This is a genomic window from Rhodococcus sp. As11, assembly GCF_048957735.1.
In the GTDB taxonomy this organism is placed as follows: Bacteria; Actinomycetota; Actinomycetes; order Mycobacteriales; family Mycobacteriaceae; genus Rhodococcus; species Rhodococcus gordoniae.
In genome coordinates this window covers 1-57,671 of record NZ_JARDJE010000018.1, presented here as the reverse complement: position 1 = coordinate 57,671, position 57,671 = coordinate 1, and the positions used below count along the sequence as shown (strand labels likewise).

General features: G+C 68.6%; 46 protein-coding genes. 30 read left to right on the top strand and 16 right to left on the bottom strand.

All coding sequences use genetic code 11. The features are described 5' to 3' along the window. Positions 1 to 47: 47 nt before the first annotated feature. Positions 48 to 815 (bottom strand): DUF2470 domain-containing protein, encoded by a 768-nt coding sequence (locus PV766_RS19580; RefSeq protein ID WP_421097682.1) that lies wholly within the window; start codon positions 813 to 815, stop codon positions 48 to 50. 108 nt (positions 816 to 923) lie between these two features. Here PV766_RS19580 and PV766_RS19575 point away from each other — a divergent pair, with 108 nt between their 5' ends. From PV766_RS19575 to PV766_RS19560, 4 genes are all read left to right on the top strand, one after another. After that, positions 924 to 1,586: a hypothetical protein gene (locus PV766_RS19575; RefSeq protein WP_016932125.1), complete on the top strand. Its 663-nt coding sequence runs from the start codon at positions 924 to 926 to the stop codon at positions 1,584 to 1,586. Between the two features lie 56 nt (positions 1,587 to 1,642). Next, positions 1,643 to 2,569 carry a prephenate dehydratase gene (gene pheA, locus PV766_RS19570; protein WP_016932124.1) on the top strand — a complete coding sequence of 309 codons (927 nt, stop codon included), beginning with the start codon at positions 1,643 to 1,645 and terminating at the stop codon, positions 2,567 to 2,569. A gap of 2 nt (positions 2,570 to 2,571) precedes the next feature. Then, a complete protein-coding gene (locus PV766_RS19565; RefSeq protein WP_172506071.1) occupies positions 2,572 to 3,231 on the top strand; it encodes a histidine phosphatase family protein in 660 nt (219 codons plus the stop codon). 91 nt (positions 3,232 to 3,322) lie between these two features. After that, positions 3,323 to 3,958, top strand: coding sequence for a TetR/AcrR family transcriptional regulator (locus PV766_RS19560; protein ID WP_016932122.1), 636 nt, complete (start codon positions 3,323 to 3,325; stop codon positions 3,956 to 3,958). A gap of 12 nt (positions 3,959 to 3,970) precedes the next feature. On the opposite strand, the gene PV766_RS19555 is transcribed toward PV766_RS19560, so the two are convergent. After that, positions 3,971 to 4,546: a dihydrofolate reductase family protein gene (locus PV766_RS19555; protein ID WP_421097697.1), complete on the bottom strand. Its 576-nt coding sequence runs from the start codon at positions 4,544 to 4,546 to the stop codon at positions 3,971 to 3,973. A gap of 69 nt (positions 4,547 to 4,615) precedes the next feature. Here PV766_RS19555 and PV766_RS19550 point away from each other — a divergent pair, with 69 nt between their 5' ends. Then, entirely contained in the window at positions 4,616 to 5,191 is a 576-nt protein-coding gene (locus PV766_RS19550; protein ID WP_016932120.1) for a TetR/AcrR family transcriptional regulator, read from the top strand. 61 nt (positions 5,192 to 5,252) lie between these two features. Here the strand turns inward: PV766_RS19550 and PV766_RS19545 are convergent, their stop codons facing one another. Next, the gene (locus PV766_RS19545) at positions 5,253 to 6,032 is read right to left on the bottom strand and encodes an enoyl-CoA hydratase (protein WP_421097681.1); all 780 of its coding nucleotides are present in this window, start codon (positions 6,030 to 6,032) and stop codon (positions 5,253 to 5,255) included. Between the two features lie 10 nt (positions 6,033 to 6,042). Then, a complete protein-coding gene (locus tag PV766_RS19540) occupies positions 6,043 to 7,020 on the bottom strand; it encodes an NADPH:quinone oxidoreductase family protein (RefSeq protein ID WP_421097680.1) in 978 nt (325 codons plus the stop codon). A 172-nt stretch (positions 7,021 to 7,192) separates the two neighbouring features. On the opposite strand from PV766_RS19540, the gene PV766_RS19535 reads away from it, so the two are divergent. The 5 genes from PV766_RS19535 (at position 7,193) to PV766_RS19515 (ending at position 10,659) form a co-directional block, all read left to right on the top strand. Then, positions 7,193 to 8,386 (top strand): thiolase family protein, encoded by a 1,194-nt coding sequence (locus PV766_RS19535; RefSeq protein ID WP_421097679.1) that lies wholly within the window; start codon positions 7,193 to 7,195, stop codon positions 8,384 to 8,386. Positions 8,387 to 8,414: 28 nt separating this feature from the next. After that, positions 8,415 to 9,176: a 3-hydroxyacyl-CoA dehydrogenase gene (locus tag PV766_RS19530; protein WP_016932116.1), complete on the top strand. Its 762-nt coding sequence runs from the start codon at positions 8,415 to 8,417 to the stop codon at positions 9,174 to 9,176. Positions 9,177 to 9,206: 30 nt separating this feature from the next. Beyond that, positions 9,207 to 9,860: a TetR/AcrR family transcriptional regulator gene (locus PV766_RS19525; RefSeq protein WP_421097678.1), complete on the top strand. Its 654-nt coding sequence runs from the start codon at positions 9,207 to 9,209 to the stop codon at positions 9,858 to 9,860. Positions 9,861 to 9,929: 69 nt separating this feature from the next. Further along, a complete protein-coding gene (locus PV766_RS19520; RefSeq protein ID WP_037222743.1) occupies positions 9,930 to 10,343 on the top strand; it encodes an NUDIX hydrolase in 414 nt (137 codons plus the stop codon). A gap of 154 nt (positions 10,344 to 10,497) precedes the next feature. Then, positions 10,498 to 10,659 carry a hypothetical protein gene (locus PV766_RS19515; protein ID WP_016933301.1) on the top strand — a complete coding sequence of 54 codons (162 nt, stop codon included), beginning with the start codon at positions 10,498 to 10,500 and terminating at the stop codon, positions 10,657 to 10,659. 27 nt (positions 10,660 to 10,686) lie between these two features. Here the strand turns inward: PV766_RS19515 and PV766_RS19510 are convergent, their stop codons facing one another. Together PV766_RS19510 and PV766_RS19505 are read right to left on the bottom strand one after the other, a co-directional pair. After that, the gene (locus PV766_RS19510; RefSeq protein WP_016933302.1) at positions 10,687 to 11,025 is read right to left on the bottom strand and encodes a metallopeptidase family protein; all 339 of its coding nucleotides are present in this window, start codon (positions 11,023 to 11,025) and stop codon (positions 10,687 to 10,689) included. 13 nt (positions 11,026 to 11,038) lie between these two features. Further along, complete coding sequence (locus tag PV766_RS19505; protein WP_129975888.1) at positions 11,039 to 12,097, bottom strand: septum formation family protein; 1,059 nt, start codon at positions 12,095 to 12,097, stop codon at positions 11,039 to 11,041. A 36-nt stretch (positions 12,098 to 12,133) separates the two neighbouring features. On the opposite strand from PV766_RS19505, the gene PV766_RS19500 reads away from it, so the two are divergent. After that, positions 12,134 to 12,526 (top strand): ankyrin repeat domain-containing protein, encoded by a 393-nt coding sequence (locus tag PV766_RS19500; protein WP_129974892.1) that lies wholly within the window; start codon positions 12,134 to 12,136, stop codon positions 12,524 to 12,526. 11 nt (positions 12,527 to 12,537) lie between these two features. Further along, complete coding sequence (serS, locus tag PV766_RS19495) at positions 12,538 to 13,800, top strand: serine--tRNA ligase (protein WP_016933305.1); 1,263 nt, start codon at positions 12,538 to 12,540, stop codon at positions 13,798 to 13,800. Positions 13,801 to 13,806: 6 nt separating this feature from the next. On the opposite strand, the gene PV766_RS19490 is transcribed toward serS, so the two are convergent. After that, positions 13,807 to 14,307, bottom strand: a complete 501-nt coding sequence (locus tag PV766_RS19490) for a PaaI family thioesterase (protein ID WP_016933306.1) — start codon at positions 14,305 to 14,307, stop codon at positions 13,807 to 13,809. Between the two features lie 92 nt (positions 14,308 to 14,399). Between PV766_RS19490 and PV766_RS19485 the strand changes: the two genes are divergently transcribed. Next, entirely contained in the window at positions 14,400 to 15,596 is a 1,197-nt protein-coding gene (locus tag PV766_RS19485; protein ID WP_421097677.1) for an MFS transporter, read from the top strand. Between the two features lie 21 nt (positions 15,597 to 15,617). On the opposite strand, the gene PV766_RS19480 is transcribed toward PV766_RS19485, so the two are convergent. Beyond that, entirely contained in the window at positions 15,618 to 17,168 is a 1,551-nt protein-coding gene (locus PV766_RS19480; RefSeq protein ID WP_129974888.1) for an MBL fold metallo-hydrolase, read from the bottom strand. Between the two features lie 125 nt (positions 17,169 to 17,293). On the opposite strand from PV766_RS19480, the gene PV766_RS19475 reads away from it, so the two are divergent. Together PV766_RS19475 and PV766_RS19470 are read left to right on the top strand one after the other, a co-directional pair. After that, the gene (locus PV766_RS19475; protein WP_016933309.1) at positions 17,294 to 18,112 is read left to right on the top strand and encodes a lysophospholipid acyltransferase family protein; all 819 of its coding nucleotides are present in this window, start codon (positions 17,294 to 17,296) and stop codon (positions 18,110 to 18,112) included. A gap of 4 nt (positions 18,113 to 18,116) precedes the next feature. Beyond that, positions 18,117 to 19,004, top strand: coding sequence for an HAD family hydrolase (locus PV766_RS19470; RefSeq protein ID WP_242496585.1), 888 nt, complete (start codon positions 18,117 to 18,119; stop codon positions 19,002 to 19,004). A gap of 25 nt (positions 19,005 to 19,029) precedes the next feature. On the opposite strand, the gene PV766_RS19465 is transcribed toward PV766_RS19470, so the two are convergent. Next, positions 19,030 to 21,135, bottom strand: coding sequence for an N-acetylmuramoyl-L-alanine amidase (locus tag PV766_RS19465; protein ID WP_129974886.1), 2,106 nt, complete (start codon positions 21,133 to 21,135; stop codon positions 19,030 to 19,032). Positions 21,136 to 21,409: 274 nt separating this feature from the next. Here PV766_RS19465 and PV766_RS19460 point away from each other — a divergent pair, with 274 nt between their 5' ends. From PV766_RS19460 to PV766_RS19395, 14 genes are all read left to right on the top strand, one after another. Next, positions 21,410 to 22,969, top strand: coding sequence for a SpoIID/LytB domain-containing protein (locus PV766_RS19460; RefSeq protein WP_421097676.1), 1,560 nt, complete (start codon positions 21,410 to 21,412; stop codon positions 22,967 to 22,969). Positions 22,970 to 23,112: 143 nt separating this feature from the next. Then, positions 23,113 to 23,868, top strand: a complete 756-nt coding sequence (locus PV766_RS19455) for a MerR family transcriptional regulator (protein WP_016931437.1) — start codon at positions 23,113 to 23,115, stop codon at positions 23,866 to 23,868. Between the two features lie 72 nt (positions 23,869 to 23,940). Then, positions 23,941 to 25,161 carry a UDP-galactopyranose mutase gene (gene glf, locus PV766_RS19450; protein WP_016931438.1) on the top strand — a complete coding sequence of 407 codons (1,221 nt, stop codon included), beginning with the start codon at positions 23,941 to 23,943 and terminating at the stop codon, positions 25,159 to 25,161. Next, the gene (locus PV766_RS19445; protein WP_421097675.1) at positions 25,158 to 27,095 is read left to right on the top strand and encodes a glycosyltransferase; all 1,938 of its coding nucleotides are present in this window, start codon (positions 25,158 to 25,160) and stop codon (positions 27,093 to 27,095) included. The genes glf and PV766_RS19445 overlap by 4 nt, the downstream gene beginning before the upstream one ends. Positions 27,096 to 27,141: 46 nt before the next feature. Next, complete coding sequence (locus PV766_RS19440; protein WP_016931440.1) at positions 27,142 to 27,639, top strand: phosphatase PAP2 family protein; 498 nt, start codon at positions 27,142 to 27,144, stop codon at positions 27,637 to 27,639. After that, entirely contained in the window at positions 27,636 to 28,541 is a 906-nt protein-coding gene (locus PV766_RS19435; protein ID WP_016931441.1) for a decaprenyl-phosphate phosphoribosyltransferase, read from the top strand. Before PV766_RS19440 ends, PV766_RS19435 begins: the two co-directional genes overlap by 4 nt. Positions 28,542 to 28,545: 4 nt before the next feature. Next, positions 28,546 to 30,507, top strand: coding sequence for a flagellar motor control protein ZomB (gene zomB, locus PV766_RS19430; RefSeq protein ID WP_303660422.1), 1,962 nt, complete (start codon positions 28,546 to 28,548; stop codon positions 30,505 to 30,507). 267 nt (positions 30,508 to 30,774) lie between these two features. Then, positions 30,775 to 31,785, top strand: a complete 1,011-nt coding sequence (locus PV766_RS19425) for an alpha/beta hydrolase (RefSeq protein ID WP_026002714.1) — start codon at positions 30,775 to 30,777, stop codon at positions 31,783 to 31,785. Between the two features lie 258 nt (positions 31,786 to 32,043). Next, complete coding sequence (locus PV766_RS19420; protein ID WP_016931444.1) at positions 32,044 to 33,960, top strand: alpha/beta hydrolase-fold protein; 1,917 nt, start codon at positions 32,044 to 32,046, stop codon at positions 33,958 to 33,960. 195 nt (positions 33,961 to 34,155) lie between these two features. Next, positions 34,156 to 34,713 (top strand): DUF732 domain-containing protein, encoded by a 558-nt coding sequence (locus PV766_RS19415; RefSeq protein WP_421097674.1) that lies wholly within the window; start codon positions 34,156 to 34,158, stop codon positions 34,711 to 34,713. Between the two features lie 27 nt (positions 34,714 to 34,740). Next, positions 34,741 to 35,700 carry a cutinase family protein gene (locus PV766_RS19410; protein WP_064064501.1) on the top strand — a complete coding sequence of 320 codons (960 nt, stop codon included), beginning with the start codon at positions 34,741 to 34,743 and terminating at the stop codon, positions 35,698 to 35,700. Between the two features lie 685 nt (positions 35,701 to 36,385). Then, positions 36,386 to 38,275, top strand: coding sequence for a long-chain-fatty-acid--AMP ligase FadD32 (gene fadD32 / locus PV766_RS19405; RefSeq protein WP_064064502.1), 1,890 nt, complete (start codon positions 36,386 to 36,388; stop codon positions 38,273 to 38,275). 53 nt (positions 38,276 to 38,328) lie between these two features. After that, on the top strand, positions 38,329 to 43,260 hold the full coding sequence (gene pks13 / locus PV766_RS19400) for a polyketide synthase Pks13 (RefSeq protein ID WP_016931448.1): 4,932 nt from the start codon (positions 38,329 to 38,331) through the stop codon (positions 43,258 to 43,260). 8 nt (positions 43,261 to 43,268) lie between these two features. Next, positions 43,269 to 44,810, top strand: a complete 1,542-nt coding sequence (locus PV766_RS19395; RefSeq protein ID WP_016931449.1) for an acyl-CoA carboxylase subunit beta — start codon at positions 43,269 to 43,271, stop codon at positions 44,808 to 44,810. A gap of 81 nt (positions 44,811 to 44,891) precedes the next feature. On the opposite strand, the gene PV766_RS19390 is transcribed toward PV766_RS19395, so the two are convergent. From PV766_RS19390 to PV766_RS19380, 3 genes are read right to left on the bottom strand one after another with little or no spacing between them, the layout of a single operon-like run. Further along, positions 44,892 to 45,326, bottom strand: coding sequence for a hypothetical protein (locus PV766_RS19390; protein ID WP_421097673.1), 435 nt, complete (start codon positions 45,324 to 45,326; stop codon positions 44,892 to 44,894). A gap of 50 nt (positions 45,327 to 45,376) precedes the next feature. Next, positions 45,377 to 48,685 carry an arabinosyltransferase domain-containing protein gene (locus PV766_RS19385; RefSeq protein WP_421097672.1) on the bottom strand — a complete coding sequence of 1,103 codons (3,309 nt, stop codon included), beginning with the start codon at positions 48,683 to 48,685 and terminating at the stop codon, positions 45,377 to 45,379. A 44-nt stretch (positions 48,686 to 48,729) separates the two neighbouring features. Next, positions 48,730 to 52,026: an arabinosyltransferase domain-containing protein gene (locus tag PV766_RS19380; protein ID WP_421097671.1), complete on the bottom strand. Its 3,297-nt coding sequence runs from the start codon at positions 52,024 to 52,026 to the stop codon at positions 48,730 to 48,732. Positions 52,027 to 52,179: 153 nt separating this feature from the next. On the opposite strand from PV766_RS19380, the gene PV766_RS19375 reads away from it, so the two are divergent. Then, positions 52,180 to 54,957 carry an FAD-binding and (Fe-S)-binding domain-containing protein gene (locus PV766_RS19375; protein WP_421097670.1) on the top strand — a complete coding sequence of 926 codons (2,778 nt, stop codon included), beginning with the start codon at positions 52,180 to 52,182 and terminating at the stop codon, positions 54,955 to 54,957. Between the two features lie 14 nt (positions 54,958 to 54,971). On the opposite strand, the gene PV766_RS19370 is transcribed toward PV766_RS19375, so the two are convergent. From PV766_RS19370 to PV766_RS19355, 4 genes are read right to left on the bottom strand one after another with little or no spacing between them, the layout of a single operon-like run. Next, positions 54,972 to 55,604 carry a hypothetical protein gene (locus PV766_RS19370; RefSeq protein WP_421097696.1) on the bottom strand — a complete coding sequence of 211 codons (633 nt, stop codon included), beginning with the start codon at positions 55,602 to 55,604 and terminating at the stop codon, positions 54,972 to 54,974. Positions 55,605 to 55,624: 20 nt separating this feature from the next. Continuing rightward, complete coding sequence (locus PV766_RS19365) at positions 55,625 to 56,287, bottom strand: hypothetical protein (RefSeq protein WP_421097669.1); 663 nt, start codon at positions 56,285 to 56,287, stop codon at positions 55,625 to 55,627. After that, complete coding sequence (locus tag PV766_RS19360) at positions 56,281 to 56,943, bottom strand: hypothetical protein (protein WP_421097668.1); 663 nt, start codon at positions 56,941 to 56,943, stop codon at positions 56,281 to 56,283. The genes PV766_RS19365 and PV766_RS19360 overlap by 7 nt, the downstream gene beginning before the upstream one ends. Then, a complete protein-coding gene (locus tag PV766_RS19355) occupies positions 56,937 to 57,572 on the bottom strand; it encodes a hypothetical protein (RefSeq protein ID WP_421097667.1) in 636 nt (211 codons plus the stop codon). Before PV766_RS19355 ends, PV766_RS19360 begins: the two co-directional genes overlap by 7 nt. Positions 57,573 to 57,671 lie beyond the last annotated feature (99 nt).

Sequence of the window (57,671 nt, the reverse complement as noted above, 5' to 3'; positions counted from 1 at the left end):
CAGCCGCCGACCGGCCGGGTCTTCGGGTCTGCATCGTGGCGGAATACTCAGGCCCGCGGCGGCAGTCCGTTGCGGAAGGGGCAGCCGACCAGCAGGCGCAGTGCGCGGCTCAGGGCCGCGGGGTCGTCGACCGGCTCGTGGAAAGGGATGCGCACGTCGTGGTCGTCGCCTTCGGACTCGACACGCAGGCGCAGGCCGTAACGATCGAGGCCGAGTGGGCGGATCCGTCCGCCGCGATGCGCGGGCGGAATCCGTCGCGCGATCTGCCGCACGATGTCGGCGTGGTCCTGTTCGAGATGTTGGAGCCAGCCGGTCTCGAGCGCTGCGAAGGGGTCGGGAGCAGCGTCGAGGACGTCGGTGACGTCGACGGCTTCGGCGCCGGTGGTGTCGGCGGCGACGATGGAGTCGAGGCGCAGGCACAGCAGTTCGGAGCAGTGTCCGACGTCGAGGAGTTCGGGATGCGGGAGGATCTCGGCGATCTCGGCGGCGAGCCGGCGGGGATGTTCGACCGGACGCAGGGTGCCGCTGAGCCAGATGAGCGACCGCACCGGGTTGCGCAGTGCGATCGGCGAGTGGTCGGTGAGTTCGAGCATCGCGGGGATTCCGGCGTTCCCGGCCTGCCAGGCGAGTGCGACGGGGAGGCTGTCCTCGGCGACGGCGACGGCGACCCGCCCGTCGTCGAGGAGATGGTGGACGAAGGTGGGCAGCGGGTCGCATCCGTCGATCGCGAGCTGGGTCGTGTCGGCCCGGATGAGGGCGGTGCGTACGCGTTCGGCCGTGGTGGGCGCGGGAACGACGGATGTGGTGGTCTGCATGCCGACCCTCCTTCTTCATGTAGGTGAGGCAAACCTAAGTCATTGTGACCGCGGTCGCAAGTGCTCCGTCGGTAGCCTGGACCGGTGCCGATCCCTCTTCCCCTCGGAATGCCGCCGTCCCGCGACGAATCGCGGGGATTGCTCGACGCGTTGCTCACCCGCCGGCACGACACCCTCACCGGCGCTCTCGCCGCGACCGGCCGCATGCTCGCCCCGCCGATCGTCCCGGCCGCCGCCGTCACCGGATCGCCGACCCGCGAGCTCGTCGTCGAACTCGATGCCTCGACCGAACTTCCCTCGCCCGCCGGGTGGCGCCCGATCCGCTATCAGGTCGAGTGTTCGGCCGAGGATCTCGAGGACGTTCTCGCGATCACCGCGCCCGCACCCCTGGTGGTGTACCCGCACGTGTCCGACGCCGCGCTCGCCGACGCTGCCCGCGCGCTCACCGAGGCCGGCCACATCCCGGGCCTGACCGCAGGTCGCGGGGCCGAGGCCGTCGCCGATTTCCTCGCCGTCCTCGCCCACACCGACACGGGCTACGCCGCCCGCGCGACCGGCACCGACGACGTGGTCGCCCTGCTCGCCGCCACCGTCGCGGCGCTGAGCGGTTTCGATGTCCGGGCCGCCCTCGCGACTCCCGACGTGGCCCGGCTCCGGCGGCTTGTCCCCGAGGCGGCCGCCGCGGTGCGGGAGATCCTCCTGGTCGTGGAGGTCGACGAGACCGACGGCGTCGTCCGGGATCTCGAAGCGCTCGATCTCGGCGTGGGCTGATCCGGGTTCACGCGGACTCCACCTCCCGGTCACGGACGGTGCGTAACCTCGTACTCGTGCCACGTATCGCTTATTTCGGACCGTCGGGAACGTTCACCGAGATGGCCCTCGACCGTTTCGAGAGCCTCGGTGCACTCGACGTGCTCGGCGACGAGTCCGCGGACGTCGAACGCGTCGCCGCGGCCAGCCCACCGGCCGCTCTGCAACTCCTGCGCGACCGGCAGGTCGACGGTGCCGTCGTTCCCATCGAGAGCTCGGTGGAGGGCTCGGTGCCGCCCACCATGGACGCCCTGGCGCTCGGGCCGCGCCTGCAGATCGTTGCCGAGGCCGAACTCGACATCGCGTTCACGGTGGTCACCCGCGACGGGATCACGCGCGATCGGGTCCGCACGATCGGCGCCTATCCGGTGGCCGCGGCGCAGGTGCGTCGCTGGATCGAGGACCATCTGCCCGCCGCCGAGGTCGTGACCGCCGCCTCGAATGCGGGAGCGGCCGAGGACGTCGCGTCCGGCAAGGTCGACGCGGCCGTGTCCACCGCACTCGCCGGGCAGCGGCTCGGCCTGTCGGTTCTCGCCGACAAGGTCGCCGACTTCGAGGGCGCCCGCACCCGCTTCGTGCTCGTCACCCGGCCGCGGCCGGTGCCGAAACGCACCGGTGTCGACCGCACCTCGGTCGTGCTGCAGCTGCCCAACGAGCCGGGTTCGCTGGTGCGCGCGATCACCGAGTTCGCCACGCGCGGAATCGATCTGTCCCGTATCGAATCCCGGCCGACCCGCAGGGAATACGGCACCTACTTCTTCCACTTGGACTGTGTGGGCCACATCGACGACGCCCTGGTCGCCGAGGCGTTGCAGGGACTGCACCGCTTCGCGCAGGTGCGGTTCCTCGGATCGTGGCCCGCGGTATCCGAACACGGTGTCCCGCCCGTGTCGGACGACGAGGATGCGCGGTGGCTCGACCGGCTGCGGCGCGGAGAGGACTGACGGTGAGCGGCAGATTGATCCTGGCCCGGCACGGCCAGACGGTGGCGAACGTCGCCCGGAGGCTCGATACCAAGCTTCCCGGAGCGGAGCTCACCGAGCTCGGCGTCGAACAGGCCCGCACGCTCGGGAAGAACCTCGTCGAGCGGACGCCGTCGCTGCTCGTCGCGTCGCAGGCACTGCGGGCCCGGCAGACGGCCGACCACGCGGGAGCGGCGGTGTCGCTGGAGACGAGCGTCCGCGAGGGCGTGCACGAGGTGCAGGTCGGCGAGCTCGAGGACCGCAGCGACGAGGAGTCGCACAAGCTGTTCATGAAGGTCTACGAGGAGTGGCACAACGGCGACCTGCGGGCACGGGTCCCGGGTGGCGAATCGGCGCTCGACGTGCTCGACCGGTATCTGCCCGTCCTCGACTCGCTGCGCAGCGATTATCTCGACGCCGGCTCGGGCGACGTCGTGGTCGTCAGCCACGGTGCCGCCATCCGGCTCGTGGCGGCCTATCTGGGGAAGGTGCCGGCGGGTTTCGCCATCACGAATCACCTGGCCAACACCGAGACGGTCGAGCTGGCGCCTGTGTCCGGCGGGTGGGAATGCGTGCGCTGGGGATCCTTCCTCGCGCCCTTCCACGACACCGCGCGCGGCGGTGTCGACGATCCGATGGGGTGATACCGCCCACTCTCCGATCGTTCGGGCGCAAAACATACGGGTATCCTCGGGGCGTCCGTGTGAAGTAGCGATCGGTAGGTAGGGGCAGTTCATGGGTGCTTCGAGCGACGGGGCCGACACCCTCACCAACGGTGAGGCGATCCCGGACTGGCGCATCCTCGAACCGATGCAGCTCAGCCCCATCCTCACCGCCGCCCTCGACGCGTTCTACGAGACCGGCTTCCACGGCACGTCGGTGCGGGAGATCGCGCGTCGCGTCGGCGTCACCGTTCCGGCTCTCTACTACCATCACGAGAACAAGGAAGGGCTGCTCATCGCCCTTCTGGAGTTGTCCACGAGCGATGTGCTCTCCCGGGCGCACGCCGCGGCCGAGGACGCCGAGGGCGACCCGGTGCGCAGGCTGTCCAACGTCATCGAGGCGATCGTGCTGCGCATGACGATGCGGGCTCGGCTCGCCGCGCTCGAGGGCGAGGCCCGCTATCTGAGTCCCGAGAACCGCCAGCGCTACCGCGCGGTGCGCAAGGGTGTCGAGCAGCTGGTGCGCCAGATCGTCGAGGAGGGCGTCGCCGCGGATGTGTTCGACGTGGACGATCCCGCCGAGACGACGCGCGCCCTGCTCGGCATGTGCCAGTCGATCCCGCGCTGGTACCACGCGGAGGGCACGCTCGGTCCCGAGGCCGTCGCACAGAAGTACGTGGGTATCGCGCTCAAGACCGTCGGCGCCTGAGACGATCGGGATTCAGCGGCGGTCGAACCAGGTGACCTGTGTGCCGTTGGAGAACTCCTCGCGGGCGGTGACGTCGAATCGCGTGGGGACGAAGTTGCCCGACAGCGCCGGGATGCCGTCGCCCGCGATCACCGGATAGCTCTTGAAGATCAGCCGGTCGATCTCGTCGACCAGTTGCCCTGCGATGTTGCCGCCACCGCAGAGCCAGATGTCGAGCCCCTCTTCTGCCTTCAGCTTTCGGACCAGCTCGACCGGGTCGGTGTCGACAATCCGAACCTGCGGATCGTCTACCGGCGCGAGAGTTCGGGACACGACGTACTGCTGCATGTGGCTGTACGGGCTCGTGAGTCCCAGCGAGAGGCCGGGTTCGTAGGCGCCGCGCCCCATGATCACCGTGTCCCATTCATTGTTCGGCGCGTCGACCGGCATGCCGACCTGTTCGCGGAGCGCGGTGGGAACGGCTTCCGGATATCTCACGCTCATCGCCGCCGCCATGTCGTCGCAGATCGGGTAGAAGTCGTACTCCCCGTTCGGGCCTGCGATGTAACCGTCGAGGGTCACTGCCACGTAATAGACGAGCTTTCGCATCTTGACCACCATTCGTAGTACTATGACTGAAGTGGTTCGAAGGTAGTACTACAGATGGAGTGGTGTCAAGTGGTCAGGACGAATCCGGAACGACGAAAGGTCTTGCTGGATGCCTCGATCGAGGTGCTCGCACGCGACGGTGCTCGCGGTCTGACCTTTCGGGCCGTCGACAAGGAGGCGGGGGTACCGGTCGGGACCGCCTCGAACTACTTCGCCAACCGTGACGAGCTGCTCGTCCAGGTGGGGCATCGCTACTACGAGCGGCTCCTGCCCGCCGACGAGGTCATGGCGCAGTCGCAGTCGCCGCAGACCCGCGAATCCATGATCGAGCTGATGACGGAGGTGGTCGACCGGCTCATCCGGTTCCGCGCCGGCTATCTCGCGCTCCTCGAACTACGCCTCGAAGCGACCCGGCGTCCCGAACTGCAGACCCTGCTCACCGAGCGGGTGCGCGCCGACCTGGATTTCAACATCGCCAACTACCGGCACTCCGGCCTGCCCGGCGGTGAGGACGCCGTCGTGCTGCTCTATCTCGCGTTGAACTGGCTCGTGCTCGACCGGCTCACTCTTCCCGGGATCGTCGACGAGGACCGTGTCGCCGAGTTGGTGCGGGCGGCCGTCGAACGCGTGATCCCCGACGCCTGAAACGATTCCGGTGGATCCGGCCCCGCTCGGCGAGGCCGGATCCACCGAAATCGTCGACGGCTCAGCGACGGAAGTTCGCGGTGCGCTTCTCCTGGAAGGCCGTCACACCCTCGGTGAAGTCGGCGCTGCCGAGCAGGACGAGCTGCCCTTCGCGCTCGCGGGCGAAGGCATTGTCGAGTTCGGTGAGCGTCGCGTCGTTGATCGCGTTCTTCGTCGATGCGAAGGCGGCCGACGAACCGTCGGCGAGCCGCTGCACGAGAGCCTCCACGGCACCGTCGAATTCGTCGTCCGCGTAGACGTCCGCGATGAGCCCGGAAGCCAGGGCCTCCCGGGCCGGGAGTCGCTCGGCCAGCAGGGCCATCTTCAGTGCCCGCGCGCGACCGATCGACGCGGCGACGAGCGCGGACGCACCGCCGTCGGGCATCAACCCGATCTTCGTGAACGCGAGCAGGAAGTAGCCCGACTCCTTCGACACGGTGAGATCGCATGCGAGAGCAAGGGATACACCGACGCCGGCTGCTGCCCCGTTGACGGCACCGACGACGGGACGCGGGAACGCGCGGATCGCGGCGGTGACCCGGTTGGCGGCATCGATCGTGTCGGCGGAGGGTGGCGCGCTCAGATCACGACCGGAGAGGTCGGCGCCCGAGCAGAACGCGCGACCGACGCCGGCGAGTACCGCGACTCGGACGGAGGTGTCGTCGGCGTACTTCTCGAAGGCGTCGGCAATCGCGTCGAGCGTCTCGGTCTTCACCGCGTTCATCCGCGAGGGACGGTTGAGGGTGATGCGCAGGACGCTGTCGTCGACGGTGGTGTCGACACCGGGCAGGTCGTCGGTCATGGCTGTGCTCCTAGGGTCGGGACGTCAGGTCGAGCGCGACCTTGCCGGTCGCGGAACGGTTCTCGAGCGAGCGCAGTGCGGCGGGTGCCTCGGCGAGTGGGTGGAGCGTGGGTTCGGGGACGACGAGCGTCCCGTCGCGCAGCAACGGTTCGAGCGCGGCCCACTGCCGCGCCGGATGGTCGGGGACGGTGCGGAGGTACTCACCCCACCCGGCACCGACGACCGAAATATTCGCGAGCAGAAGGCGATTGACCTTCACGGTGGGGATGCTGCCGGCGGTGAAACCGAGAACGACGGCACGCCCACCCGGCGCGAGGCTGCGCAGGCTGTCGGTGAACCGGTCGCCGCCGACGGGATCGAGCACGATGTCCGCTCCGCGCCCACCGGTCAGTTCGAGGACGCGGTCCTTGAAATCCTCGGCGAGGACGGTGTGGGTCGCGCGGTTGGCCTTCGCCACCGCGGCCTTCTCCTCGGTGCTCACCACCGCGATCGTCTCGAGTCCGAGTGCCGCCGCGACCTGCAGCGACGCCACCCCGAGACCACCGGCCGCACCGTGGACGAGGACGGTCTCGCCGGCCCGGTGCCGGGCGCGCTCGTCGAGCGCGAAGTGCGCCGTGAAGTAGTTCATGAGCATCCCGGCAGCGGCGGTGAGCGAGACGCTGTCGGGCAGGGGGAACACCAGTTCGCGCGGCAGTGCGACGGTCTGCTGCCACGATCCGGTGAGGGACAGTACGGCGACGCGCTGCCCGGCGACGAGGCCGCTGCCTTCCGGGGCGCTGCGGACGATGCCCGCAGCTTCGGCACCGAGCACGCACGGCAGCGGCCGGACCATCTGGTAGCTGCCGGCCGTCTGCAGCAGATCGGGGAAGGACACACCGGCGGCGTGCAGGTCGACGAGGACGAGCGAATCGCCCGCCTCGGGTTCGGGGATGTCGGTCACGCGGACGGCGTCGGGGCCGGCGTGTTCGATCAATTGCGCTGCGCGCACGGGCGTCTCCTCGACTCGAGTCGTGATCCATCACTATCAGAAGTGCTTAGCGTGCGCTAGCTCTCAGAGATCATTGACCGAGCGTTAAGTCCGTGGTAGAGCTTTTAGCGATCGATAAGTACGCCGCTGGGAACGTCTCCGGCCCGCACGTTGCACTTTCGAAAGGAGCGTCATGACCACCGCTGTCATCGTCGACGTCGTCCGTACCGCCGTCGGCAAGGGCAAGCCGGGCGGCGCCCTGTCCGGCACCCATCCCGTCGAACTCCTCGCCCACGTCCTGCGTTCGCTCGTCGAACGCAACGGCATCGATCCCGCGCAGGTCGACGACGTGATCGGCGGCTGCGTCGCCCAGGCCGGCGAACAATCCCTCAACATCTCGCGCACCGCGCTCCTCGCCGCCGGCTTCCCCGAGTCGGTGCCCGCGACCACCATCGACCGCCAGTGCGGGTCGAGCCAGCAGGCTGCGCACTTCGCCGCACAGGGCGTCATCGCCGGGGCCTACGACATGGTCATCGCGTGCGGTGTCGAGTCCATGAGCCGCATCCCGATGGGCACTGCCACGCTCGGTCAGGACACCCACGGCCCGAGCGTGCGCGCCCGTTATCCCGAGGGACTGGTCAACCAGGGCATCTCGGCCGAACTCATCGCCGCGAAGTGGAAGTTCGACCGCGACGCCCTCGACGCCTACTCCGCGCAGTCGCACCAGCGTGCCGCCGCGGCCTACGAAGCCGGCCGCTTCGACAAGGAGATCGTCCCGATCACCGTCGAGAACGCCGCGGGCGAGCAGGTGCAGCACACCGTCGACGAGACGCTGCGTGCCTCCACCACCGCCGAGGGCCTCGCCGGCCTCAAGCCCTCCTTCTACACCGAGGAGTACGCCGCCCGGTTCCCCGAGGCGCAGTGGGTCATCACCCCCGGCAACTCGTCGCCGCTCACCGACGGTGCGTCGGCCGCGCTCATCATGAGCGAGGAGATGGCGACCAAGCTGGGCCTGACCCCGCGCGCCCGCTTCCATTCGTTCTCCGTCGCCGGCGACGACCCGGTCTTCATGCTCACCGCGCCGATCCCCGCGACGCAGAAGGTCCTCGCCCGCGCCGGCCTGGGCATCGACGACATCGACGCCTACGAGGTCAACGAGGCCTTCGCGCCCGTGCCGCTCGCCTGGGCACACGAGCTGGGCGCCGACCCGGCCAAGCTCAACCCGTGGGGCGGCGCCATCGCGCTGGGCCACGCGCTCGGCTCGTCGGGCACCCGCCTGCTGTCCACCCTCGTCAACCACCTCGAGGCCACCGGCGGTCGCTACGGCCTGCAGACCATGTGTGAGGGCGCGGGCATGGCCAACGCCACCATCATCGAACGCCTCTGACCCACAACCACTCTCGAAAGGGTAATCAATGATCATCAACGACAGCGTCGCCGTCGTCACCGGCGGTGCCTCCGGCCTCGGTCTCGCCACCGTCAAGGCACTGCTGAACGACGGGGCCCAGGTCGTCATCATCGACCTGCCGTCCTCGAACGGTGAGACCATCGCCAAGGAGCTCGGCGACCGAGTCCGCTTCGTCGCCGCCGACGTCACCGACGAGGCCGCCGTCACCGAGGCACTCGACGTCGCCGAATCGCTCGGCCCGCTGCGGGTCGCGGTGAACTGCGCCGGTATCGGCAACGCCGTCAAGACCGTGAGCAAGAAGGGTGCCTTCCCGCTCGACGCGTTCAAGAAGGTCGTCGACGTCAACCTGTTCGGCACGTTCAACGTCATCCGTCTCGCTGCCGAGCGCATCGCGAAGACCGAGCCGATCGACGGCGAGCGCGGCGTCATCATCAACACCGCTTCCGTCGCGGCCTTCGACGGCCAGATCGGCCAGGCCGCCTACTCGGCGTCCAAGGGTGGCGTCGTCGGCATGACCCTGCCGATCGCCCGCGACCTCGCGTCGCTGCTCATCCGCGTCGTCACCATCGCGCCGGGCCTGTTCAAGACCCCGCTGCTCGGTTCGCTGCCGGAAGAGGCCCAGGCCTCCCTCGGGCAGCAGGTGCCGCACCCCGCGCGTCTGGGCGACCCGTCCGAGTACGGTTCCCTGGCCGCGCACATCGTGTCGAACCCGATGCTCAACGGTGAGGTCATCCGTCTCGACGGCGCAATCCGCATGGCGCCGCGCTGATCCTGCACCACCCGTGAGAGGAGGGGGTCGATGACCCGGGCATTCGAGGCCGAGGAATCCGGCACGCCCCGCGCGGACGTACGGTCCGCGGATTGGCGCGAGTTCCAGCCTCTGGAGCTCGACCCCATCCTCGAACACGCGCTGGAAGCGTTCAGCGAGAACGGTTTCCATGGCACCACCGTGCGCGACCTGGCCCGTCGGGTCGGCGTGACGGTGCCTGCGTTGTACTACCACTACGAGAACAAGGAAGCCGTTCTCGTCACGCTGCTCGACGCCGCCGTCCTCGACCTCATCGACCGTGTGTCGGCGGCGGTCGCGGACGGCGGCGACGACCCGGTCGCCCGTTTCGTCAACGCCGTCGAGGCGATCGTGCTGAACATGACCCACCGCGCACAGCGTTCGGGGCTGGATTCCGAAGTGCGCCATATCTCCTCGGAGAACCGCCGAACCTACGCCGCGACCCGCAAGCGTCTCGAGTTGATGATGCTCGACCTGGTGCGCGAGGGTGCGGAACAACGGGTGTTCGATGTCGACGACGTCGACGAGGCCGTGCGAGCACTCCTCGGGATGTTCCAGTCCATCGTCCGCTGGTACCAGCTCGACGGACCCCTCACCCCCGCGCAGATCGCGCAGCGGTACATCGTGATCGCGTTGCGGATCGTGGGTCACCACCCGGCCACCTGAGAGTCCTTCGGGAGTTCGGCTCTCGTCGACGGCGGCTACAGCCTGTTCCGGGGCGCCTACGATGATCCGGTGACTCAGGACCGGGTGATCGTCGTCAGTGCCGTCGTTCTCCGCAACGCCGCCGGTGAGGTGCTCACCGTGCGGAAGCGGAACACGTCGCGATTCATGCTGCCCGGCGGCAAGCCCGATCCGGGGGAGACCCCTGCCGAGACCGCCGTTCGCGAATGCGCGGAGGAGATCGGCGCGGTGCTCGACCTCGCGTCGCTGCGTCTCGTCGGTGTCTTCGCCGCGGACGCTGCCAACGAACCCGGCTACCGGCTCGAAGGAACCGTGTACGAGCATCCGCTCGTGGAGGTCGCCGGTGCATCTGCGGAGATCGCGGAGACGCGCTGGCTCGATCCGGCGGCCCTTCCGCTGCCCGGCGATCTCGCGCCACTGCTCGAGCACCACGTCCTCCCTGCCCTCGCGTCCGCCTCCCGGTGACGCCGAAGCTCGGGCACTTCACCACTGTCCGAGCTTTCACCGGAGTGCGGTCGGAGTCGGTCGTCACCCGGCGGAACGCGGACGGTAGGGTGACCCCCGGGGCGGACGTGTGTCGTCTGCCTCGAAGTGACATCGACTGTGGAGGTAACCGGGCATGTTGGAACTCTTCGGCGTCATCGTCGTGTGGCTCACCGTGGCCGTCGTCGCTGTCGGAACCGTCATCATGTTCGTCGTCTCGACGCTGAGCCCGCACTTCGGTCAGCGCAAGGCCAAGGGTCCGCGCCTCGACAAGGCGACCGCCGCGCGCAACAAGTAGCACCCGGTACCGATTGCGGAGAGCGCCTCAGCCCCAGCCCAGCTGGTGGAGGCGCTCTTCGCCGATTCCGAAATAGTGCGCGATCTCGTGGACGACGGTGACGAGCACCTCGTGCACCACGTCGTCGTCACTGTCGCAGATGTCGAGGATCGCGTCGCGGTAGATCGTGATCGTGTCCGGTAGCGATCCCGCATAGTGGCTGTCGCGCTCGGTGAGCGCGACTCCCTGGTACAGACCCAGCAGATCCGGTTCGTCCTCGTGACGCGGCTCGACGAGCACTACGACGTTGTCGATCGCCCGCGCGAGTTCGCGTGGGATCTCGTCGAGCGCTTCCGAGACGAGCTCCTCGAAGTGCTCGTCCTCCATGTGCACCGGCACGTCAGGACCCCGGAAGGGGAACGGCGCCCGGCAACGGCGTCGGCAGCGACCGGCCTTCGGGAACGGGCGGTGGCGGCACGGGCGGCTGGCCGTCGATGAGGATGTCGCCCTTGGCACTGCCGGTGATCGACGAGAAGCCACCACCTTCGACCTGCTTGCCGATCGAGCAGTTCACCTTGCGGCTGCCGGCGAGCCAGCTGTCGTAGTCGAGGTTGTCCCAGAACAGTGTCAGCGTCTTGTTGCGCAGTGCCTCCGGGTCGCCGAGGTATTCGCCGACCAGGCGCGTGCACGTCTCCTCGAGATAGCCGTCCTGGTCTTCGATGCTCGGCAGGCCACCGGGGAACTGCCCGCCCAGGTCGACCACCGCGACGACCTCGAAAGCGTGCGGCTTGGAGCACTCCACCGGATCGGCGGGCACGCCGTTGTTGATGCCGATGCAGACACCGACGTCCCATGCGCGGGACTGGTCCTGGTCGGCGACCCGGCCCTTGATCGGCAGGAGGTTGCCTGTGGTCGACGAGAACTGCAGACCGCACCGCAGGGTGCGTTCGCCGGCCGCCCAGCCCGCCTCACCGGGATTGATCAGGCCGATGCTGAACTTGCCGTGCGGGTCGAACCGGCCGTCGAGATAGTCCAGCGCGGCCGGTGCGCACTGCTCGTCGCGCAACTCGGTGAAGCGTGTGACCGACGGGAACCGCGATCCCGGCCCCCACTCGGTGCCGGGATACAGGCTCAGGTCGATGTCGGCGGCCACCTCGAACAGGTGTGTTTCGGTGCAGTCGACCTTCGCGAGGTCGCTCGCGTCGAGAGCACTCCAGTTCAGGCAGTCGCCGGAGGTGGCGGTACCGAACGCTTCCCCCGCGACCGCGCCGGTGGTGCTGATGCCGGCGCCGCCGTTCTCGTCCCCGCTGCCGGTGCCCTGGAACCCCGCGACGACGAACGTCGCGATCGCCGCCAGGACGGCACCGGCCGCGACGAGCACCAGGGCGCGTCGGGTCAACCGCGCCGAGGGCGGGCGACGGTCGGGCTTGGGCTTGTTGTCTTCGGCCATCACTTCCATCATGCCCGTTCGGGTGGACGCGGGTAGTTTCGGCTCATGGCCGACGACCCGATCGATCCGCAGATTCTCGAGATCGCCAGGCAGACCTTCGACGCCGCCCGCCAGGGAGACGTCGGGACACTCACCGCATACGTCGATGCCGGGGTTCCCGTGAACCTCACCAACGAGACCGGCGACACGCTGCTCATGCTGGCGTCCTATCACGGACACGCCGAGGCCGTACAGGCCCTGGTCGACCGAGGAGCCGATGTCGATCGGCTCAACGACCGCGGCCAGTCGCCTCTCGCGGGTGCGGTCTTCAAGGGCGCGGAGGCGGTCGTGCGGGTGCTCGCCGCGGCCGGTGCGAACCCGCGTCACGGACATCCCACCGCGGAGGACACAGCGAAGATGTTCGGGCGCGACGACTACCTGGAATTCTGGCAGCGGTAGGCTTCGATCCCGTGATCGACCTCAAGTTCCTCCGCGAGAATCCCGATGCCGTCCGCGAGTCGCAGCGCATGCGGGGGGAGGACCCGGGCCTCGTCGACGTGCTGCTCGAGGCCGACGCCTCCCGTCGTGCCGCGGTCCTCGCCGGCGACAACGCACGCGCCGAGCAGAAGGCACTGGGCAAGAAGGTCGGCAAGGCGTCCCCCGAGGAACGCCCCGCGCTGCTCGACGGCGCCAAGGAGCTGGCCGCGAAGGTCAAGGAACTCGAGGCCGAACAGCACGCCGCGCAGGAAGCCTTCGACCGCGCGCACCTGGCGATCTCCAACGTCGTGCAGGACGGTGTGCCCGCCGGCGGTGAGGACGATTTCGTCACGCTCGAGACGGTCGGTGAGCTGCCCACCTTCGACTTCGAACCGAAGGACCACCTCGCGCTCGGTGAGTCGCTGGGGCTGATCGACATGGAGCGCGGCGCCAAGGTCTCCGGTGCCCGGTTCTACTTCCTCACCGGTTACGGTGCGCTGCTGCAGCTGGGTCTGCTGCAGCTCGCCGCACAGAAGGCCACCGCGAACGGGTTCACGATGATGATCCCGCCCGTGCTCGTGCGTCCCGAAGTCATGCAGGGCACCGGCTTCCTCGGTCAGCACGCCGACGAGGTGTACCGGCTCGAGGAGGACGACCTCTACCTCGTGGGCACCTCCGAGGTGCCGCTCGCGGGTTACCACTCGGGCGAGATCCTCGACCTGTCGACAGGGCCGAAGCGGTACGCGGGCTGGTCGTCGTGCTTCCGTCGCGAAGCGGGCAGCTACGGCAAGGACACCCGCGGCATCATCCGCGTGCACCAGTTCGACAAGGTCGAGATGTTCGTCTACTGCCGGCCCGAGGAGGCCGCCGCGGAGCACGAGCGTCTGCTGAGCTGGGAACGGGAGATGCTCGCCGCCATCGACGTGCCGTACCGCGTCATCGACGTCGCCGCCGGTGATCTCGGGTCGTCGGCCTCCCGCAAGTTCGACTGCGAGGCCTGGGTGCCCACGCAGGAGCGGTACCGCGAGCTCACGTCGACGTCGAACTGCACGACCTTCCAGGGGCGTCGCCTGAACGTCCGCTACCGCGACGAGAACGGCAAGCCGCAGACTGCCGCGACCCTCAACGGCACGCTCGCGACCACCCGATGGCTCGTCGCGCTGCTCGAGAACCACCAGCAGGCCGACGGTTCGGTGAAGGTGCCCGAGGCGCTCGTGCCCTTCGTCGGGCGTGAGGTGCTCGAACCCGGCGCCTGAGAACTGTCAGCGCAGGATCAGGCAGGTGGTCGAACCCGTCGCGAGCAGGCGTCCCTCGGAGTCGCGGGCCTCGCCGCGCGCGGTCGCGGTGCGACGACCGGTGTGCTCGCAGAAGCCCTGCACGCGGACGACACCCTTGCCGGTCTGTACCGGACGGACGTAGCGCACCTGCAGGTCGAGGGTCGTGTAGCCGACCCCGGCCTCGAGGGTGCTCGCGACGCAGAAACCCATCGCGGTGTCGAAGAGGGTGGCGAGTACGCCGCCGTGGATGCTGCCCACCGCGTTGGCGTGGAACTCCTCCGGCTCGAGGGCGACCTCGGCGAAGCCCTGGCCGGCGTCGGTGACGGTGAAGCCGAGCGTGCGGGAGGTGGGATGGTGCGGGATCGTCCCGTCGATCAGCCCGCGCAGGAAGTCGAGACCGTGCATGTCGCGGTTGGCCGCCGACGTCGGCGCCGGGTCCTCCCACGTGTAGGTACGCTGCCGCTGCTGGTGCTCGTCCGTGCTCACGATGACCGACCGTATCCCACCGCGGAGGGCGTGACATGGGGAGCCGGGCGTGCCATTCTCGTTCCATGCGCCGTCGATGTTGATCCGGCCCGGTGACCTCGCTGTCCGTGCGGGTGGTCGCGTACGCGTCCGTCCGTGAGTTCGTGCCGCTCTACGGGCTGTACGCGCTGCTGTTCGAGGATCACGGACTCGACACCCGCTCCATCTCGTCGCTGTTCGTCCTGTGGTCGGTCGTCGCCTTCGTCTCCGAGGTGCCCTCGGGCGCCTGGGCCGACACCGTCTCCCGTCGCGGTCTGCTGTTCGGCAGCGGTGCCCTGCTCACCGCCGCGTTCACGATGTGGCTCGTCTGGCCCGGCTACTGGGGATTCGCGCTCGGCTTCGTCCTGTGGGGTGTCAGCGAGTCGATGAAATCCGGCACCTTCGAGGCCCTCGTCTACGACGAACTCGCCGCGCGCGGCGGCGAACACCGCTATGCGGCGATCATGGGTTACGCCGCCGCGGGCGAGATGACGTGCGTCTTCGTCGCGATCCTCACGGCGGCACCGCTGTTCGAACTCGGCGGATACGCACTCGTCGGCTGGGTGTCGGTCGCGATCACCGTCGTCGACATCGCGCTCGTGGGAACCCTTCCCGCCGCCCCGAAGGTGGAGGAGGCCGACGAGATCGCCGGCAGCGGCGACACCGTCCTCGCCCGCTACATGTCGTCGCTGCGCGCGGGAACGTCCGAGATCCGCACCGGCCGGGCGGTGCGACGATCGGTGGTCCTCGCGGCGGCACTGCTCGCCTGCCTCGCCTTCGACGAGTACTTCGCGCTGCTCGCACGCGAATCGGGGGCGGAGACCGGATTCGTGCCCGTGCTGGTCGCGCTGGCGGCGGTCGGGCAGGTGGTCGGCGCTGCGACCGCCGGGCGGACGGCATCGATGAGCGGCCGCACGATGGGTGTCGTCGTGACGGTCGGGTCGGCACTCATCGCGGGCGGGGCGCTCACCGGAGGGATCGCTGGATTCACGGCGATCGGTGTGGGTTACGGCGCGCTGCACAACACGGCGATCGTCGCCGAGGCACGCCTGCAGGACACGATGTCCGGTCGCGCACGGGCGACCGTCTCGTCCGTCGTCGGTCTCACGAGCGAGGTGCTGTCGGTCGCGGTCTTCGCCGGTTACGCGCTCGGCTCGCTGTGGTTGCCGATGTCGGTGCTGGTCGCGGTGACGGTACTTCCGCTGATCGGGCTGGGTGTGGTCGCGCCGAGGCTGTTGCCCCCGGCGCGACCCGCCCGGGATCGATCGTGAGGTAGTTCTGTCGGGTGCGGATCACAGCTTGCTGCTGCGCAGCTCGTGTCCCTTCGACGTCTTGCACCGGCCCGACTCGAGATCCCACTGCCAGCCGTGCAGGTTGCAGGTCAGCGTCGTGCCCTCGACGACACCGAACTTCGACAGATCTGCCTTCAGGTGAGGGCAGCGACGCTGGATCTCGTAGCCGCCCAACTCGATCGACGCAGAGTCGTCGTGTGCTTCGGCGAACCAGCCGTCGGCGTACGCGATGCGCTCGTCGGTGAGGCACTTGAAGAAGGTGTAGAGGAACTCGTTGTATCCGCCGATGCGCCACGCGGTGAATCGGGTGGACAGGAAGATCGTGTTGACCCAGTCGGGTTCGTCGTCGCGGAGAACCGTGCGCACCAATTCGGGTGCGATGCGGAAACCGTAGCGGTACTTGCCTTCTCCCTCGATCGGCTCGCGCACGACCCGCTTGGGGAAGTCGAGCACCACGGTCTCGTCGCCCATCACGAGACCCACCGGATAGCCGATGCCGTCGCAGATGAGATCGGACTGCGCCATGATCGGCTCGAACTTCGCCCGGAGCGCGGGCAGCAACGGCTCGCCCTCGGCAGGTGCCCAGGCCGCCTTCTGCGCGGCGATGACCGGCGCGAAACGCTGCGCCATGTCCTCGATGTAGGCGGCCTTGTCGGTGAAGATCGCCTCGACCTGATCGTCGGGGATCGGGTGCGTGAGCGTCATGTGCTCGCTGCCCTTCAGATCCACCACCGAGCCGGGGATCATGAGCAGTCCGCCGTCGCGACCGTGGATCCGCAACTGCTCGAGGAAGACCTGCTGGTCGGGGAAGATGTTGCCCTCGTCGCCGTGGTCGTCGTTGAGGTCGCGCAGGTCGTCGTCGAGGAAGACCGGGGGGCCGGCCGACGGCACGATCCAGGTGGCATCGACCTGGTCGATGTAGCTGCGGCAACGATCCATCCCGCGCTGGCGCTTCTGCTTGCCGAAATTGGCCTTCGTCTTCTTCGGGATGTCGTAGACCATCGGGTACCAGATGGCCCCCGAGTACTGCAGCAGATGGATGTCGATCCTTCCGAACGCGTCGAGCATCACGTCCATGTCGATCGGCCGCGCGTCGTTCATGTTGAACACGGTGGTCTCACCGTCGGATACGACGAGGCCGGAATCGCCGATCGGCCCGTCCGCGGGCGCGCGCAAGGCGATGATCATGATGTCCAGATCACCCTTGGGGCCCGAGACCGTGTGCTTCACCGAATCGGTGGTCTCGAAGAACTTCGTGAAGCCGAGCTTCTCGAGTTCGCGACGCAGGTCCGGTACCGGGTAATCGGGCAGCAGGACGGTCGCATCCTTGTTGACGTGCCTGCTCAGCGTGTCGGGATCGAAATGATCCTTGTGCAGGTGCGAGACGTACAGGTAGTCGACGTCGCCGAGGGCGTCCCAGTCGAGACGCGTGTTGTCGGGGAACGGCACCCACGACGCGAAATACGCGGGGGTCACCCACGGATCGCACAGGATGGACCCCGCCTCGGTCCGGATGTGGAAACCGGCGTGTCCGACGCTGGTGATCTGCACCTTCTGCCTCCTGACGTGCTGACCTACGTACCGTCCAGGGTAGGGGAGCCGGAACCGGCACATTCGTCGGCACCTGGCGACGCATCCGGTGGGCGTGGCCCGGGCACCCCGCTAGGCTGACCGGCGTGGAACCCTTCTATCGGACCATCATCGGTGTCGCTCGCACGCTCTTCGCAGCGCAAGGGCTGAAATTCGACATCACCGGGGAACACAACATCCCCGCGACAGGTGGTGCGGTCATCGCGATCAACCACACCGGTTACATGGACTTCACCTACGCCGGGATCCCCGCGCGAGCCACCAAGCGGTACATCCGCTTCATGGCCAAGAAGGAAGTCTTCGACCACAAGATCTCCGGTCCCCTGATGCGCGCGATGAAGCACATCCCGGTCGACCGCGGCGACGCCGGCGAGTCCTACCGTCTCGCCGTGCAGGCGCTGCGCGACGGGCAGCTCGTCGGGGTGTTCCCGGAAGAGACGATCAGCCGCAGCTTCGAGCTCAAGGCGTTCCGGTCCGGCGCGGCACGGATGGCGAACGAAGCCGGTGTCCCGGTGATCCCCATGGTCATCTGGGGATCCCAGCGGGTGTGGACGAAGGGGCACCCGAAGCGGCTCGGACGGACGAACACCCCGATCACCATCGAGGTGGGCGCTCCCGTCCAGCCGTACGAGCCGGCCGCGGAGATGACCGCGCAACTCCACGCGACCATGGAGGAGATGCTCCACAGGGTGCAGGACGGCTACGTCCACGAGCCCGGCGCCTACTGGGTACCCCGCCGTCTGGGTGGCTCCGCGCCGACCCTCGAGGAGGCGACGGCTCTGGACGAGGCGGCGGCCGCCGAGCGTCGAGCGCGGAAGGCGCGCGAGCGTGCCACACGTGAAGGTACTGCCGGCAGCGAGAGCAACGATGCGGGCGGCGACGGGCCCGGTACTTCGGCACAATGACGGAGTGAACGCACAGTCGAGTCGAGAACCGCATCGGGACCACGGCACGGGCGCGTCGCGTCCTGTCCCCACCGACGGGACGCGTCCCGGATTGGTGGCCACCGACGTCGACGGCACTCTGATCGACGACACCGAGAAGGTGTCCGATCGGACCCGCGCCGCGGTGCATGCGGTGGTCGACTCCGGCACCCCCTTCGTTCTGGCCACCGGTCGCCCGCCGCGCTGGATCGCGCCGGTGGTCGAGGAGCTGGGATACGCGCCGATGGCGGTGTGCGCGAACGGTGCCGTGCTCTACGACAGTGCCACCGACCGCGTGCTCAGCGCCGCAGTGCTCGAGGCGGACGAACTGGCGTGGCTGGCCGAGGTGGCCTCGTCGGTGCTTCCGGGGTGTGGTCTGGCCGCGGAGCGGGTGGGGGAGCGGGCCCACGACGCGGCGACGCCGCAGTTCGTCAGCGCTCCCGGATACGAACACGCCTGGTTGAATCCGGACAACACCGAGCTCGCCGAGCACGAGGTGGTCGGTGAGCCCGCCATCAAGCTGCTCGTCCGGCTCCCCGGCGCGACCAGCCGGGAGATGGCGGAGGCTCTCGTGCCGAAGCTGCACGGGCTGGTCGACGTCACGTATTCGACCACCCACGGACTGATCGAGATCTCCGCCGCGGGGGTCACGAAGGCGTCCGGTCTGCAGGAGATGGCGCGGTTGCTGGGTGTTCCCCACGAGACTCTCGTGGCCTTCGGGGACATGCCCAACGACATCCCGATGCTGTCGATGGCGCGTCACGGTGTGGCGATGGAGAACGCGCATCCGGACGCGAAGTCGGTCGCAGACGAAGTCACCGCCACCAACGTCGAGGACGGGGTGGCCCGCGTTCTCGAACGGTGGTGGCGGTGACTCGTTCCTGCCGGTGCGCTGCGGATCAGCCCGCGGGCGCCGGCTCGGGTGCCGGTTCCGGCGCAGGTGCCGGTTCGGGCGCAGGGGCACCCTCGGGTGCGGGTCCTGCGACGTCGGCCGGCTGATTCTGCAGCGCCTGGTCGTAGGCGTCGTCGTAGGCGCGCAGCACCTTGGTGACGACACCCGTGACCTCGTTGAAGATCAGCGAGCCGAACTCGAAGTCCGAACGCCGACCGTCCGGCACCCGGTACTCGTCGCTGGTGGGCAACCCCAGCTCACCAGCGTCGAGTCCGTTCTTCTCCCACGCCTTGTAGATCTCGCCGAGTACCGTCCATGTTCCGCCGTTCGGTGATGTGTAGATGGCACCGTTGACGAAATCGACCCGTTCGAAACCGTTCTTGATCGCGGGAAGGATCGAGGTCACTGCCTGTCCGAGCCGGCCGAGTTCGCCGCCTTCGGCGAGCCACTTCTGGACCAGCGGGTGACCGCTGAGGCGGATCAGGTCGTCGACCGCACCCTCGGCCGTGTCGGCCGATCCCGAGGCCAGCGCTCCGACGTTGATGTCCGGCACGTTCGGCGACGGGTTCGACGGTGACGGGTTCGACGGTTTCGGGTTCGAGGGCTCCGGCTTCGACGGCTGCGGGCTGCCACCGCCGCCCTTCGCCGCAGCTGCGGCGATGTCGCGGATCTGGCCCAGCTGCGCGTAGGCGCCGTCGCCCGGGCAGCTGGTGTTGCCCACGTCGCGGTGCGCGAAGATGATCGGCAGATCCACCGCTGTGCCACTGGGGTACGGGGTGAACGAGGTGCCCTCGGAGTACATGGTGGTGCGGCCCTTGGGGTCGAGTCCCGCGCGTGCCAGACGCCAGCCGAGGAACTTGCCGACCGCATCGATCGCGGCCTGCGGCGGTGCCTGGGTGGAGAAGTCGCCCATGATCGCGATGCCGTGGGTGTTCTCGTTGAATCCACCCGCATGGGCGCCCTGGACGTTGCGCTCGAGACCACCGGCGCGACCCTCGAAGATCTGGCCGTACTTGTCGACGAGCGTGTTGTACCCGACGTCGCACCAGCCGAGCGTCCGTGCGTGGTACGCGTAGATCGCGCGCACGATCTCGGCGGATTCGGCCTTCGAGTAGTTGTTGCTCCCCGCGGTGTGGTGCACGGTCGCGCCGCCGAGCGAGTCGTCGAAGGTCGGATTCTGGCACCGCATCGACTCGTCGGCGCCCCACTGCTGGCGGGTGATGACCTTCAGGCCGGAGCTGCCGAGCGGGCTCGCGATGTCCTCGAGGTGCGCGTCCGACTCGCTGCTGCCGGGCGAGATGAGCACTGCGCTGACCGCTTCGGCGGCCGCCTGCAGCGGGTTCTCGCGCAGCGGCCGGGACGAGGACGCGGGCACATATCCGAGGTCGGGCGCGTCCGCGGCGGGCGCGGCGACCGGCGCGGGTGCCTCGTCGACGGGGGCCGGGGCCTCGGCCGGTGCTTCCGGAGCCGGGGCTCCGGGTGCGGGAGCCTCTGCTGGGGGAGCTCCGGGTGCCGGAGGTGCCGGCGGGGCCTCCGCTCCGGCGAGGTTCGGTTCGGGGCCGGGACGCGGCGTCAGCAGCACCTGCACCGCACGCGTGGCGCCGACGTAGATCGGCTCGGTGCCCGTCCGCCCCGCCTCGGCGGTGTCGTCGGCGCGTGTCTCGATCGGTTCGGTCGCGGTCCACGGACCCCAGCTGCCGTCGTCGTGCCGGGCGCGGATGAGCGCGTCGGTGGCGGCGACGTCCTCGGCCGCGAGGGCGACGAGACTGAAGGGGGTGTCGCGGGTGAGTTCCTTGACGGTCGCGCCGACGCGCTGGACGATCCCGCCGTTCGGGTCGGGCGCGGTGGTGATCTGGGGAAGCCCGTCGACGATCTGCTTCAGGCTGAGATCGGGCAGGTTGAGACCGGTCAGTTCCTCGAGCGGGATGATCAGGTCGGGCACCGAGGCGAGCACGACTTCCGCGATATCGGGTGCCACCGCCTCGACGGTGTCGTTGGCAGGCCGGATCTCGGGAGCGGTGCTGGTCAGCCCGGAGACGGCGAAGGGCGTCGCGACGGCCAGGGCGGCGACGGCACCCAGGACGATCGACGGCTTGGGGCGGCGATGCGGCACTGTTTGCTACTCCCTGTCGTTGGTGCTCGAGCGGACGGGTTCCGACTTCGGATCGTCCCTTACGTGTCGCTTTCGTAGTCCGGATCGGCCACGAAAGTTCTGTAACTCGTGATTCTTGTGTTGCTTCTGTGACATTTGTTGCCTAGCTCCGTCACTCTTGTCACACTAGACGCAGCAAACCTTAAGCCTCAACCTGAGCTTGAGGATCGGTCGAAATTGTCCGATATCGCGGATCACGAGTTCGCGCCGAAAGCGACAACGAGGGAGCAACGTCATGTCACGACAGTCCATCGGGCGCAGAGGCAAGATCCGGAGGCGGCGCATCATCCTCGGCAGGCCGCTGCGCAACGGATGGCGTCCCTCCATCGCTCGTGCTGCTGCGCTCGGGGTGGCCCCCGCACTGCTCGTCGGCGCCGGTGTGGGCGCTCTCGTACAGAACGATCAGGCGACACCGGATGTCGTCCAGGCGGTTTCGGCCGACACACCCTTCACGTTCACCGGCTTCGGCCACGGCCACGGCCGCGGAATGGGGCAGTGGGGTGCCTACGGCTACGCCCAGGACGGATGGACCGCCGAACGGATCATCGCCCACTACTACGGCGGCACCGAGCTCGGCACGGTCGACGATCCGATGATCGCGGTGCGCCTCGTCGGCCGCGACGACCACACCCTCGACGTCTATTCCGACACCGGAATGATCGTCGCCGGAAAGCAGCTCGCGCCCGGTGAGGCCGCCCACCTGACGCCCACCCCGGACGGCGGCGCGAACGTCGTCGTCACCGCGGGGTGCAGCGGCGAAGTGCTGTGGCAGGCCGCCACCGACCTGCCGTGGGTCGACCCGATCGACCTCGCCGAGGACCGGCCCGCGTCCGAGCACCTCACGATGTGCTCGGACGACAAGACCTACCGCGGCGCGCTCGGTGTGGTGCTCGACGGCACCGCCCCGCGCACCGTCAACCGCCTCTCGGTCGAGGATTATCTGCGCAGCGTGGTTCCCGCCGAGGCCCTGCCCGGCTGGGCGGACACCGGCGGCGCCGAGGCCCTGCGGGCGCAGGCCATTGCCGCGCGGTCCTACGCACTCGCCGAGAAGCGTCACGAGAAGTGGCAGACCTGCGACACCACCGACTGCCAGGTCTACGGCGGCTCGGGTGTCGAGGATCCGCGCACCGACGACGGTGTGCGCACCACACGCGGAACCGTCCTGATGAAGGACGGTGAGGTCGTGCGCAGCGAGTTCTCCGCCTCCACCGGTGGCTACTCCGCCGGCGGCGCCTTCCCGCCCGTCGAGGACGAGGGCGACAAGGTCGCCCCGAACCGTGAATGGGCCAAGACCTTCACCGCGGCCGAGATCGGCAGCAAGTTCGGCGTCGGCGACCTGCAGGCCTTCGAGGTGCTCTCCCGGAACAATCTCGGCGCCGAGGGCGGCCGCGTGACCCGGGTTCGGGTGATCGGCTCCGACCGCACCATCGAGACGACCGGCGCCGAGGCGCGGACCAAGCTGGGACTGCGTTCCGACTGGTTCACTGTGAAGGAAGGTATCGACGAGGACGCTCCGGAGATCACTCCGGCGCCCGAACCCGGCCCGGAGGTCGGCACCGATCCCTTCGGCAGCGGCAGCGGCACCTCGCCCATCGAGCAGGCCTATCTGGACCTCGGCGGCGTCGACAGCGTGCTCGGCTCGCCCATCGGCCCCGAACTGATGCTGCCCGACGAGATCGGCAAGTTCCGGGTCTTCACCGGGGGCGCGATCGTGTGGACCCCGGATCTCGGCGCCCAGGTGATCGATGCGAGCTTCCTGAAGGACTGGTTCCCCGCCACGGGTAGCGCCGAGTAACCCGTCACGGCACCTACCGACGACCGGCCGGTCGCCCGAGAAGGGCGGCCGGCCGGTCGTCTCACCGTTGCGGTGCACGAGGGTTGACATTGACGCAACGTCACGATGCACGCTGGTCGCAGCCGGAAGGAAGAGGTGAGCACGTGCCACGCGAATGGTCCATCCAGGAACTGGCCCGAGCTGCGGGCGTCACCAGCCGCACCCTGCGTCACTACGGCGAGGTCGGGGTGTTGCCGCCGTGCCGGACCGGTCGCAACGGCATGCGGTTCTACGACGAGGACGCCCTCGTGCGACTCCAGCGCATCCTGCTGCTGCGCGATCTCGGGCTGGGACTGCCCGTCGTGCGCGACGTGCTCGCCGGGCACGACGACACGACCACCGCGCTGCGCACGCATCTCGACCTGCTCGAACACGAGCGCCGGCAGCTGGACCGCCGAATCGAGGCGGTTCGCACCACCCTGGCGAAGACGGAGAGAGGGGAGGAACTCGTGGCAGACGAAGTGTTCGACGGGTTCGACCACACGCAGTACCGGGACGAAGTGGTCGAAAGGTGGGGCAAGGACGCCTACGACGCCGGCGACCGCTGGTGGCGGGGCATGGACGGCGAGGCGCGAGGCGACTGGACGAAACAGGTCGAGCAGCTGAACCACGACTGGATCGCGGCGGCCGGGGCCGGACTCGACCCGGCGGGCCCCGAGGCACAGGACCTCGCCCGGCGGCACGTCGCCTGGCTGTCGTCGATCCCGGGTACCCCGGGATACGGCACGCCCGAGGGGAGTTCACGGGAGTACGTGCTCGGTCTCGCCGACATGTACGTCGAGGACGAGCGTTTCGCAGCGAACTACGGCGGCCGGGAGGGTGCCGAATTCGTCCGTGACGCACTCCGGCTGTACGTGTAGGTGTGATCGCCCTCTCGGCCGCGATGGACCGAGAGGGCACCCCCACGCGGGAGTCGCATACCCTGGTCTCCCGTGACTGCTGCATCAGCGCCCCAGCCCTCCACCGGTGAGTACGACCTGATCGTCGTCGGCTCCGGATTCTTCGGACTGACGATCGCCGAGCGCGCGGCCACGCAGCTCGGCAAGCGAGTGCTCGTGATCGAGCGTCGCCACCATCTCGGTGGCAACGCGTACTCCGAGCCCGAGCCGGAAACCGGTATCGAGATCCACAAGTACGGTGCCCACCTTTTCCACACCTCCAACAAGCGGGTGTGGGACTACGTGAACCGGTTCACCGAGTTCACGAACTACCAGCACCGCGTCTTCGCGATGCACAAGGGCCAGGCCTACCAGTTCCCGATGGGCCTCGGGCTCGTGGCGCAGTTCTTCGGCCGGTACTTCAGCCCCGAGGAAGCACGCGCCCTCATCAAGGAGCAGGCCGCCGAGATCGACACCGCCGACGCGAAGAACCTCGAGGAGAAGGCGATCTCCCTGATCGGCCGCCCGCTGTACGAGGCGTTCGTCCGCGACTACACGGCGAAGCAGTGGCAGACCGACCCGAAGGAACTGCCCGCCGGCAACATCACCCGGCTGCCCGTCCGCTACACCTTCGACAACCGCTACTTCAACGACACCTACGAGGGCCTGCCGGTCGACGGGTACACGGCGTGGCTCGAGAACATGGCGGAGAACGAGCGGATCGAGGTCCGGCTCGACACCGACTGGTTCGAGGTGCGCGACGAGGTCCGTGCCGCGAGCCCGGAAGCCCCCGTCGTCTACACCGGCCCGCTCGACCGCTACTTCGACTACTCCGAGGGCCGGCTCGGATGGCGCACCCTCGACTTCGAGACCGAGGTGCTGCCCACCGGCGACTTCCAGGGCACCCCGGTCATGAACTACAACGACGCCGACGTGCCCTACACCCGCATCCACGAGTTCCGGCACTTCCACCCCGAGCGCGACACCTACCCGACCGACAAGACGGTCATCATGCGTGAGTACTCGCGTTTCGCCGAGAACGACGACGAGCCGTACTACCCGATCAACACCCCCGAGGACCGCGAGAAACTCAACGCCTATCGCTCCCTCGCGAAGAAGGAAGCCGCGGACAACAAGGTGCTCTTCGGTGGCCGGCTCGGCACCTACCAGTACCTCGACATGCACATGGCGATCGCGAGCGCGCTGTCGATGTTCGACAACGTCCTCGCCCCGCATTTCGACTCGGGAGCGCCCATCGCCGGGGACGCCTCGTGAGCGCCGCCGAGCACGCGGCCGTCGCGAAGCACGAGGCGGCGAGTGCCCCCGCCACCGAGGACGAACTGCTCGGCCGGTCGCTGCTGCAGCGCATCATCCTGCCGCGCCCGGGCGAGCCCCTCGACGTGCGCACGCTCTACCTCGAGGAGTCGCCCACCAACGCGCGTCGCGCCCACGCGACGAGCCGGACGACGCTGGCGATCGGCGCCGAGTCCGAGGTGTCGCTGTGCACCTACTTCAACGCCTTCCCGGCGAGCTACTGGCGTCGCTGGAGCACGCTCGGCTCGGTGGTGCTGCGACTCGAACTCACCGGCCACGGCCGCGTCGACCTGTACCGCAGCAAGGCCGACTCGAGCCGCATCCACGTCACCGGCCGCGAGTTCCGCGGGTCCGACACGGTCGTCGAGATCGACGCCGACCTGGGGCCGTTCGAGGACGGCGGCTGGCTGTGGTTCGACGTCACCACCGACAGCGACGTCACGCTGCACGCCGCCGGCTGGTACGCACCTGTCGAGGCGCCCGGACGCGCCTCGGTCGCAGTGGGCATCCCGACCTTCAACCGCCCTGCCGACTGCGTGAAGGCGCTGCGTGCGCTCGCGTCCGACCCGCTGGTGATGGACGTCGTCGACGCCGTCATCATCCCCGACCAGGGCACCCGCAAGGTGCGCGACGAGGCCGACTTCGCGGAGGCCGCCGAACCCTTCGGCGACCGTCTCGTCATCCACGACCAGGGCAACCTCGGTGGCTCCGGCGGCTACAGCCGCATCATGTACGAGGCGCTGAAGACCACTTCCAGCCCGTACATCCTGTTCATGGACGACGACATCGAGATCGAACCCGACTCGATCCTGCGCGCGCTCGCCCTGTCGCGATTCGCGAAGAAGCCCATGCTCGTCGGCGGGCAGATGCTCAACCTGCAAGAACGCAGCCACCTGCACACCATGGGCGAGGTCATCCACCGCTCGAACTTCATGTGGGGTGCCGCGCCGAACGTCGAGTACGACCACGACTTCTCCACCAAGCCGCTGCGCGACCGGGAGAACTCGAAGCTCCTGCACCGACGCATCGACGTCGACTTCAACGGCTGGTGGATGTGCATGATCCCGCGTGTCGTCGCGGAGGAGATCGGCCAGCCCCTGCCGCTGTTCATCAAATGGGACGACGCCGAGTACGGCCTGCGGGCACGGGAGGCCGGCTACCCCACGGTGACGATGCCCGGCGCCGCGATCTGGCACATGGCGTGGAGCGACAAGGACGACGCCATCGACTGGCAGGCGTACTTCCATCTGCGCAACCGGCTCGTCGTGGCCGCGCTGCACCAGCACGGCGACGCCAAGCCGATGGTGCTCGACACGATCAAGGCCACGATCAAGCACCTCGTGTGTCTCGAGTACTCGACGGTCGCGATCCAGAACAAGGCCATCGAGGACTTCCTCGCCGGTCCGGAGAACCTGTTCGACCTGCTGCCGCGTGCCCTCGGCGAGGTGCACGCGCTCCGGAAGAACTTCCCCGACGCCGTGGTGCTGCCGTCGTCGACCGAACTGCCGATGGCATCCGGCGCCGAGGTCGGGGCCGTCGGACTGCCCGAGGGTGCGGTCGCGAAGATCAGGCGTCTCGCGAAGGGTGTGCTGCACAACGTGCGCCCCGAGAACCGCGAGCACCACGAGCGGCCGCAGCTGAACGTGCCCACCATCGACGCGCGGTGGTTCCTGCTCTCGCAGGTCGACGGCGTGACGGTCACCACGGCGGACGGTCGGGGTGTCGTCTACCGTAAGCGCGACCGTGCTCAGGCCCAGGCCCTGCTCACCGAGGCGCTCAGGCTGCGACGCGAACTCGCGCGCCGGTTCCCCGAGATGAAGAAGCGGTACCGGGACGCGGTTCCCGCCCTGACCAGCAAGGAGGAGTGGGAGCGTGTCTTCGGAATCGGCAACTGACCCCGGCACTGCGGCTGCACGTCACTGGAAGAGCACCGACACCGAGGTGCGGGTGCTGCAGACCGTCCAGGCCACCGCCGGTGCCGTACCCGCAGCGACGACGATCGCCCGCGGCATGTCGCACTTCGGTGAGCACGCCCTCGGCTGGATCGCGATCGGCGCCGCCGGTGCCCTCGTCGACCGTCCCCGTCGCCGGAAGTGGGCGAGCGTGGCGGTCGGCGCGTTCGGTGCCCACGCGGCATCCGTCGTGATCAAGCGGGTCGTGCGCCGTCCGCGACCGGTGGACCCGACGGTGCAGGTCAACGTGTCGACGCCGAGTCGGCTGAGCTTCCCCTCGTCGCATGTGACGTCCACGACTGCGGCGGCGGTGCTGCTCGCCCGCGCCACCGGGCTACCCTTTCCCGCGGTGCTCGTGCCGCCCATGATGCTGTCCCGCCTGGTGCTGGGCGTGCACTATCCGACGGATGTACTGGCGGGGGCCGCGCTGGGTGCGGCATCCGCGGCCGTCGTGGCGCGGGCCGAGACGAAGTGGGGAGATCGATGAGCGAGGAACCGGCACCCGTCAAGGAGGCGCCCAAGAGTCTGGGTGCCGGGATCGTCAAGGCGGTCCGCCCCCGGCAGTGGGTGAAGAACGTCCTGGTGCTCGCGGCGCCGATGGCGGCCGGTTCGGTCACCCAGGTCGACGTGCTGTTGCCCGTCGCTCTCGCCTTCGTCGTCTTCTGCATGGCCGCCTCCGGCATCTACCTCGTCAACGACGCGATGGACGTCGAGGCAGACCGCGCGCATCCCACCAAGCGGTTCCGGCCCATCGCGGCCGGTGTGCTTCCGGTGCGACTGGCCTACATCCTGGCGGTGGTGCTGCTCGTCGGCTCGATCGCACTGTCGTTCCTCGCGAACTGGCAGCTCGCCGCCGTCATGGCGGTCTACATCGGCATCCAGCTGGCGTACTGCTTCGGACTCAAGCACCAGGCCGTACTGGACATCTGCATCGTCTCGTCGGGCTTCCTGATCCGGGCCATCGCCGGTGGTGTGGCCGCCGAGATCCCGCTGTCGCAGTGGTTCCTGCTGATCATGGCGTTCGGCTCACTGTTCATGGCGGCGGGCAAGCGCTACGCCGAGTTGCGCCTCGCAACCCGGACCGGTGCGAAGATCCGCAAGTCGCTCGAGTACTACACCGAGACCTACCTGCGGTTCGTGTGGACCGTGGCCGCGACCGCCGTGGTGCTCTGCTACGGCCTGTGGGCATTCGAGCAGGACAATGTCGCCGGGTCCAACTGGTACGCCATCTCGATGATCCCGTTCGTCGTCGCCATCCTGCGGTACGCGGTCGACGTCGACGGGGGTGAAGCCGGCGAACCCGAGGAGATCGCGCTGCAGGACCGGGTGCTGCAGTTGCTCGCGGTGGTGTGGATCCTGGTGGTCGGCGGTGCTGTCTACCTCTTCTGACGTCGTGCGCGACGTCCACGACAGCGAGGCCGGACCGTCCCGTACGGTCCGGCCCGTTCGGCATGACCGCTTCGCCGGCGGTGTGTTCGCCGCGGGCGTGATCGTCTCCGCGCTCCTGATGTTCTGGGGAGCATGGGAGCGGCGCTGGATCGCCGACGACGGGCTCATCGTTCTGCGGACCGTGCGCAACCTCCTCGCCGGCAACGGACCGGTGTTCAACGCGGGGGAGCGCGTGGAGGCCAACACCTCCACGGCGTGGACGTACATCGTCTACGCGGGTGGATGGCTCACCGGGATCCGCCTCGAATACGTGGTGCTCGCGATCGCTCTCGTGCTGTCGACGAGTGCGATCGTCCTCGCGATGGTCGGCGCGGCGCGCCTGTACCGGTGGCGGCTGCGGGCGGCCTCGGGAACCGTTCTGCTCCTGCCCGCCGGTGTCCTCGTCTACATCGCGGTGCCCCCGGCCCGCGACTTCGCGACCTCGGGCCTCGAATCCTGCCTGGTGATCTGCTGGCTGGCTCTGCTGTGGCTGCTCATGGCCAGGTGGGCGACCCCCGCACCGGGGGGCAATGGAAGGCTGCCGGGCACCGCGCAGATCCTCGCCACCGCCTTCGTCGCCGGGCTCGGCCCGCTCGTGCGGCCCGAACTCGCGCTCGTCGCCGTGCTCGTCCTCGCGGTGTTGTTCCTCGCACCCGGACTCGACCTGCGCATCCGGATCGCGATGGTCGCGGTGGCCGGGGCGATTCCGGTCGGTTACCAGATCTGGCGCATGGGCTACTACGGGCTGCCCTATCCGAACACCGCGGTAGCCAAGGACGCCGGCGGCGCGAAGTGGTCGCAGGGCGCCGAATATCTCGGCAACCTCGTCTCGCCGTATCTGCTGTGGCTGCCACTGCTGTTCCTCGTGCTTCTCGCCGCGCTCGTCCTCCTCACCAGCCGCGACGCCACCGGCCGTGACGCCGCCGGCCTCACCGCCGGTGCCGCACGGCCCGATCCGCGCGACGTGCGGGCCACGATCTTCCGGGTCCAGAATCTGCTGCGCACCCCGACCGCCGTCGTCGTGCTCTTCCTCGGGTCCGGTGTGGTGCTCGCGCTGTACTCGCTTCGCGTGGGCGGCGACTTCATGCACGGCCGCGTCCTCCTGCCGCCGCTGTTCTGCCTGCTCCTGCCCGTGGCGGTCGTCCCTCTGCGGATCCCGGACCGGGCGGAGATCGGCAACAACCGGCCGACGCAGGTCGCGGGCGTGCTGGCCGTGCTGTGGCTCGGCACCGTCGTGTGGACGGCCGCGGCGGCCAACACCACCGGCATGACCGAGGGTGCCGTCGTGGGCCGGTCCGGCATCGTCGACGAGCGCGCCTTCTACGCCCTCAACACCGGGCATCGGCACCCCATCCGGGCCGAGGACTATCTCGATTACCCGCGTATGCGGGCCATGGTCGAGGCCATCTCGAACACCCCGAACGGCGGTCTGCTGCTGCCCACCCCGTCCTACGATGCGTGGGACGTGGTGCCGCCGCCCGAGCCCATCCCGCCGGGCGGGGCCGGGCACACGGTCTTCTTCCTGAACCTGGGCATGACCAGCATGAACACGGGGCTGGACGTGCGGGTCGTCGACCAGATGGGTCTGGCCTACCCGCTCGCCGCGCACACCGAGCGTCTCGAGGACGGGCGGATCGGGCACGACAAGATCCTGTTCCCCGACTGGGTGGTCGCCGATTCGGGCATGGTCGACGTCCATCCGTGGTTGCCCGGCTATCTCGACGAGGACTGGGTGGCGATGGCGAAAACCGCGCTGACGTGTCCCGAGACCCGGGAGATGATCGACTCGTCGAGCGCCGAACTGACGTGGCAGCTGTTCAAACGGAACCTGCGCAACGCCGTCGAGTACGCCTCGTACCGGATCGAACGGGTGCCGGAGTACGAGCTCCAGCGCTGTGACCTGCCGATGCCGCCGCCGCGGAGGTGACGGACGGAACCGAGATCGACTTGGACCCTCACCTGTTGTCTCGATAGGATCACGGCGCATCACGGATGAGTTACTTTCCGGCAGCGTCGCCTTGACCTACGAGTCAAGAGGTGCCCAAGAGCTGTTGAAACCGAGGTTTGTCAGAGATCACGCGGTCCTTTACAGTTTTGACCGCAGTGTGACTTGGGGCGGCCTTCCGCGGCCGTCTTCGCCGGAATCCGGGGGACGCGAACGCGGACGCCGCAGACGAGAAAGAGAGCATTGTTCATGCGTTTTGTCCCGAGGTTGAGGCAGGGCCTTCGCCGGCGACTGCTCGGTACCGCCGCCGCAGCTCTGGTCCTCCCCGTGGCTGCCGGCCTCGTCGGAACCACCGCCGCGGTCGCCGCGCCGGCGCAGGGAGCGCCGGTGTCCCACCGCGCGCCTGCAGGGGGCTTCGAAGAGGTCTTCGTCGACTCCGACATGGGTCCGATCAAGGTTCAGATCCAGTGGGCTGCGCGCGGTGGCGACGCGGCTCTCTACATGCTCGACGGCCTGCGCGCTCGGGACGACGTGAACGCCTGGACGTTGGAGACGAACGCCCTGCAGCAGTTCTCCAACGACAACGTCAGCCTGATCATGCCGGTCGGCGGACAGTCGAGCTTCTACACCGACTGGTACGCGCCGTCCAACCTGAACGGCCAGGATGTCACCTACAAGTGGGAGACCTTCCTGACCCAGCAGCTGCCCGACTATCTCGCCACCCGTGGCGTGTCGCGCAACAACAACGGCATCCTCGGCCTGTCGATGGGCGGTTCCGCCGCTCTGACGCTGGCCGCCTACCACCGCGACCAGTTCAAGTTCGCGTCGTCGCTGTCCGGCTACCTCAACCTGTCGGCTCCCGGCATGCGTGAGGCCATCCGCGTGGCGATGCTCGACGCCGGCCGGTTCAACGTCGACTCCATGTGGGGCCCGCCGTGGAGCCCGGCATGGCTGCGCAACGACCCGTTCGTCTTCGCTCCGAAGCTCGAGGGTCTGTCGCTGTACATCTCGGCCGCCAGCGGTCTGCCCGGCGAGCACGACAACCCGCAGGGCTTCGTCGGCTACTACAACACGGCCAACGGTATGGCTCTCGAGGCACTGTCCCTCGCCCAGACCCGCGCCTTCCAGCTCAAGCTGGCCACGCTCGGTATCCCGGCCACCTTCGACTTCCCGGCGCGCGGCACGCACGCGTGGAAGTACTGGGAGGATCAGTTGTGGAAGGCGCGCCCGCAGATCCTCGAGGCGCTGAACGCGTTCTGATCTCCGGTCCGCACTGCTGGTAAGGACGCCGCCCACCCACCGATCCGGTGGGTGGGCGGCGTCGTAACTTTCTGCAACAATTTTCTCACCTGTCACAGCGCGGCACCCTCGATTCGGGGTGCCGCCGGTGTAGAAACAACAGTCGGGACTCCGGTACCCCGAGTCGGCACACCCAGCCGGGACGCCCTGCCACTGCCGCCGTCGCGGTTCATCCGAAGCCGCACCACGGCAGGAATCCGGCAACGCAGAAAGTGAGCGATGCAGATGCGAACTGAGCTCGAGCACGGTGAGCGACGGACAGGGCCGGCCAGGAGAGCGGCTCGCAGTGCGGGTGCGCGGAGCGGCAGATCCCGTGCGCTCGCCCTGATCGCGGCGGCCCTCGTCGCACCGGTCGCCGCGGGACTGACCACCGTGTCGGTGGCCACCGCCGACCCCCTCATCGCCCAGTCCGGCCCGACGAGTACCGCCGGCGCGACCGTCCGCACCGTCGACTGGCTCACCGACCGTCGCGTCGCCCTGTGGATCGACTCGCCGTCGATGGGCACGCCGATCCAGGTGCAGCTGCTGCTCGCGCGCGACTGGAACAGCAAACCCGACGCGAAGTTTCCCTCGGTGTACATGCTCGACGGCATGCGGGCGCGCGACGACGAGAACGGATGGACGCTCGAGACCGACGCGGAGGCCTTCTTCGCCGACAAGAACGTCAACGTCGTCCTCCCGGTGGGCGGCCAGTCCAGCTTCTACTCCGACTGGGTCGACCAGAACAACGGTCAGAACTACAAGTGGGAGACCTTCCTGACGAAGGAACTTCCCCCGCTCCTCGAACGCGACTGGCGCACCACCGACAAGCGGGGCGTCGTCGGCCTGTCGATGGGTGGCACCGCCGCGATGTTCCTGCCCGCCCGCAACCCGGGCTTCGCGCAGTTCGCGGCGTCGCTGTCCGGCATCCTCACCACGACCACCCTCGGCATGCCCGAAGCCATCCACTACGCGATGCAGGACGCCGGCGGTTTCGACTCGGAGGCGATGTGGGGTGCGCCCGGCTCCGAGGGCTGGGAGTCGCACGATCCCTACCTGCTCGCCGACAAGCTCAAAGGCGTGAGCCTGTACGTCTCGAGTGGCAGCGGCACCACCGGCCCGTACGACGATCCGTCGGGCATCCCCGGTGTCAGCACCAACTACGCCGGCATGGGCCTCGAGATCCTCTCCCGCCTCACCTCGCAGGCGTTCGCGACGAAGCTCGAGAAGCAGGGCATCCCCGCCCAGATCGTGTACCGGCCGTCCGGCACCCACACGTGGAAGTACTGGGAGTTCGAACTGCACCAGCTGTGGCCGCAGCTCGCCAACACCCTCGGCGTCGGGGTCGACAAGCCCGAGTGCAACCCCACCGGCGCATTCGGCGACGTCGCGAAGGCGAACGCCTGGCTCGGCGACTGCCTCACTTCCGAATACGGCGTCGCAGGCGGCACGGTGCAGGACTTCCGCTTCGGGCGCGTCTTCTCGTCCGAGGGCACGACCGTGCCGGTCGCGGGTGCGATCGGCGGCGCCTACCAGGGGATGGGCGGTCCGGCCGGGCAGCTCGGTTTCCCGACCACCGAGGAACGCGTCGCTCCCGACGGGCGCGGACGCTTCAACCACTTCCGGAGTGGCGCGATCTACTGGACGCCCGAGCACGGTGCCCACGCGGTCCGCGGCAAGATCTTCGAGGAATGGAAGAACCAGGGCTGGGAGGGCGGCCCCCTCGGTTATCCGATCCTCGACGAGGCGGCGACGCCCGACGGGCGGGGCGCGGTCCAGGGCTTCGAGATCGGCGCCATGTACTGGAGTGAGGGCACCGGCGCCCACGCGGTGCAGGGCATGATCCTCGGCAAGTACGCCGAACTCGGCTACGAGACGGGTGTCCTGGGTTACCCGACGACCAGCGAGCGCCCCGCAGGGCGCGACGGTCGTGCCAACGAGTTCCAGCACGGACACGTCTATTGGAGCCCGCTCACCGGTGCCTGGCCGGTCCGGGGCAAGATCCTCGAGGCCTGGCTCGCGGAGAAGGGCGCCGAGGGGCGCCTGGGTCTGCCGATCAGCGACGAGTTCCCGGCCGAGAACGGCAAGGGTGTTCAGCAGAACTTCCAGAACGGCTTCATCACGCTCGACGGCGACGAGGTGAAGCTGCAGCCGTAACCGATCGCGAAGCGGGTCGGCTCGTGTGGCTGCCGATCGCGAAGCGGGTCGGCTCGTGTGGCTGCCGATCGCGAAGCGGGTCGGCCCGTGCGACCGTGGGAGGCGGGACGCTCCTACCGGCCGCACGGGCCGCTCTGTAGCCTGGGGCGCATCTGACCCAGTTCGACCGACATCCGGATGTGAGGACCCCACCACATGCCTGCACGGACCCGCTCGCGCTCGACCCGCGTCCTCGGCGCACTCGCCGCGGCACTGACTGCCACGGCCGTTCTGTCCGCGTGCGGAAGCGACGACTCCACCGCGACGAACACGCCGACGACGTCTGCCACCACCGAGACCTCGACGTCGACCTCGACATCCGCGGCCGAGACGTCCACGTCCACCGGCGCTGCCGCCCCGGAGACCACGGACGACGCCGACACGAGCGATGCGTCCCCGGCCGCGCCCGGCGCCGAAGGCGACACGGGAGCCGGTCCGGGTGCGGCACCCGCTTCCACGCCCGGAGCGCAGGCTTTCCTCGACGGCCTCCGTGAAAAGGGTGTGGAGCCCAGCGACGAGACCGGCGCGGTGAACATCGCCGACTACATCTGCAGCGCCCAGGCGCAGGGTGGGTCGCCGGACGAGATCAAGGTGTTCGTGACGGCACTCGTGGGTAGTGATGCTGCAGCCGGTGGTGTCGAGTTGTCGGAGGAGCAGGCCTCCTCGACGGCCGACACCTACATCGCCGTCGCCGGCGCGACGTACTGCAACTAGAACCAGGAAGCGCGGGGACAGCACGAGATGGTCAGGACGAAGCAGCGTCGCGGACGCAGAATCGTGGTCGTAGGGGCGCTGCTCGTCCTGGCGATCGTGCTGGTGCTCTGGTATCTGCTCGCAGGGCGGTTGGACATCCCCTCGCCGATCCCCACCCCGCCGGGGCCGGAGGAGCCGCAGTCGCAGCCGGCTTCGTGCCCCGACGTGCAGGTCGTCGCCGTGCCGGGCACGTGGGAGTCCGCGGTGGGCGACGATCCGTACGCTCCGGCCGCCAATCCGTACTCGCTCATGCTCAATGTGACCAGGCCGCTGCAGGAACGTTTCGACGCCCAGCGCGCCGACGTCTACACCGTGCCGTACGTCGCGCAGTTCTCGAATCCCATCGCTATTCCGCCGGACGGCCAGCAGTCCTACAACAACAGCCGTAGCGAGGGCTTCGCGGCGACCATCGACATCCTGGCGCGACGTTCGGCCGAGTGCCCGCTGACCACCTATGTGCTCACCGGTTTCTCGCAGGGCGCGGTGATCGTGGGCGACGTCGCCGCGCAGATCGGCGCCGGTAACGGTCCGGTTCCCGCCGATCGGGTCCTCGGTGTCGCGCTCGTCGCCGACGGTCGCCGCGACGGGGTCTCGGGTACCGATATCGGTGCGCCCGTCGCCGGGGTGGGGGCCGAACTGTCGCTCGACGGTCTGCGACTGCCGGGCATCACCATGACCGGCGCGCGCCCCGGGGGTTTCGGGGAGCTCGACGACCGCACCGTCCAGATCTGCGCGCCCACCGACAGCATCTGCGATGCGCCGCCGAACGCGCTGAATCCCGCGAACTGGATGTCGGCCGGTCCGCGTCTGCTCGAGTACGTCAACAATCCGATCCACGCGATGTACAACACCTATGTGGTGGACGAGAACGGCACCACCGCGACGCAATGGATCGCGAACTGGGCGGCCGAGAAGATCGACGGCGCACCGCAACCCGCCGAAGAGTGAGACGGCGGCGCCGCCGGTGACCGGGGTGGTTGCACCCTGAGTGAGCCTTCCCACATATTACTCGTCAGTAGTGTTCGATCTCACCACCCGGTACACTCGGTCGACGGGCTGCCTTTAGACTCATCCCTCGGCTGCGTGCCCGGCCGTCCGGGATCGTGGCGCACGACGACTGCCACAGGAGAAGAGGTTCATGGTGCCAGCGACGGCACGGCGAACGGCCGGCCCCCTCCGGGGGTGTACCGACGGCCCGCGACGGGGAATGATCCTTGTCACGAGCTCTCGTATCGGTCGGTCGTACGTATCCGGGCGCCGTTCCTGGGCAGATGAGGGCGACGGGCTGCACCGCCGGCCGGTACCGGCGCCGAAAACCCGCCGCACACAATCGGATCGTGCGCTCGTCTCGTTCGACGGGCGCGGAATGTGTGCGTGAAGACGACCATGTCGTATCTTTGGGTTTCCCGTAAGCACGGGGAATCGTTCCCTCCCGGCGACCGCACTTCGCGAGGGTGCGCGTGATGCCGATCTGTAACATATCCGTGATCTGGGGTCGATGGACACATTCGACGAGTGGACCGCCGGAAGCCGTGGGGGGCGGTGTGGGTACGACGATCCGCCGGCGCGGAGGAAAAGTTAGTGGCGCAACCATGTCGAGTGGTTGTGGGATCGCTTCGACAGGGAGAAGGAATTGAGCGTCGGGTTCGAAGAGTTCATCGATGAGAACGGGCGGATCAGGCTGCCGGAAGGGCAGACCCTGCTCGATCACCTCGAAGAGAACTTCGCTTCAAACGGTGACGACCTCGCCTACCGGTACATCGACTACTCGCGGGAACGCGATGGCGAGGTACACGAGCTGACCTGGGACCAGTTCGGCGTGCGCATCAAAGCCATCGCCGCGCGCCTGCAGCAGGTCACCGCTCCCGGCGACCGCGTCGCGATCCTCGCTCCGCAGGGGCTCGACTACGTCGTGTCCTTCTTCGCCGCGATCTACGCCGGCACCATCGCGGTGCCGCTCTTCGATCCCGACGAGCCCGGCCACACCGATCGACTGCACGCCGTTCTGGGCGACTGCACACCCAGCGCGATCCTCACCGCCACCTCGTCCGCGGCCGGCGTGCGGCAGTTCTTCCGTCCGCTCCCCGCAGCGCAGCGTCCCCGCGTCATCGCCGTCGACGCCATTCCCGACGCGGTCGCCGAATCCTGGAACCGGCCGCCCATCGGCACCGACGACATCGCCTACCTGCAGTACACCTCCGGTTCGACCCGCGTTCCCGCCGGTGTCGAGATCACCCACCGGTCGGTGCTCACCAACGTCATCCAGATGGCCGACTCCATCGAGCTGAACGAGTCGTCGCGCGGCGTCACCTGGTTGCCGCTGTTCCACGACATGGGTCTGCTCACCGTGATCCTGCCCGCGGTCGGCGGCAAGTACATCACCATCATGAGCCCGCGTGCCTTCGTGGCCCGCCCGAGCCGCTGGATCCGCGAGCTCGCCGCCGTCTCCGACGGCGCCGGCACCTTCGCCGCCGCGCCGAACTTCGCATTCGAGCACGCCGCGGCCCGTGCGGTCCCCAAGCCGGGTGAAGAACTCGACCTCAGCAATGTGATCGGCCTGATCAACGGCAGCGAGCCTGTCACCACCTCGTCGATGCGCAAGTTCAACGAGGCATTCGGCCCCTACGGCCTGCCCCGTACGGCGATCAAGCCGTCCTACGGCATGGCCGAGGCCACGCTGTTCGTCTCCTCCACCCGTCACAGCGACGAGGCGAAGGTCATCCACGTCGACCGCACCGCCCTCAACGCCGGCCGGATCGTGCGTGTCGAGCCCGACGCCGAGAACGCCATCCCGCAGGTCTCCTGCGGCTACGTCGCGCGCAGCCAGTGGGCCGCGATCGTCGACGCCGAGACCGGCACCGAGATGCCCGACGAGCAGGTCGGCGAGATCTGGCTGCACGGTGAGAACATGGGTATCGGTTACTGGGGCCGCAAGGAAGAAACCGACAACACCTTCCACAACCGCATCACCAAGCGCCTGCCCGAGGGCAGCCACGCCGAGGGCACCCCGGACGACGGCACCTGGCTGCGCACCGGCGACTACGGCGTCTACATCGACGGCGAGCTCTACATCACCGGTCGCGTCAAGGACCTCGTGATCGTCGACGGACGCAACCACTACCCGCAGGATCTGGAGTTCTCCGCGCAGGAGGCCAGCTCCGCGCTGCGCCCCGGCTTCGTGGCGGCCTTCGCGGTGCCGGCCAACCAGCTGCCGCGCGAGGTCTTCGACAACGACGCCTCCGGCCTGCAGTTCGACGCCGACGACTCGTCGGAGCAGCTCGTGATCGTCGCCGAGCGCGCTCCCGGTGCCGGCAAGGCCGATCCGCAGCCGATCGCCGACGCGGTGCGGGCAGCGATCTCGTCCCGGCACGGTGTCACCGCGCGCGACGTGCTGCTCGTGCCGGCCGGTTCCATCCCCCGTACGTCCAGCGGAAAGATCGCGCGGCGGGCGTGCAAGACCGCATATGTCGAGGGAACGCTGCGTGGTGGCTACCAGCAGCAGGCCTTCCCGGACAGCGTGTGAGAACGAATGTCCTCTTTCCCGGGTAGCGTGGTGGGTTGATGTCTGACACTGAAATGACGGTCGCGCAGCTGCGCGAATGGCTGCGCAACTGGATCGCCGACGCGACCGGCCAGCCGGTCTCCCAGATCTCGGACGATCGTCCGATGGAGGAGTTCGGTCTGTCCTCCCGGGACGCCGTCGCCATGGCGGGTGAGATCGAGGAACTCCTCGGTGTCACGCTGAACGCGACGATCGCCTACCAGCACCCGACGATCGCGTCCCTCGCGACGCGCATCATCGAGGGCGAGCCCGAGGCCCCCGCCGACGACGACTCCGCCCTGTACACGGTCGGTGCGGTGGCGGGTTCGAAGGACATCGCCATCGTCGGCCTGTCCACCCGTTTCCCGGGCAACGTCGACACCCCCGAACAGATGTGGGAGCTGCTGGCGTCCGGACGCGACGGCATCAGCGATCTGCCCGAAGGCCGCTGGTCGGAGTTCGAGAACGACCCGGCGGTGTGGGAGTCGATCCGCAACGCCAACACCAAGGGTGGCTACCTCGGCGACGTCAAGGGCTTCGACGCCGAGTTCTTCGCGATGTCGCCGCGCGAGGTCGAGATGGTCGACCCGCAGCAGCGTCTCGCGCTGGAACTCACCTGGGAGGCGCTCGAGCACGCACACATCCCGCCGAGCGAGCTCAAGGGCGGCTCGGTCGGTGTGTTCATCGGCAGCTCGGCGAGCGACTACATGCTCCTCGCGGTCGGCGACCCGTCCGCAGCGCATCCCTACGCGCTCACCGGCACCTCCACCGCGGTCATCGCCAACCGCGTGTCGTACTTCTACGACTTCCACGGCCCGTCGGTCACACTCGACACGGCGTGCTCGTCGTCGCTGGTCGCCGTGCACCAGGCCGTGCGGGCGCTGCGCAACGGTGAGGCAGATGTCGCCCTCGCCGGTGGCGTCAACATGCTGCTCGCCCCGGCCGGCACCCTCGGCTTCGACGAACTCGGCGTGATGGCCCCCGACGGCCGCATCAAGGCGTTCTCCGCCGACGCCGACGGCATGATCCGCGCCGAGGGCGGCGGTCTCGTCGTGCTCAAGCGTCTCGAGGACGCCGAGCGCGACGGCGACGACATTCTCGCCGTCATCGCCGGTTCGGCCGTCAACCAGGACGGCCGTTCCAACGGTCTGGCCGCCCCCAACCCCGAAGCTCAGGTCGACGTGCTCCGCCGCGCCTACCGCGACGCGCAGATCCTGCCGTCCGGTGTCGACTACATCGAGGCGCACGGCACCGGCACTGTGCTCGGCGACCCGATCGAGGCCGACGCGCTCGGCCGTGTCGTCGGCCGCAGCCGCGAGGACGACAAGCCGGTCCTGCTCGGCTCGGCCAAGACCAATTTCGGTCACCTCGAGTCCGCCGCCGGTGCGGCCGGTCTCATCAAGGTCGTTCTCGCGATGCAGAACGACCGGCTCCCGCCGACGCTCAACTACACGGCGCCCAACCCGTACATCCCGTTCGACAGCGCTCATCTGAAGGTCATCCCCGAGGGCGCGACGTGGCCGCGTTACACCGGCCGGGCCGTCGCGGGTGTGTCCGGATTCGGTTTCGGTGGCACCAACGCCCATGTCGTGGTGCGCGAGTACACCGGCCCCGCCCATCTCGAAGCCTCCGAGGCCGAGGTCGAGGTGCTGCCCGAGGACATCCCGGCAGCCTTCGAGGAACAGACGGAGGAGAAGCCCGAGACTGCTCGGGAGCTGCCCGTGCTGCTCGCCGTCTCGGCCGCGATGCCGTCACGCCGCCGTCGTGCGGCCGCCGACCTCGCCGACTGGCTCGAGACGGAGAAGGGCAGCACGACGCCGCTCGTCGACGTCGCCCGCACGCTCGCGCGCCGCAACCACGGCCGGTCCCGCGCGATCGTCGTGGCGAGCAACCACGGTGAGGCCATCGCCGGTCTGCGTGCCGTCGCCGCCGGTAAGCCCGCACAGGGCGTGTTCACCGCCGACGCTCCCGCATCCAAGGGCGCGGTGTGGGTGCTGTCCGGTTTCGGTGCCCAGCACCGCAAGATGGCCAAGCAGCTGTACCTCGAGAACCCGGTCTTCGCCGCGGCCGTCGACGAAGTCGACGAGCTGATCTACGACGAGTCGGGCTACTCCATGAAGGAGAAGTTCCTCGACGACGGTCAGGACTACGACGTCGAGACCGCGCAGGTCGGCATCTTCACGATCCAGATCGGTCTCGCCGCGCTGCTGCGTCACCACGGCGCCGAGCCCGCCGCGGTCGTCGGTCACTCGATGGGTGAGGCCGCCGGCGCCTACATCTCGGGCGGACTGTCGCTCGAGGACGCCGTGCGCGTCATCTGCTCGCGCTCGCGTCTGATGGGTGAGGCCGAGTCCGGCCTGACCGGCGACGACATCCGTCTCATGGCCCTCGTCGAGTACAGCGCCGCCGAGATCACCGACGTGCTGCCCGACTTCCCGCAGCTCGAGGTCTGCGTCTACGCGGCGCCGACCCACACCGTCATCGGTGGCCCGCAGGAGCAGGTCAACGCGATCGTCGCGCGTGCCGAGGCAGAGGAGAAGTTCGCCCGGGTCCTGCAGACCAAGGGCGCGAGCCACACCTCGCAGGTCGATCCGATCCTCGGCGAGCTCGCGGCCGAACTCGCCGGCATCGAACCGCACCGCCTGAAGGTCGACCTGTACTCCTCGGTCGACCAGGAGACCCTCTACCGCGCAGGTCACGACGGTATCCACGACGTCGAGTACTGGACCAAGGGCATGCGCCACAGCGTGTACTTCACCCAGGCGATCCGGCAGGCCCTGTCCGACGGGCACACCACCTTCGTCGAGCTCAACGCGAACCCTGCGACGCTCATGTCGGTCGCGGCGACGGCCTTCGACGCCGGTGTACAGGACGGCCAGTTCATCCAGACGCTCAAGCGCAAGGAGGACGAGTCCCTCGGCGTCCTCGCCGCCCTCGCACAGCTGTACGTGCACGGGCAGGCGGTCGACCTGAAGACCCTGCTGCCGGAAGGCGATTACGCCGACCTGCCGCGCACCGCCTTCCTCCGCAAGCCGTACTGGGTCGACGCCCGTATCGGCACCTCCGGCAACGGCCGTGCGCCCGGCGCCCGGGTCGCCCTGCCCGACGGCCGCTACGTCTGGGAGGTGCAGGCCTCCGCCGTCACCGACACGGCCGAGCTGCTCGTCGCGGCGGCCTCGCAGGTGCTGTCCGATGTCACGCTCACCGCGTCCATCCCGCACACCGGCGTCCCCGCGACCGGCACCCTCACCACGACTCTCACCCGGCATCCGGGTGGCGCGTCGCTGCAGGTGCACGCGAACACCGGCGACGGTTTCACGCTCGTCCACGAGGGTGTCGTCACCTCCGGTGAGCCGCTGCCCGCACCCGTCGCGGCTGCTGCGAAGCCCGCCGCACAGGCCGAGGAGCTGCCCGAGGTCGTGGAGTCGTTCGGCGACAAGTGGGATCCGAACGGATCACAGACCCTCGACGACCGCCTGACGCTGATCGTCGCCGAGTCCATGGGCTACGCGCCCGAGGACCTGCCGGCCGAGATCCCGCTCATCGAACTGGGTCTCGACTCACTCATGGCCGTCCGAATCAAGAACCGCGTCGAGTACGAGTTCGACATCCCGCAGCTGCAGCTGTCGGCGGTCAAGGACGCGAGTCTGCGCGACGTCTCGAAGTACCTGCGGTACGCCGTCGAGAATCGCGAGGAGGTCGCGCAGCTCGCCGAGCAGCAGGCCGCCGAGAAGGCAGCCGAACGGGCAGCCACTGCAGAACGGGACGAGCTCCCGCAGGTCGAGGACACCACCGCGGTGGGCGAGGCCGAGCAGATCCTCGCCGAGGCCGAAGCACAAGCCACGGCCGAGGCAACGGCAGCGACCGAACCCGAGCAGGAGTCGAGCGGAGTCGACGTGCCGCCGCGCGACGCCGCGGAACGGTTGACCTTCGCCTCCTGGGCGGTGATCACCGGCAAGTCGGCCAAGGGCATCTTCAACCCGCTGCCGAAGCTCGACCGCGCCGACGCCGAGCGGCTCGCCGCCCGGCTGACCGAGCGGTCCGAGGGCGAGATCACCGTCGACGACGTGCTCGCCGCGTCGACCGTCGAGCAGCTCGCCGAGACCGTGCGGCAGCACCTCGAATCCGCCGACCGCATCGACGGTCTGGTGCGCACGCTGCGGCCCCGCGCCGAGGGATCGGACGCCGTGCCGGTCTTCGTCTTCCACCCCGCGGGCGGATCGACCGTCGCGTACGAGCCGCTGCTGCGCCGCCTGCCGGCGCGCACCCCGGTGTTCGGTTTCGAGCGCACCGAGGGTCCGATCGACACCCGCGCCCAGGCGTACCTGCCGCTCGTCGAGGAGATCCAGGGCGACGGGCCGTATGTGCTGTGCGGCTGGTCGCTCGGTGGTGTCCTCGCCTACGCGGTGGCCCGTCTGCTGCGTGAGAAGGGCAAGGACGTGCGTCTCGTCGGTCTCATCGACACGGTCATGGCCGGTGAGAAGGTCGAGGACACGCCCGAGGAGATCCGCAAGCGCTGGCAGCGTTACTCGGCGTTCGCGAAGAAGACCTACGGGATCGACGCGCCGCTGCCCTACGACCTGCTGGCCGAGGCCGGCAGCGACGAGGAGCAGATCGGCATCCTGATGGGGCTGCTCGAGTTGAGCGGAGCGCAGATCCCCGGCGGCATCATCGAGCACCAGCGCACGTCGTGGCTCGACAACCGCGCAATCCAGACCGCGGATCTCGCGCCCTACGACGGCAAGGTCGTGCTGTACATGGCCGACAAGTACCACGACGACGCGATCGATCTCGAGCCGGCCTTCGGCACCCGGCAGCCCGACGGTGGGTGGGGCGAGGTCGTCGGAGATCTCGAGGTCGTACACGTCGGCGGCGATCACCTGCAGATCGTCGACGAGCCGTACATCTCGAAGGTGGGGGAAGACCTGACCCGCAAGCTGGCCGACATCGAGGCCTCGAGGAGCTGAACGAAGAAGTGAGCACCACGGCACAGAAGCTGGCCGAGCTGCGCGAGAAGCTGGAGGTGGCGAAGGAGCCTGCGGGCGAACTCGCCGTCGCCAAGCGCGCGAAGAAGGGCATCCCGAGCGCCCGCGAGCGCATCGACATGCTGCTCGACAGGGGCAGCTTCGTCGAGATCGGCGCGCTGATGAAGACGCCCGGCCGCGACGACGCCATGTACGGCGACGCCGTCGTCGTCGGGCACGGCACGGTCGACGGCCGTCCCGTCGCGGTGTTCTCCCACGACCAGACGGTCTTCGGTGGCAGCGTCGGTGAGATGTTCGGTCGCAAGGTCGCCGCGGTCCTCGACTTCGCGCTCAAGGTCGGCTGCCCGGTGGTCGGTATCAACGACTCCGGTGGCGCCCGTGTGCAGGACGCCGTCACCTCGCTCGCGTGGTACGGCGAGATCGGCAAGCGTCACGAGCCGTTGTCGGGTCTGTGCCCGCAGATCTCCGTGATCGTCGGCAACTGCGCCGGCGGTGCGGTCTACGCGCCGATCAACACCGACGTCGTGGTCGCCACCGAAGGCGCCCACATGTTCGTCACCGGGCCCGACGTCATCAAGGCCGTCACCGGCGAGGACGTCAGCCTCGAGGAACTCGGCGGCGCCCGCAAGCAGGCCGAGTACGGCAACGTGCACCACGTCGCACCCGACGAGAAGGCCGCCTTCGAGTGGGTGCGGCAGTACCTGAGCTACATGCCGTCCAATGCGCAGGAGAAGCCGCCGGTCGTCAATCCCGGTCTCGAACCGGAGATCACCCCCGACGACCTCGAACTCGACACGTTCATGCCCGATGCCGACAACTCCGGCTACGACATGCACGACATCCTGCTGAAGATCTTCGACGACGGCGACTTCCTCGAGGTCCGCGCGCAGACCGCGCCGAACATCATCACCGGCTACGCCCGCGTCGACGGCCGGGCGGTGGGCGTGGTGGCGAACCAGCCGCTGTACCTGTCGGGTGCGCTCGATGCGGCCGCCGCCGACAAGGCGGCGCACTTCGTGCGCGTGTGCGACGCCTACGACATCCCGCTCGTGTTCGTCGTCGACACCCCGGGCTTCCTGCCCGGTGTCGAGCAGGAGAAGATCGGCGTCATCAAGCGGGGCGGCCGGTTCCTGTTCTCGTACGTCGAGGCGTCGGTCCCGAAGGTGACGGTCGTGGTCCGCAAGGCCTACGGCGGCGGTTACGCGGTGATGGGGTCGAAGCAGCTCGGCGCCGACATCAACTTCGCGTGGCCCACCGCGCGTATCGCCGTGATGGGTGCCGAATCGGCTGTCGCGGTGATCGGGCGCCGGCAGATCGAGGCCGCGGGCGAGAACGCTCCGGCGGTCCGCCAGCAGCTCATCAACTTCTACAACGAGCATGTTGCGACGCCGTACATCGCGGCCGAGCGCGGATATGTCGACGCGGTGATCGAGCCGTCGACCACCCGTCTCGAAATCCGCAAGGCGCTGAACCTTCTTCGCGACAAGGAAGTGTTCAAGAACCCGCGGAAGCATCACCTGCTGCCGCTGTAGAGCCGTTGCCGACGGGGCCTGTGCACCAGTGCGTGCACAGGCCCCGTCGTGTGTTTCCGACGCCGCCCCACCGGGCCGGGGTCAGGGAACGATCCAGGAACCCCGGCCCGGCAGGAAGGTGATGTCGGTGGTCGTCACGACCGCCTCGATACGTCCGGAGCCGGTCTCGAACCATGGGTATTCCCACCCTGCGGAGGGGATGGGCGGGTAGATCGGCAGGGTGACGGTGCCACGCTGTCCGGTGGTGACGTTCGTCCAGTTCACGAGGCACGGGCACTGGAAGCTGCTGCCGAATCGCGAGAAGCCGGGGCGCTCGGGGTCCACACCGACGGTCACGCCCTCGTTGACGAGGAGACCTCCCCACCCTGCGGAGCCGGTCCCACCGACCGCGCCTATCACCGGACTCAGGGTCGTAGCCACCACAGGCTCCGCGGATGCTGCGGGAGCGGTGACCACACCGAGCGCGAGCGCCGCGCCCAGGGCTGCCGTGAATGCGATCTTTCTCGTGGTCGTCATGCCCTGTGTGTCGCCCGTCGGCGTCACTTCCGTTACTCGCGCCTCATCCGTCACTCGTAGACGCGCATCGGCGCGGGTTTCCACAGCCCGGACCTCGTCACCTCGGTGGTGGTCAGTTCGGCCGGCTGCGCGTTGGGGTAGAAGCGCACGTACCGCTCCACCGAACCCCAGTCGCGGCCCCAGTCGTTCTCCAGGTAGGTGGGAACCTGCTCGGGTCGCGCCAGGACCTCCGCGAAGCCGAGCGGGCCACCGTTGTCGGCGGACTGCCAGGTGTCGGTCGACGACACCGCGAGCGGACGGTCGGGAAGGATCCGGTAGTTCGGCATCTCGGCGACGCCCGCCCAGTGGTCGAACGGCCGCTGGCACGGGAACTGCAGGCCCACGGCCCAGTCCAGCAGGAGCGGCTGTTCGGAACCGAGCTGGGTATCGAGCCGCTCGAGCGTCGGGACGCGCGGCGGCGTGAACGCCAGCCACTGGTCGCCGGTGAGGTTGGGGTCGTTGGCGACGATACGGACGGCGTCGACGTCGTCGGGCAGGTCGGCGAGGGGTACACGCAGGTTCCGCCACGACGGCGCAGGACCGATGTCGCGCGGCAGGTAGGTGCCCTTCGCCTCGACACTGCCGTCGGCCTGGCGGGTGCCGTACTCGACCAGCAGCGACTGGCCGTAGGTCAGTGCCCCGGTGTCGTCGTACGACCAGATGCGCCCGGCCGCGGAGATCACGATCAGCGGGGTCTCGTCGGTGATGTCCGGCAGTGCGTACCAGCTCGAGGTGAGCGAGGCGGGTTCCTGCACACCGTCCTGGTAGCTGCCGAGCACCGGGGTGACGGCCGGATCGAGTCCGAAGGGCAGACGTACGGTGCTGCCGTTGACGGTCTGCTCACCCGAGCCGCCCGTGGTGCCGCCGCCCGCGCCGGTCTCGAAGGTCGGGCCGACGCTCTGGTTGTCGGTATTGCCCTGACCGGGCTTCACCTCGACGTAATCGGCGGTCAGGTCGGACGGCACGCCGTCCGGAGTGAAGCCGCGCGGCGCAGCACCGGCGAGCGGATCACCGTTCGCCGGGGGAGCGGCGGGGTCGATGATCGGTTCGAGGCGTCCCTCGTCGGGGTCCGCCTCGACGAGCACATCGTTCGCCAGGCCGCAGGTCTGACCGGCGACCGCACCGATGTTCGAGCGGGCGAGCGAGTACGCGGGGTACTGCGACACCGCGCCCTTGAGCAGCGACAACACCTCGAACAGCACCATCGCCGCGGCGACGACCGTGAGCGGCGCGGCCGCGAGGGCGCGGATCCGCCGGCCCTTCCTCGTCTCGGGCGACTCCGGCGGCGGTGCGTAGCCCTCGCGGAGGTACTGCCACGCGACGAGCACGAGGGCGAGACCGAACAGGATCAGGAACAGCGAACTGGACTGGTAGCCGCTCAGCGAGACGGTCTTGTCGAACCACGGCACGCCGTAGCTCGAGACGTACCACCAGCCGTTGATACCCGCGAACGACACCGCCAGGACGAACAGCAGTCCGGCGAGGAAGATCGTGCGGTTGCGCCGCGACCGCAACGCGCTCGCGGAGACCACCACGGCGGTGACCGTCGCGAGCGACCCGGCGATGCCTGCGTACGCCCCGAAGTGGTGGGTCCACTTCGTGGGGTTGAACATCATGAAGAAGATCGTGCCGAAGACGATGCCGAGCAGACGCCAGGTCGGGCTCACGGCGACCCCGGGGATGCGGCGGCGGCGCAGCAGCACGAACAGCGTGGTGAACAGGCACAGCAGCATGACGAGGAACGCGAAGCGGCGCGGCAGCGAACCGTCGACGGTCTGAACCATCAGGTAGTAGTAGCGGAGGAAGTCGTTCCACCACTCCTCGTTGGGGCCGATGATGGTGCGCACGCGGGTCGCCTCGAGGACCGCGGCGAGCGTCTGATCCGAGAACACCACGACCAGCACGAGCATCCCGGCGGCACCGATCGGGGCGAGCAGCGGCAGGGTGCCGACCTCCCGGTGGCGGCGCACGATGATCCGCGTCATCGGCCGGATGCCGGCGATGAGCGCGGCGATACACATGAGGCCGGTCGGAGCCGCGGCGAGGGTGAAGGCGCCGATGAACACCGCCGTCGCGGCGGGCAGCAGACGACCGGTCGCGATGGCGCGTTCGATCGAGCACCAGGTGAGCAGCGCACCGAGCGCGACGATCGGCTCGGGCCGCAGACCGTTGTTGTACGGCAGCCAGAAGGCGAGGAAGACCAGCCCGCCGGTCCACAATGCGATGCGGTTGTGCCGCACGGCCCGGCCGAGACGCGGCACCACCTCACGGCTGATGACCATCCAGCACAGGATTCCGGCGATCAGCGCCGGGATGCGCATCCACGGGCTGGCCGTGGAGATCTTCGCGAAGGCCGCCAGCACGTCGTAGTACCAGCCGAAGGGAGCTTCGGGGACACCGAACCAGCGGAAGTAGTTGGCCATGTAGCCGGAGTTCTCCGCCGCCCTGGCCATGGTCAGCAGGTAACCGTCGTCCGAGGTGTTCGCACCGAAGAAGTGCCAGCCGACGAGCGTGACGACGACGACGACGTCGACGCCGGTGAACTTCCACCACCGGGACGGCAGGAACCGGCGGTGCCCACGACCGTCCGTGCCGTCGAGCTTGGCCAGCGCGCCGAGCGCGAGCGCCGTCGACAGCACAGCAAGGATCATCGCGAGGGACTTCACCAGAGTCGGCGACGACGTGAACCGGGAGTCGACGTCCACGGTGACGTCGAGGCCGGGAACGGCGGTCGGCAGGTCGCTGAACATACCGACGACGAGCGGTCGCAGGTCGCCGGTGAGCTCGCCGGCCCGCGGGTTGCCGTTCTCGTCCGAGAGGCCGACGAACTCCGCGGTGGTGCGTTCGGAGTCGGAGAAGATCCGCAGTTCGCTGCACGCACCCGACTCGACGTCGGCGCGCGGTGCGGTCGCGACCACCACGTTGCGGTCGAGGACATCGACGTTCTCGTCGCCGACCCGTACGAACATGGCGTTGAGCGCGGCGTCCTGCCCGCTGGTGGGGGCGGTCGCGAGCAGCATGCCGCCGTCGGCGGGCATCCCCGCGATGGCGGTGCACGGCACGGTGGCGCGGAACTGCAGGGGGACCTGCGACATCAACGGCAGCTCGACGTCGGTCGCCGCCGCGTCCTGCGGCCACGACATCGTCGCCTCGGTCACGCGGACCGGAAGGAACGGTGTGGCCAGTGCCGAGATCATGCCGAGCAGCCCGGCGACGACGGCGACGAGCCGCGCGGTCCGGTACCGAGTGCGAAGGTCCTCGCCCATCGACCGTGGGGCGGTCGGAGTGGGCGCGGGTGAGGTCGTCACGTCGTCGGGCACGGGAGTCGATGGTATCCGGCGACGTGGTGTGACGGCACTCGCCCTTACTCCAACAGGACCGGAACCCCGTCACGGATGCGGCCGGGTGACCACAGGCCGGAGCGGGTCGTCACGTCGGTGGCGACCTCGGCAGGGGAGGCCTCCGGATCGATCGGGAGGTACCGCTCGAGCGATCCCCAGTCGCGATCCCAGTCGTGATTCAGATAGGTGGGCACCGTCTCGGCGTTCAGCAGCAAGGGGATCCAGCCGAGCGGGCCACCGCCGATGTCGTCCTGCCAGCCGTTCGTCGCGTCGGCCCCGACGCGGTCGGGCAGGATGCGGTACTCGGGGACCTCGGCGACACCGTTGCGGTGGCCGAACGGGCGCTGGCACGGGAAGGCGAGGCCCACCGACCAGTCGATCAGCACCGGAGCGTCGGATCCGACGACCTCCTGGAGGGTCTCCATGCGCGGCATCCGCGGCGGGGTGACCGCGACCCACTGATCGGAGGAGAGGTCACCGTCGTTCACGACGATCCGGACGGCGTCGGCGTCGGTGGGGATCGCGTCGCTCGGCACGCGCAGGTTGCGCCACGAGGGCGACGGGCCGATATCGATCGGTGCGAGCGTGGCCAGCGGCGTCACGTCGTCCCCGGACGACGATCCGAATTCCAGCACCACGTCCTGACCGGGGGTGATGACGCCGTCGGGGTCGACATAGCGCACGCGTCCCGCGGCGGTCACGACCAGCAGCGGTGTCTCAGCGGTGCGCTCGGGCAGCGCGTACCAGCCGGACTCGAGTTCGGCCGACTGCTGCACCCCGGTGCGGTAGCTGCCGAGGACCGGGGTGGTCTGCGGGTCGAGTCCGAACGGCAGCTTCACGGTGCTGCCGTTGATGCCTTCGTCGCTGGTGCGTCCACCCTCGGTGCCGGCGCTCGTGGAGGTGGTGGTGCCACCCTCCTCGCTGTCGACGGTGTTGGCGCCACCGGTCGTGGTGGTCTCCGCGTCGGCCGTGAGGTCGAGCGCCACTCCGTTCGGGGTGAAACCGACGGCGGTACCGGCACCCAGGGCCTTGCCCGGATCCCCGTCGAGGGGCTGAAGCATGGTCGCGTTCGGGTCGGTCTCCACGAGCACTTCGTCGGCGAGGGCGCAGTGGTTGCCGGTGAGCGCCGCCGCATTCGACTTGGCGATCGAATAGGCCGGGTACTGCGAGACCGCGCCCTTGAGCAGCGACAACACCTCGAACACCACCACCGCCGCCGCGACCAGCGTGAGCGGCGCCGACGCCAGGGCCCGCACCCTGCCGTTGCGGTCGGGGCGCGGCGTGGTGAACGGCTCGCGCAGATGGAACCACGCGGCGAGGAGCAGTGTGAGCACCGTCAGCGCGAGCAGTGCCGTGGAGAAGGCGTGGCCGGAGATCGACGGCGGCTTGTCCCACCACGGGATGCCGTAGCTCGAGACGTACCACCAGCCGTTCGAGCCGGTGAACGCCATGGCCAGGACGAACAGCACCCCGGCGGTGAACAGCGCCCGGTTGCGCGCCGAGCGGATACCGACCGCTCCCACCCCGATCGCGGCGAGCGCCGCCACCGACGCGGCCAGGCCCGCGTACACACCGAAATGGTGCGTCCACTTCGTGGGCGTGAGCATCATGAGCAGCAGCGACGCGAAGACGATGCCGAGGATGCGCCGCGAGGGTCCGATCGCGGTGCCCGGGATGCGGCCCTTGCGCAGGATCAGCATGACGCACACGACCAGGCACAACAGCATCACGAACACACCGAACCGGCGGGCCAGCGAACCGTCGGGGGAGACGGTGAGCAGTGCGTCCCAGCGCAGCCGCTCGTCGAACCACGGCACGTTCGGGCCCACGGCCGAGCGCACACGGGTCGCCTCGAGGACCGACGCGAGCGTCTGGTCGGCGAAGACCGCGATGAGCACGACGGTGCCCGACGCGAGGATCGGTGCGAGGGGCGCGACGACACCGACGAGATGCCGGCGCGCGACCAGCACCTTCACCAGGGGGCGGAGCCCGGCGAGGAGCGCGGCCACCGCGATCAGGCCGGTCGGGCCGGCGGCGAGCGAGAAGGCCGCGACGAGCACCGCGATCGCGGCGGGCAACATGCGTCCGGTCGCGATGGCGCGTTCGACGGAGCACCAGGTCAGCAGCGCACCGACCGCGATGATCGGCTCCGGGCGCAGGCCGTTGTTGTAGGGGAGCCAGAAGGCGAGGAAGACCAGTCCGGCCGTCCACAGCGACACCCGGCTGTGCCGGACGGCGACACCGAGCCGGGGGATGACCTCGCGGCCGATCACCATCCAGCACAGAATCGCCGCGACCAGCGTGGGCAGACGCATCCACACACTCGAAGTCGAGACCTGCGCGAACACGACGAGCACGTCGTAGAACCATCCGAACGGCGCCTCGGGCACACCGAACCAGCGGAAGTAGTTGGCCATGTACCCGGCCTCACCGGACACCCGCGCCATGTTGAGGATGTAGCCGTCGTCCGAAGTGTTCGCGCCGACGATATGCCAGAGCAGCAGGGTGCCCACGACCACGACGTCCACGGAGGTGAACCGCCACCAGCGGGCCGGCAGGAACCGGCGTGCGCGGCGCCCGTCGATCCCGTCGAGTCGATGCAGGGCGACGAGCGAGACCAGCGTCGCGAGCGCGCACACGATCATCGCGAGAAGCTTGAGGACCGTGGGGGTCGAGGTGAACCGCGAGTCGAGCTCGGCGCGCACCGACAGTCGTTCGGCGGAGTCGCCGCCGTCGGGTTGGAAGGCCTCCGCAGGGCCGGTGAGCTCGCTGAAGACCCCCACGACCTGGGGACGCTCGTCACCTTCCAGTTCGACCGTGACCGGCGGATCCGCACCCACGATCTCGGCGGCGGTGCGTTCGGAGTTGGATGCGACGGTCACCGCCGTGCACGGCGCGTCGAGCGGCGCCGAGACGAGCACGGAGTTGCGCAGGACGGCCTCGATGGTGCCGGGGGCGCCGCCCTCACCGGGAACCGCCCGGATCACGAGGCCCTCGGCGGTGGCGTCGGGGGAGCCGGACGGAATGGTCGAGACGAGGGTCCCGCCGTCGGTGCCGAGCTGCGACGCCGCCGCGCACGGCACGCTCACCCGCAGTGTGAGCGGGGTGTAGGTGACGAGTGGCGCCTCGACGCTGTCGACGGTGCCGTTCTGCGGCCACTGCAGCTCACTGATCTCCTGCCGTACCGGCAGGAAAGGCAGGCTCAGCGCCAGCACGAACCCGAGCAACCCCGACACGATCGCGACGATCCGCGCGGTGCGGACGCGCGATGCCGGATCGGACGAATCGGTTTTCCCGGGCGAAGTGGTATCGGCTGGCACAAGCGTCGATGCTAGGCGAGTCGAGTCACGGGGCCGACGCGTGCCACTGCGCGAGCGCCGCGGTGGCAGGGCCGCCGCACTCCTGCCGGCGCACTTCCGCGGTTCTGCCCGACCACCTCCGGCACGGCGTTTCCGCCACTAGCATCGCTGTCTATGAAGACCCCCACCCCGATCGGGCGCGCTCTGCGCGCGGCGGGCATCGGGGAGGTCTGCGACGACTCGACCACGCGCGCGCTGTACTCGTCCGACGCCTCCCTGTATCGCGTTCCACCGCAGGCGGTGGTGCGCGCCCGATCGATCGACGACGTCGCCGCGACGCTCGACGTGTGCCGGCGCGAGGGTGTTCCCCTCACCTCCCGCGGCACCGGCACCTCGCTCGCGGGCAACGCTGTCGGGCCCGGCGTCGTCCTCGACTTCTCGCGTCATCTGAACCGCGTTCTCTCCGTCGACCCCGAGACCCGGACCGCGCGGGTACAGCCGGGTGTCGTGCAGGCCGAACTACAGCGGGCCGCGGCACCGCACGGTCTGCGCTTCGGTCCCGATCCGTCCACCCACAACCGGTGCACGATCGGCGGGATGATCGGCAACAACGCGTGCGGGGCGCGTGCGCTCGGCTACGGCCGCACATCCGACAACGTCGTCGCCCTCGAAGTACTCACCGGCACCGGGCACCCGCTGTCGCTGCCCGGCGAGGATCCGGTGCTGGAACCGTTGCGGGAGATCGTCGCCCGCGACCTCGCGACCATCCGCACCGAATTCGGCCGCTTCGGCCGGCAGGTGTCGGGTTATGCACTCGAGCATCTGCTGCCGGAGAACGGTTTCGACGTCCGGAAGCTGTTCGTCGGTAGCGAGGGCACGCTCGGGATCACGACCGAGGCGACGGTGCAGCTGGTCGTCGATCCCGCCTTCCGCACGATGGTCGTGCTCGGCTATCCCGACATCGTCGCCGCCGGGAACGCCGCGCACGGACTACTGGGTTTCCGGCCCACAGCATGCGAAGGGCTCGACTCGCGGATCGTCGACATCGTCCGCGCCCGGCGCGGACCGGCCGCGGTACCGCCCCTTCCCTCCGGCGCAGCGTGGCTGTTCGTCGAACTGGCAGGTGACGACGCCGACGAGGTCCGCGACCGGGCATGTGCGCTCGCTCAGGCCGCCGCCGCGACCGACCTGCTGCACGTCGAGGACCAGGCGCGTGCCGCTGCGCTGTGGCGTATCCGGGAGGACGGGTCCGGCCTGTCGGCGAGAAGCCCGAAGGGGTTGCCCGCGCACGCGGGCTGGGAGGACGCCGCCGTCCCCGCCCACCGCGTCGGCGACTATCTCCGCGATTTCGAGGAACTGCTCGCCGGATACGATGTCACCGGCTACCCCTACGGGCACTTCGCCGACGGCTGCATCCACATCCGCCTCGACATCCCCCTCGAGGTTCCGGGTCTGTTCCGCGAATTCCTCTTCGAGGCAGCCGAACTCGTCGCCGAATACGGCGGGTCGATGTCGGGGGAGCACGGCGACGGGCGTGCCCGGAGCGAACTGCTGCCCGTGATGTACTCACCCGACGCGCTCGCACTGTTCGGGGCCGTGAAGTCGGTCTTCGATCCGGAGAACGTCCTCAACCCCGGCGTGCTCGTCGACCCGCGGCCCGTCGACGCCGACCTGCGCGTCCCGGCAGCCCGGAAGATCCGGGAGGGCCTGGCCTTCCGCTATCTCGAGGACGGCGGCGACTTCACGCAGGCCGTGCACCGGTGTACCGGGGTCGGCAAGTGCCGCGCCGACAACACCGGCACCGGCGGGGTGATGTGCCCGTCCTTCCTCGCGACCCGTGAGGAGAAGGACTCCACCCGAGGACGTGCCCGGGTGCTGCAGGAGATGCTCAACGGTCACCTCGTCGCCGAGTCGTGGCAGTCGCCGGAAGTGCACGAGGCGCTCGATCTGTGCTTGTCGTGCAAGGGATGTCTGTCGGATTGTCCGACCGGAGTCGACATGGCGACCCTCAAATCCGAAGTCCTGCACCAGACCTACCGGGGACGGAGGCGGCCCGCCAGTCACTACGGTCTCGGCAGGCTGCCGCAGTGGGCGGCGATCGCCTCCCGTGCACCACGCGCCGTCAACGCCCTTGCCCGCGCTCCGGGGGTCGCCCCGCTCGGGTTGACCGTCGCCGGTCTCGACCGCCGCCGCCGTGTACCGAGGTTCGCGCCCCGCACCTTCCGGAAGTGGTTCGCCGACACCCTCTCGCAACGATCCCGCACGGGCGACCCGGTGCTGCTGTTCGTCGACACTTTCACCGAGTACTTCACCCCGGAGATCGGGGTTGCCGCCGTGCGCGTGCTCGAAGCCGCCGGACACAGCGTGCACCTCACCGACGAACCCCGCTGCTGCGGCCTGACGTGGATCACCACCGGACAGCTCGACCAGGCCCGGAAAATCCTGGGCCGCACCGTCGCCGAACTCTTCCGCAGCGGCATGCCGATCGTCGGTCTCGAACCGTCGTGTACCGCCGTCCTGCGTTCCGACGCGGTCGAACTGCTCGGGTCCGCACCTGCTCGCCTCGTGGCCGACAGCACCACAACCCTCGCCGAACTCCTCGCCGACTGGGAACCGCCGTCGCTGGACGGCACACGGATCGTCGCACAACCCCACTGCCACCACCACGCCGTCATGGGATGGGGCGCCGACGCCGCCCTGTTGCGACGCGCGGGTGCCGACGTGCAGCGCCTCGCCGGCTGCTGCGGCCTGGCCGGGAATTTCGGAGTCGAACGCGGGCACTACGACGTGTCGGTGGCGGTCGCGCGAACCCAACTGCTGCCGGCGGTCGAGGCGGCATCCGACGACGCGGTGATCCTCGCCGACGGCTACTCGTGCCGTACCCAACTCGGCGACCTCACGACGCGGCGCGGCACGCATCTGGCCGAGTTGCTGGCCTCACGAATGCCGTAGGTACGGCGGGCTCATCATCTGCGGCGTCGCCCTCTGGTGCGCTCGCTTCTGGTTGGGCGCGGCCCGAGTTCGTAGGGGATCTTCAGGATGTGGCGGGTCTTGGCATCGATGTCGCAGTTGCCGAAGGCGACGGAGTGAAGGATACCGTTGTAGACCAGATCCCACAGGTCAGGGTTGCGCTGGATCTCGCTGATCTTGAAAGAGTGGATTTTGTTGCCGTGGGCGTCTTTCAGTCGCAGGACACGACTGGGCCCATCAGCGGAGAAGCGGATGCGAGTGAGATGGTAGGTATCGACCCAGCTGTCGTGCCATTGGACCCAGGTGGCACCGGCTGCAGTCCAGTGGTTTCCCTTGCCGAAGAACAACAATAGTGAACTTCCAGGGATGATGACCCACATGATCCACCAGTGGATCCAGCGAAAGTCTCCATTGATGACGGTGAGGTACACGACCAAGATTGCCGCTATGAGGAATGCGCCGATGTATCGGTCGCGCACGGTGGGCTGGAGCCATTCGAGAACGGGGCCGAGATGCTCCGGTGCATCTGGTGGGTTCCGTGGGTTGCGGTCGAGCGGTGTGTATTCCGTGCCGTGGTAGATGCGGGGCGCCCGGGGTGGGCGGGGTTCGCCTGTGATCGAATCCGGCATCGGTGGTAGGTCGGCAGCGTTCACCCTCTACGCCCCCGTCCTCTGATGCGCTCGCTACGGGTGGGGCGTGGCCCGAGTTCGTAGGGAATCTTCAGAATGTGGCGGGTTTTGGCGTCGATGTCGCAGTTGCCGGACGCGACGGAGTGGAGGATGCCGTTGTAGACGAGGTCCCACAGGTCAGGGTTTCCTTGAATGTCGCTGATCTTGAACGAGTGGATTTCGTTGCCGTGGGCATCTTTCAACCGGAGAACACGGCTGTAGCCGTCTGCGGAGATGCGGATGCGAGTGAGATGGTAGGTATCGACCCAGCTGCTGCGCCATTGCACCCAACTGGCACCGGCTGCGGTCCAATGGTTCGCGGTAGCGCGAAACATCATCCAGGCGCCTACCGCCATGATGACCCACATGATCCACCAGTGGACCCATCGGAAGTCTCCGTTGAGGACGGTGAGATACACGACCAAGAGCAAGACCATGGAAAGCGCACTAGTGTACTTGTCGCGGACGGTGGGCTGGAGCCATTCGAGGGTGGGGCCGAAATGCTCCGGTGCATCCGGTGGCTTTCGTGGGGAGCGCTTGACTGGTGTGTATTCCGTGCCGTTGTAGATGCGGGGCGCCCGGGGTGGGCGGGGTTCGCCTGTGATCGAATCCGGCATCGGTGGTAGATCGATGGGGTTCACCATCTGTGGCGTCGTCCTCTGGTGCGTTCGCTTCGGGTGGGGCGCGGCCCGAGTTCGTAGGGGATTTTCAGGATGTGGCGGGTCTTGGCGTCGATGTCGCAGTTGCCGGACGCGACGGAGTGGAGGATGCCGTTGTAGACGAGGTCCCACAGGTCGGGGTTGCGCTGGATCTCGCTGATCTTGAACGAATGGATTTCGTTGCCGTGGGCATCTTTCAACCGAAGAACACGGCTGTAGCCGTCAGCGGAGAATTGGATGCGGGTGAGTTTGTATGTGTCGACCCAACTGCCGCGCCACTGCACCCAACTGACACCGGCTGCTGTCCAGTGGTTTCCGGAGGTCCGGAACATCATCCATGGGAAGAGCGCGAGCAGACCCCATGCCCACCATTCGAGGACCCAGCTGAATCCCCCTGCGCTGATCGTCCCGAATACCGAGAGTAGTCCGGCAAGCATCGCGGCATCGCCGTACTGGTCGCGAAGGCTGGGCTGGAGCCATTCGAGGGTGGGGCCGAAATGCTCCGGTGCATCCGGTGGCTTTCGTGGGGAGCGCTTGACTGGTGTGTATTCCGTGCCGTGGTAGATGCGGGGCGCCCGGGGTGGGCGGGGTTCGCCTGTGATCGAATCCGGCATCGGTGGTAGATCGATGGGGTTCACCATCTGCGGCGTCGTCCTCTGATGCGTTCGCTTCGGGTGGGGCGCGGCCCGAGTTCGTAGGGGATTTTCAGGATGTGGCGGGTCTTGGCGTCGATGTCGCAGTTACCCGACGCGACGGAGTGGAGGATGCCGTTGTAGACCAGATCCCACAGGTCAGGGTTTCCTTGAATGTCGCTGATCTTGAACGAGTGGATCTCGTTGCCGTGAGCGTCTTTCAAACGAAGAACGCGGTTCGGCCCGTCTGCGGAGAAACGTATACGGGTGAGGTGGTAGGTGTCGACCCAGCTCTCGCGACATTGCACCCATGTGGATCCTGCTGCCGTCCAATGGTTCCTGATCCCGCGAAACATCAGCCAGCCACCCGCAGTGATGATGAGCCACGCACCCCACCAGTGAATCCAGCGAAGATCCCCGTTGGAGATTGTGAAGAACGCGACCGTAATGGTCATCAGGGTAAATGCGCTGATGTATTTTTCGCGGACGTGAGGTTGGAACCATTCGAGAGTGGGACCGAGATGGTCCGGTGCTTCCGGTGGTTTTCGTGGTTGTCGGTCGGTCGGTGTGTACTCAATGCCGTTATGAATGCGTGGTGCGTGAGGCGGGCGAGGTACACCGGTGATCGTGTCAGGCATGGGAGGGAGATTGTCCTCGTTCTGGAGTGTTCCCGCTAAAGTGGCCACTGAAATTAAGCAGCGAGTTCGTATATGTCTCTGAATCCTAGTTCAAACTCG

Bases quoted from the DNA above. Each gene is read 5' to 3' on its own strand.
- PV766_RS19580 (WP_421097682.1), bottom strand. From the start codon at position 815: ATGCAGACCACCACATCCGTCGTTCCCGCGCCCACCACGGCCGAACGC.
- PV766_RS19575 (WP_016932125.1), top strand. From the start codon at position 924: ATGCCGCCGTCCCGCGACGAATCGCGGGGATTGCTCGACGCGTTGCTC.
- PV766_RS19560 (WP_016932122.1), top strand. From the start codon at position 3,323: ATGGGTGCTTCGAGCGACGGGGCCGACACCCTCACCAACGGTGAGGCG.
- PV766_RS19555 (WP_421097697.1), bottom strand. From the start codon at position 4,546: ATGCGAAAGCTCGTCTATTACGTGGCAGTGACCCTCGACGGTTACATC.
- PV766_RS19545 (WP_421097681.1), bottom strand. From the start codon at position 6,032: ATGACCGACGACCTGCCCGGTGTCGACACCACCGTCGACGACAGCGTC.
- PV766_RS19535 (WP_421097679.1), top strand. From the start codon at position 7,193: ATGACCACCGCTGTCATCGTCGACGTCGTCCGTACCGCCGTCGGCAAG.
- PV766_RS19530 (WP_016932116.1), top strand. From the start codon at position 8,415: ATGATCATCAACGACAGCGTCGCCGTCGTCACCGGCGGTGCCTCCGGC.
- PV766_RS19525 (WP_421097678.1), top strand. From the start codon at position 9,207: ATGACCCGGGCATTCGAGGCCGAGGAATCCGGCACGCCCCGCGCGGAC.
- PV766_RS19515 (WP_016933301.1), top strand. From the start codon at position 10,498: ATGTTGGAACTCTTCGGCGTCATCGTCGTGTGGCTCACCGTGGCCGTC.
- PV766_RS19510 (WP_016933302.1), bottom strand. From the start codon at position 11,025: ATGGAGGACGAGCACTTCGAGGAGCTCGTCTCGGAAGCGCTCGACGAG.
- PV766_RS19505 (WP_129975888.1), bottom strand. From the start codon at position 12,097: ATGGAAGTGATGGCCGAAGACAACAAGCCCAAGCCCGACCGTCGCCCG.
- PV766_RS19500 (WP_129974892.1), top strand. From the start codon at position 12,134: ATGGCCGACGACCCGATCGATCCGCAGATTCTCGAGATCGCCAGGCAG.
- PV766_RS19460 (WP_421097676.1), top strand. From the start codon at position 21,410: ATGTCACGACAGTCCATCGGGCGCAGAGGCAAGATCCGGAGGCGGCGC.
- PV766_RS19435 (WP_016931441.1), top strand. From the start codon at position 27,636: ATGAGCGAGGAACCGGCACCCGTCAAGGAGGCGCCCAAGAGTCTGGGT.
- PV766_RS19425 (WP_026002714.1), top strand. From the start codon at position 30,775: ATGCGTTTTGTCCCGAGGTTGAGGCAGGGCCTTCGCCGGCGACTGCTC.
- PV766_RS19420 (WP_016931444.1), top strand. From the start codon at position 32,044: ATGCAGATGCGAACTGAGCTCGAGCACGGTGAGCGACGGACAGGGCCG.
- PV766_RS19415 (WP_421097674.1), top strand. From the start codon at position 34,156: ATGCCTGCACGGACCCGCTCGCGCTCGACCCGCGTCCTCGGCGCACTC.
- PV766_RS19410 (WP_064064501.1), top strand. From the start codon at position 34,741: ATGGTCAGGACGAAGCAGCGTCGCGGACGCAGAATCGTGGTCGTAGGG.
- pks13 (WP_016931448.1), top strand. From the start codon at position 38,329: ATGACGGTCGCGCAGCTGCGCGAATGGCTGCGCAACTGGATCGCCGAC.
- PV766_RS19390 (WP_421097673.1), bottom strand. From the start codon at position 45,326: ATGACGACCACGAGAAAGATCGCATTCACGGCAGCCCTGGGCGCGGCG.
- PV766_RS19375 (WP_421097670.1), top strand. From the start codon at position 52,180: ATGAAGACCCCCACCCCGATCGGGCGCGCTCTGCGCGCGGCGGGCATC.
- PV766_RS19370 (WP_421097696.1), bottom strand. From the start codon at position 55,604: ATGCCGGATTCGATCACAGGCGAACCCCGCCCACCCCGGGCGCCCCGC.
- PV766_RS19365 (WP_421097669.1), bottom strand. From the start codon at position 56,287: ATGGTGAACCCCATCGATCTACCACCGATGCCGGATTCGATCACAGGC.
- PV766_RS19360 (WP_421097668.1), bottom strand. From the start codon at position 56,943: ATGGTGAACCCCATCGATCTACCACCGATGCCGGATTCGATCACAGGC.
- PV766_RS19355 (WP_421097667.1), bottom strand. From the start codon at position 57,572: ATGCCTGACACGATCACCGGTGTACCTCGCCCGCCTCACGCACCACGC.